Source organism: Umezawaea beigongshangensis (assembly GCF_016464305.1).
Classification (GTDB): domain Bacteria; phylum Actinomycetota; class Actinomycetes; order Mycobacteriales; family Pseudonocardiaceae; genus Umezawaea_A; species Umezawaea_A beigongshangensis.
In genome coordinates this window covers 111,824-167,358 of sequence record NZ_JAEIOJ010000005.1, presented here as the reverse complement: position 1 = coordinate 167,358, position 55,535 = coordinate 111,824, and the positions used below count along the sequence as shown (strand labels likewise).

At 70.2% G+C, this 55,535-nt stretch carries 56 protein-coding genes, 4 tRNA genes, 1 pseudogene and 3 CRISPR repeat arrays (2 of these 64 running past the window's edge); of the genes and pseudogenes, 24 read left to right on the top strand and 37 right to left on the bottom strand.

All coding sequences use genetic code 11. The features are described from left to right. The 15 genes from IMZ35_RS15260 to rplJ form a co-directional block, all read right to left on the bottom strand. On the bottom strand, positions 1-1,684 hold the 5' portion of the coding sequence (locus tag IMZ35_RS15260) for a DNA-directed RNA polymerase subunit beta' (protein ID WP_199441739.1). 2,213 nt of this gene lie to the left of the window's left edge; the window shows 1,684 of its 3,897 coding nt (coding positions 1-1,684); it begins with the start codon at positions 1,682-1,684; its stop codon lies off the left edge, out of view. Between the two features lie 119 nt (positions 1,685-1,803). Then, the gene (gene rpoB / locus IMZ35_RS15255; protein WP_199441738.1) at positions 1,804-5,286 is read right to left on the bottom strand and encodes a DNA-directed RNA polymerase subunit beta; all 3,483 of its coding nucleotides are present in this window, start codon (positions 5,284-5,286) and stop codon (positions 1,804-1,806) included. A gap of 429 nt (positions 5,287-5,715) precedes the next feature. Further along, positions 5,716-6,648: a hypothetical protein gene (locus tag IMZ35_RS15250; RefSeq protein WP_199441737.1), complete on the bottom strand. Its 933-nt coding sequence runs from the start codon at positions 6,646-6,648 to the stop codon at positions 5,716-5,718. A 29-nt stretch (positions 6,649-6,677) separates the two neighbouring features. Continuing rightward, positions 6,678-7,187: an Rv1363c family protein gene (locus IMZ35_RS15245; RefSeq protein ID WP_199441736.1), complete on the bottom strand. Its 510-nt coding sequence runs from the start codon at positions 7,185-7,187 to the stop codon at positions 6,678-6,680. A gap of 14 nt (positions 7,188-7,201) precedes the next feature. Beyond that, on the bottom strand, positions 7,202-8,425 hold the full coding sequence (locus tag IMZ35_RS15240; RefSeq protein WP_199441735.1) for an MCE family protein: 1,224 nt from the start codon (positions 8,423-8,425) through the stop codon (positions 7,202-7,204). After that, positions 8,422-9,591 carry an MCE family protein gene (locus tag IMZ35_RS15235; protein ID WP_199441734.1) on the bottom strand — a complete coding sequence of 390 codons (1,170 nt, stop codon included), beginning with the start codon at positions 9,589-9,591 and terminating at the stop codon, positions 8,422-8,424. Before IMZ35_RS15235 ends, IMZ35_RS15240 begins: the two co-directional genes overlap by 4 nt. Beyond that, positions 9,591-10,760 carry an MCE family protein gene (locus IMZ35_RS15230; protein ID WP_199441733.1) on the bottom strand — a complete coding sequence of 390 codons (1,170 nt, stop codon included), beginning with the start codon at positions 10,758-10,760 and terminating at the stop codon, positions 9,591-9,593. The genes IMZ35_RS15235 and IMZ35_RS15230 overlap by 1 nt, the downstream gene beginning before the upstream one ends. Beyond that, positions 10,757-11,776, bottom strand: coding sequence for an MCE family protein (locus IMZ35_RS15225; RefSeq protein ID WP_199441732.1), 1,020 nt, complete (start codon positions 11,774-11,776; stop codon positions 10,757-10,759). Before IMZ35_RS15225 ends, IMZ35_RS15230 begins: the two co-directional genes overlap by 4 nt. After that, positions 11,773-12,804 (bottom strand): MCE family protein, encoded by a 1,032-nt coding sequence (locus IMZ35_RS15220; protein ID WP_199441731.1) that lies wholly within the window; start codon positions 12,802-12,804, stop codon positions 11,773-11,775. The genes IMZ35_RS15225 and IMZ35_RS15220 overlap by 4 nt, the downstream gene beginning before the upstream one ends. Next, complete coding sequence (locus IMZ35_RS15215; protein WP_199441730.1) at positions 12,801-14,132, bottom strand: MCE family protein; 1,332 nt, start codon at positions 14,130-14,132, stop codon at positions 12,801-12,803. The genes IMZ35_RS15220 and IMZ35_RS15215 overlap by 4 nt, the downstream gene beginning before the upstream one ends. After that, the gene (locus tag IMZ35_RS15210; RefSeq protein WP_199441729.1) at positions 14,129-14,968 is read right to left on the bottom strand and encodes an MlaE family ABC transporter permease; all 840 of its coding nucleotides are present in this window, start codon (positions 14,966-14,968) and stop codon (positions 14,129-14,131) included. Before IMZ35_RS15210 ends, IMZ35_RS15215 begins: the two co-directional genes overlap by 4 nt. Before the next feature lie 4 nt (positions 14,969-14,972). After that, positions 14,973-15,761: an MlaE family ABC transporter permease gene (locus IMZ35_RS15205; protein WP_199441728.1), complete on the bottom strand. Its 789-nt coding sequence runs from the start codon at positions 15,759-15,761 to the stop codon at positions 14,973-14,975. Next, on the bottom strand, positions 15,758-16,864 hold the full coding sequence (locus tag IMZ35_RS15200; protein WP_199441727.1) for an ABC transporter ATP-binding protein: 1,107 nt from the start codon (positions 16,862-16,864) through the stop codon (positions 15,758-15,760). Before IMZ35_RS15200 ends, IMZ35_RS15205 begins: the two co-directional genes overlap by 4 nt. 200 nt (positions 16,865-17,064) lie before the next feature. Next, on the bottom strand, positions 17,065-17,451 hold the full coding sequence (rplL, locus tag IMZ35_RS15195; RefSeq protein ID WP_199441726.1) for a 50S ribosomal protein L7/L12: 387 nt from the start codon (positions 17,449-17,451) through the stop codon (positions 17,065-17,067). Between the two features lie 66 nt (positions 17,452-17,517). Next, a complete protein-coding gene (gene rplJ / locus IMZ35_RS15190) occupies positions 17,518-18,081 on the bottom strand; it encodes a 50S ribosomal protein L10 (protein ID WP_199441725.1) in 564 nt (187 codons plus the stop codon). 260 nt (positions 18,082-18,341) lie between these two features. Between rplJ and IMZ35_RS15185 the strand changes: the two genes are divergently transcribed. Next, positions 18,342-19,040: a hypothetical protein gene (locus IMZ35_RS15185; RefSeq protein WP_199441724.1), complete on the top strand. Its 699-nt coding sequence runs from the start codon at positions 18,342-18,344 to the stop codon at positions 19,038-19,040. A gap of 140 nt (positions 19,041-19,180) precedes the next feature. On the opposite strand, the gene rplA is transcribed toward IMZ35_RS15185, so the two are convergent. The 5 genes from rplA to IMZ35_RS15160 all read right to left on the bottom strand — a co-directional run bounded on the left by rplA (position 19,181) and on the right by IMZ35_RS15160 (position 21,956). Beyond that, a complete protein-coding gene (gene rplA, locus IMZ35_RS15180; RefSeq protein ID WP_199441723.1) occupies positions 19,181-19,891 on the bottom strand; it encodes a 50S ribosomal protein L1 in 711 nt (236 codons plus the stop codon). A gap of 113 nt (positions 19,892-20,004) precedes the next feature. Continuing rightward, positions 20,005-20,439: a 50S ribosomal protein L11 gene (gene rplK / locus IMZ35_RS15175; protein WP_199441722.1), complete on the bottom strand. Its 435-nt coding sequence runs from the start codon at positions 20,437-20,439 to the stop codon at positions 20,005-20,007. Between the two features lie 81 nt (positions 20,440-20,520). Continuing rightward, positions 20,521-21,372 carry a transcription termination/antitermination protein NusG gene (gene nusG, locus IMZ35_RS15170; protein ID WP_199441721.1) on the bottom strand — a complete coding sequence of 284 codons (852 nt, stop codon included), beginning with the start codon at positions 21,370-21,372 and terminating at the stop codon, positions 20,521-20,523. A gap of 67 nt (positions 21,373-21,439) precedes the next feature. Continuing rightward, the gene (gene secE, locus IMZ35_RS15165) at positions 21,440-21,853 is read right to left on the bottom strand and encodes a preprotein translocase subunit SecE (RefSeq protein WP_199441720.1); all 414 of its coding nucleotides are present in this window, start codon (positions 21,851-21,853) and stop codon (positions 21,440-21,442) included. A gap of 30 nt (positions 21,854-21,883) precedes the next feature. After that, positions 21,884-21,956 (bottom strand) — tRNA-Trp (locus tag IMZ35_RS15160). Positions 21,957-22,210: 254 nt separating this feature from the next. On the opposite strand from IMZ35_RS15160, the gene IMZ35_RS15155 reads away from it, so the two are divergent. Both IMZ35_RS15155 and IMZ35_RS15150 read left to right on the top strand, forming a co-directional pair. Further along, entirely contained in the window at positions 22,211-23,425 is a 1,215-nt protein-coding gene (locus IMZ35_RS15155) for a pyridoxal phosphate-dependent aminotransferase (RefSeq protein ID WP_199441719.1), read from the top strand. Positions 23,426-23,545: 120 nt separating this feature from the next. After that, positions 23,546-24,142 carry an MmpS family transport accessory protein gene (locus IMZ35_RS15150; RefSeq protein WP_199441718.1) on the top strand — a complete coding sequence of 199 codons (597 nt, stop codon included), beginning with the start codon at positions 23,546-23,548 and terminating at the stop codon, positions 24,140-24,142. 10 nt (positions 24,143-24,152) lie between these two features. On the opposite strand, the gene IMZ35_RS15145 is transcribed toward IMZ35_RS15150, so the two are convergent. The 7 genes from IMZ35_RS15145 to IMZ35_RS15115 all read right to left on the bottom strand — a co-directional run bounded on the left by IMZ35_RS15145 (position 24,153) and on the right by IMZ35_RS15115 (position 29,397). Then, positions 24,153-24,578, bottom strand: coding sequence for a MaoC family dehydratase (locus tag IMZ35_RS15145; RefSeq protein ID WP_199441717.1), 426 nt, complete (start codon positions 24,576-24,578; stop codon positions 24,153-24,155). After that, positions 24,575-25,036: a MaoC family dehydratase N-terminal domain-containing protein gene (locus IMZ35_RS15140; RefSeq protein ID WP_199441716.1), complete on the bottom strand. Its 462-nt coding sequence runs from the start codon at positions 25,034-25,036 to the stop codon at positions 24,575-24,577. The genes IMZ35_RS15145 and IMZ35_RS15140 overlap by 4 nt, the downstream gene beginning before the upstream one ends. Positions 25,037-25,110: 74 nt before the next feature. After that, a complete protein-coding gene (gene rpmG / locus IMZ35_RS15135) occupies positions 25,111-25,275 on the bottom strand; it encodes a 50S ribosomal protein L33 (protein ID WP_199441715.1) in 165 nt (54 codons plus the stop codon). A 283-nt stretch (positions 25,276-25,558) separates the two neighbouring features. Next, a tRNA-Met gene (locus IMZ35_RS15130) sits at positions 25,559-25,631 on the bottom strand. A gap of 46 nt (positions 25,632-25,677) precedes the next feature. Continuing rightward, positions 25,678-25,750, bottom strand: a tRNA-Thr gene (locus tag IMZ35_RS15125). Positions 25,751-25,821: 71 nt separating this feature from the next. Further along, positions 25,822-28,428 (bottom strand): EAL domain-containing protein, encoded by a 2,607-nt coding sequence (locus IMZ35_RS15120; protein WP_199441714.1) that lies wholly within the window; start codon positions 28,426-28,428, stop codon positions 25,822-25,824. Between the two features lie 192 nt (positions 28,429-28,620). After that, a complete protein-coding gene (locus IMZ35_RS15115; RefSeq protein WP_199441713.1) occupies positions 28,621-29,397 on the bottom strand; it encodes a PhzF family phenazine biosynthesis protein in 777 nt (258 codons plus the stop codon). Between the two features lie 234 nt (positions 29,398-29,631). Between IMZ35_RS15115 and IMZ35_RS15110 the strand changes: the two genes are divergently transcribed. Continuing rightward, positions 29,632-29,886, top strand: coding sequence for a hypothetical protein (locus IMZ35_RS15110; RefSeq protein WP_199441712.1), 255 nt, complete (start codon positions 29,632-29,634; stop codon positions 29,884-29,886). A gap of 901 nt (positions 29,887-30,787) precedes the next feature. Next, positions 30,788-31,487: direct repeats of the CRISPR family, unit length 28 nt; unit sequence GTCTTCCCCGCGCGAGCGGGGGTGGTCC. A 456-nt stretch (positions 31,488-31,943) separates the two neighbouring features. Next, a CRISPR array of direct repeats spans positions 31,944-32,705; the repeat unit is 28 nt; unit sequence GTCTTCCCCGCGCGAGCGGGGGTGGTCC. Between the two features lie 569 nt (positions 32,706-33,274). Continuing rightward, a CRISPR array of direct repeats spans positions 33,275-34,584; the repeat unit is 28 nt; unit sequence GTCTTCCCCGCGCGAGCGGGGGTGGTCC. Between the two features lie 84 nt (positions 34,585-34,668). On the opposite strand, the pseudogene IMZ35_RS32090 reads toward IMZ35_RS15110, so the two are convergent. Further along, a pseudogene (locus tag IMZ35_RS32090) lies at positions 34,669-35,379 on the bottom strand (protein phosphatase 2C domain-containing protein); the annotation flags it as partial. Further along, positions 35,376-36,215, bottom strand: a complete 840-nt coding sequence (locus tag IMZ35_RS15100) for a helix-turn-helix domain-containing protein (RefSeq protein ID WP_199441711.1) — start codon at positions 36,213-36,215, stop codon at positions 35,376-35,378. The gene IMZ35_RS15100 and the pseudogene IMZ35_RS32090, both read right to left, overlap by 4 nt. Before the next feature lie 120 nt (positions 36,216-36,335). Here IMZ35_RS15100 and IMZ35_RS15095 point away from each other — a divergent pair, with 120 nt between their 5' ends. The 15 genes from IMZ35_RS15095 (at position 36,336) to IMZ35_RS15025 (ending at position 47,032) form a co-directional block, all read left to right on the top strand. Continuing rightward, positions 36,336-36,689 (top strand): hypothetical protein, encoded by a 354-nt coding sequence (locus IMZ35_RS15095; protein ID WP_199441710.1) that lies wholly within the window; start codon positions 36,336-36,338, stop codon positions 36,687-36,689. Next, entirely contained in the window at positions 36,689-37,216 is a 528-nt protein-coding gene (locus tag IMZ35_RS15090) for a DUF3307 domain-containing protein (RefSeq protein ID WP_199441709.1), read from the top strand. Before IMZ35_RS15095 ends, IMZ35_RS15090 begins: the two co-directional genes overlap by 1 nt. Further along, positions 37,216-37,641, top strand: coding sequence for an RRQRL motif-containing zinc-binding protein (locus IMZ35_RS15085; RefSeq protein ID WP_199441708.1), 426 nt, complete (start codon positions 37,216-37,218; stop codon positions 37,639-37,641). Before IMZ35_RS15090 ends, IMZ35_RS15085 begins: the two co-directional genes overlap by 1 nt. A gap of 46 nt (positions 37,642-37,687) precedes the next feature. Further along, positions 37,688-37,846 (top strand): hypothetical protein, encoded by a 159-nt coding sequence (locus tag IMZ35_RS15080; protein WP_199441707.1) that lies wholly within the window; start codon positions 37,688-37,690, stop codon positions 37,844-37,846. 92 nt (positions 37,847-37,938) lie between these two features. Further along, complete coding sequence (locus IMZ35_RS15075) at positions 37,939-38,142, top strand: hypothetical protein (RefSeq protein WP_199441706.1); 204 nt, start codon at positions 37,939-37,941, stop codon at positions 38,140-38,142. 94 nt (positions 38,143-38,236) lie between these two features. After that, a complete protein-coding gene (locus IMZ35_RS15070; protein ID WP_199441705.1) occupies positions 38,237-38,443 on the top strand; it encodes a hypothetical protein in 207 nt (68 codons plus the stop codon). A gap of 99 nt (positions 38,444-38,542) precedes the next feature. Beyond that, positions 38,543-38,989 (top strand): RapZ C-terminal domain-containing protein, encoded by a 447-nt coding sequence (locus tag IMZ35_RS15065; protein ID WP_199441704.1) that lies wholly within the window; start codon positions 38,543-38,545, stop codon positions 38,987-38,989. Further along, positions 38,986-39,243 carry a hypothetical protein gene (locus IMZ35_RS15060; protein WP_199441703.1) on the top strand — a complete coding sequence of 86 codons (258 nt, stop codon included), beginning with the start codon at positions 38,986-38,988 and terminating at the stop codon, positions 39,241-39,243. Before IMZ35_RS15065 ends, IMZ35_RS15060 begins: the two co-directional genes overlap by 4 nt. Next, positions 39,240-40,433, top strand: coding sequence for a DUF2637 domain-containing protein (locus tag IMZ35_RS15055; protein WP_199441702.1), 1,194 nt, complete (start codon positions 39,240-39,242; stop codon positions 40,431-40,433). Before IMZ35_RS15060 ends, IMZ35_RS15055 begins: the two co-directional genes overlap by 4 nt. Beyond that, positions 40,433-42,655 carry an ATP-binding protein gene (locus IMZ35_RS15050; RefSeq protein WP_199441701.1) on the top strand — a complete coding sequence of 741 codons (2,223 nt, stop codon included), beginning with the start codon at positions 40,433-40,435 and terminating at the stop codon, positions 42,653-42,655. Before IMZ35_RS15055 ends, IMZ35_RS15050 begins: the two co-directional genes overlap by 1 nt. A 420-nt stretch (positions 42,656-43,075) precedes the next feature. Beyond that, positions 43,076-43,243, top strand: coding sequence for a hypothetical protein (locus IMZ35_RS15045; RefSeq protein ID WP_199441700.1), 168 nt, complete (start codon positions 43,076-43,078; stop codon positions 43,241-43,243). A gap of 88 nt (positions 43,244-43,331) precedes the next feature. Further along, on the top strand, positions 43,332-44,303 hold the full coding sequence (locus IMZ35_RS15040) for a bifunctional DNA primase/polymerase (protein ID WP_199441699.1): 972 nt from the start codon (positions 43,332-43,334) through the stop codon (positions 44,301-44,303). A 40-nt stretch (positions 44,304-44,343) separates the two neighbouring features. Beyond that, positions 44,344-45,453 (top strand): DUF3631 domain-containing protein, encoded by a 1,110-nt coding sequence (locus IMZ35_RS15035; RefSeq protein ID WP_199441698.1) that lies wholly within the window; start codon positions 44,344-44,346, stop codon positions 45,451-45,453. Next, positions 45,450-45,635: a helix-turn-helix transcriptional regulator gene (locus IMZ35_RS15030; RefSeq protein WP_199441697.1), complete on the top strand. Its 186-nt coding sequence runs from the start codon at positions 45,450-45,452 to the stop codon at positions 45,633-45,635. The genes IMZ35_RS15035 and IMZ35_RS15030 overlap by 4 nt, the downstream gene beginning before the upstream one ends. After that, on the top strand, positions 45,632-47,032 hold the full coding sequence (locus IMZ35_RS15025) for a tyrosine-type recombinase/integrase (RefSeq protein WP_199441696.1): 1,401 nt from the start codon (positions 45,632-45,634) through the stop codon (positions 47,030-47,032). Before IMZ35_RS15030 ends, IMZ35_RS15025 begins: the two co-directional genes overlap by 4 nt. 144 nt (positions 47,033-47,176) lie before the next feature. Here the strand turns inward: IMZ35_RS15025 and IMZ35_RS15020 are convergent. Then, positions 47,177-47,259 (bottom strand) — tRNA-Tyr (locus tag IMZ35_RS15020). 122 nt (positions 47,260-47,381) lie between these two features. Here IMZ35_RS15020 and IMZ35_RS15015 point away from each other — a divergent pair. After that, complete coding sequence (locus tag IMZ35_RS15015; RefSeq protein ID WP_199441695.1) at positions 47,382-47,873, top strand: YajQ family cyclic di-GMP-binding protein; 492 nt, start codon at positions 47,382-47,384, stop codon at positions 47,871-47,873. After that, on the top strand, positions 47,870-48,754 hold the full coding sequence (gene rfbA / locus IMZ35_RS15010; RefSeq protein WP_199441694.1) for a glucose-1-phosphate thymidylyltransferase RfbA: 885 nt from the start codon (positions 47,870-47,872) through the stop codon (positions 48,752-48,754). The genes IMZ35_RS15015 and rfbA overlap by 4 nt, the downstream gene beginning before the upstream one ends. 51 nt (positions 48,755-48,805) lie before the next feature. Here the strand turns inward: rfbA and htpX are convergent, their stop codons facing one another. Genes htpX through IMZ35_RS14990 form a run of 4 tightly spaced genes read right to left on the bottom strand, consistent with a single transcriptional unit; the run spans position 48,806 to position 51,211 of the window. Further along, positions 48,806-49,672 (bottom strand): zinc metalloprotease HtpX, encoded by an 867-nt coding sequence (gene htpX, locus IMZ35_RS15005; protein ID WP_199441693.1) that lies wholly within the window; start codon positions 49,670-49,672, stop codon positions 48,806-48,808. Between the two features lie 20 nt (positions 49,673-49,692). Next, positions 49,693-50,169, bottom strand: coding sequence for a 4Fe-4S binding protein (locus tag IMZ35_RS15000; protein WP_199441692.1), 477 nt, complete (start codon positions 50,167-50,169; stop codon positions 49,693-49,695). Then, entirely contained in the window at positions 50,166-50,759 is a 594-nt protein-coding gene (locus IMZ35_RS14995) for an NADH-quinone oxidoreductase subunit C (protein ID WP_199441691.1), read from the bottom strand. The genes IMZ35_RS15000 and IMZ35_RS14995 overlap by 4 nt, the downstream gene beginning before the upstream one ends. Then, positions 50,756-51,211 carry an NADH-quinone oxidoreductase subunit B gene (locus IMZ35_RS14990; protein ID WP_199441690.1) on the bottom strand — a complete coding sequence of 152 codons (456 nt, stop codon included), beginning with the start codon at positions 51,209-51,211 and terminating at the stop codon, positions 50,756-50,758. The genes IMZ35_RS14995 and IMZ35_RS14990 overlap by 4 nt, the downstream gene beginning before the upstream one ends. Positions 51,212-51,454: 243 nt before the next feature. Here IMZ35_RS14990 and IMZ35_RS14985 point away from each other — a divergent pair, with 243 nt between their 5' ends. Then, positions 51,455-52,504: a LysR family transcriptional regulator gene (locus IMZ35_RS14985; protein WP_199441689.1), complete on the top strand. Its 1,050-nt coding sequence runs from the start codon at positions 51,455-51,457 to the stop codon at positions 52,502-52,504. A 19-nt stretch (positions 52,505-52,523) separates the two neighbouring features. On the opposite strand, the gene IMZ35_RS14980 is transcribed toward IMZ35_RS14985, so the two are convergent. Further along, a complete protein-coding gene (locus IMZ35_RS14980) occupies positions 52,524-53,429 on the bottom strand; it encodes an EamA family transporter (RefSeq protein ID WP_307868154.1) in 906 nt (301 codons plus the stop codon). Positions 53,430-53,497: 68 nt separating this feature from the next. Here IMZ35_RS14980 and IMZ35_RS14975 point away from each other — a divergent pair, with 68 nt between their 5' ends. Next, entirely contained in the window at positions 53,498-54,427 is a 930-nt protein-coding gene (locus IMZ35_RS14975; protein ID WP_199441687.1) for a LysR family transcriptional regulator, read from the top strand. Then, positions 54,424-54,942, top strand: a complete 519-nt coding sequence (locus IMZ35_RS14970; RefSeq protein WP_199441686.1) for a DinB family protein — start codon at positions 54,424-54,426, stop codon at positions 54,940-54,942. The genes IMZ35_RS14975 and IMZ35_RS14970 overlap by 4 nt, the downstream gene beginning before the upstream one ends. A gap of 127 nt (positions 54,943-55,069) precedes the next feature. On the opposite strand, the gene IMZ35_RS14965 is transcribed toward IMZ35_RS14970, so the two are convergent. Both IMZ35_RS14965 and ddaH read right to left on the bottom strand, forming a co-directional pair. Then, the gene (locus IMZ35_RS14965) at positions 55,070-55,414 is read right to left on the bottom strand and encodes a hypothetical protein (protein WP_199441685.1); all 345 of its coding nucleotides are present in this window, start codon (positions 55,412-55,414) and stop codon (positions 55,070-55,072) included. 82 nt (positions 55,415-55,496) lie between these two features. Beyond that, positions 55,497-55,535, bottom strand: the 3' portion of a protein-coding gene (gene ddaH / locus IMZ35_RS14960) for a dimethylargininase (protein ID WP_199441684.1). It continues 852 nt past the right edge of the window; 39 of the gene's 891 nt are visible here — the last part of the coding sequence; its start codon lies beyond the right edge, outside the window; the stop codon is at positions 55,497-55,499.

Here is a 55,535-nt window from a genome sequence, read left to right as displayed (position 1 = left end):
ACGACAGCATGAGGACGCGGGCCTCGGCCTGCGCCTCGGCCGACAGCGGCAGGTGGACCGCCATCTGGTCACCGTCGAAGTCCGCGTTGAACGCCTCGCAGACGAGCGGGTGCAGCTGGATGGCCTTGCCCTCGACCAGCTGCGGCTCGAACGCCTGGATGCCGAGGCGGTGCAGCGTGGGTGCGCGGTTCAGCATCACCGGGTGCTCGGTGATGACCTCTTCCAGCACGTCCCACACGGCCGGGCGAGCGCGCTCGACCATCCGCTTGGCGGACTTGATGTTCTGGGCGTGGTTCAGGTCGACCAGCCGCTTCATGACGAAGGGCTTGAACAGCTCCAGCGCCATCTGCTTGGGCAGGCCGCACTGGTGCAGCTTCAGCTGCGGGCCGACCACGATGACCGAACGGCCGGAGTAGTCGACGCGCTTGCCGAGCAGGTTCTGGCGGAACCGGCCCTGCTTGCCCTTCAGCAGGTCGGACAGCGACTTGAGCGGGCGGTTGCCCGGACCCGTCACCGGCCGGCCGCGGCGGCCGTTGTCGAACAGCGCGTCGACGGCCTCCTGCAGCATCCGCTTCTCGTTGTTGACGATGATCTCGGGCGCACCGAGGTCGATCAGTCGCTTGAGGCGGTTGTTGCGGTTGATCACGCGGCGGTACAGGTCGTTCAGGTCCGAGGTCGCGAAGCGGCCACCGTCGAGCTGCACCATCGGGCGCAGGTCCGGCGGGATGACCGGGACGCAGTCCAGGACCATGCCCTGCGGGTTGTTGCGGGTCGCCTGGAACGCGGCGACGACCTTGAGGCGCTTGAGGGCGCGGAGCTTCTTCTGCCCCTTGCCGCTGCGGATGGTCTCGCGCAGCACCTCGGCCTCGGCGTCCACGTCGTAGTCGCCCAGCAGCCGCTGGATCGCCTCGGCGCCCATGGCACCGGTGAAGTAGTCGCCGTAGCGGTCGTACAGCTCGCGGTAGAGCAGCTCGTCCGCGATCAGCTGAGCGCGCTCCAGCTTGGTGAAGGTGCTCCAGATCTCGTCGAGCCGGTCCAGCTCGCGCTGGGCGCGGTCGCGGAGCTGGCGCATCTCGCGCTCGCCGCCCTCCTTGACCTTGCGGCGGACGTCGCTCTTGGCGCCCTCCGCCTCCAGCTCGGCGAGGTCGGCTTCCAGCTTCTGCGCGCGGGCCTCGACGTCGGCGTCGCGCTTGTTCTCGACGCGCTTGCGCTCGACCTGCATCTCGCTGTCCAGCGTGGACAGGTCGTTGTGGCGCAGCTCGGTGTTGACGCCGACGATGACGTAGGCGGCGAAGTAGATGATCTTCTCGAGGTCCTTCGGGGCCAGGTCGAGCAGATAGCCCAACCGGCTCGGGACACCCTTGAAGTACCAGATGTGCGTGACGGGCGCGGCCAGCTCGATGTGGCCCATGCGCTCGCGGCGGACCTTGGCGCGGGTCACCTCGACGCCGCAGCGCTCGCAGATGATGCCCTTGAAGCGGACGCGCTTGTACTTGCCGCAGTAGCACTCCCAGTCCCTTGTGGGACCGAAGATCTTCTCGCAGAACAAGCCGTCCTTCTCGGGCTTGAGCGTGCGGTAGTTGATCGTTTCGGGCTTCTTGACCTCGCCGAAGGACCACTGGCGAATGTCATCGGCCGACGCGAGGCCGATGCGGAGCTCATCGAAGAAGTTGACGTCGAGCACGTGGGCTCTCTTCCCCTTTGGTTGATTGCGTGCCCCGGAAGGCGCAGCTTGGGGGGCGGTGGTGGTGGCCACCGGGGGGAACGATCAGGAGACCGTTCCCTCCCGGTGACCGGGCGAGGTCAGTTGACGACGTCGTCGACCGAGGGCGACTCGGACCGGGACAGGTTGATGCCGAGGTTCGCGGCAGCCCGCTCCAGGTCCTCGTCGTCGCCGTCGCGCATCTCGATCGCGGCGCCGTCGGACGACAGCACCTCGACGTTCAGGCACAGCGACTGGAGCTCCTTGAGGAGCACCTTGAAGGACTCCGGGATTCCGGGCTCCGGGATGTTCTCGCCCTTGACGATGGCCTCGTAGACCTTCACGCGGCCGAGCACGTCGTCGGACTTGATGGTGAGGAGCTCCTGCAGGGTGTACGCGGCTCCGTACGCCTGCATCGCCCAGCACTCCATCTCACCGAAGCGCTGACCACCGAACTGCGCCTTACCACCCAGCGGCTGCTGCGTGATCATCGAGTACGGGCCGGTGGACCGTGCGTGGATCTTGTCGTCGACCAGGTGCAGCAGCTTCAGGATGTACATGTAGCCGACCGCGACCGGGAAGGGGTACGGCTCGCCGCTGCGCCCGTCGAACAGACGCGCCTTGCCGTTCTCCTTGACCATGCGCTCGCCGTCCCGGTTCGGGATGGTCGAGCCCAGCAGACCCGTGATCTCGTCCTCGCGAGCACCGTCGAACACCGGCGTGGCCGTGTTCGTGCCGGGCTCGACGTGGTACAGCTCCTCCGGCAGGTTCTTCGCCCAGTCCGCCAGGCCGTCGATGCTCCAGCCCTGCTTGGCGATCCACCCGAGGTGGGTCTCCAGGACCTGGCCGATGTTCATACGACGCGGCACGCCGTGCGTGTTCAGCACGATGTCGACCGGGGTGCCGTCCTCGAGGAACGGCATGTCCTCCGCCGGGAGGATCTTGCCGATGACGCCCTTGTTGCCGTGGCGGCCGGCGAGCTTGTCACCGTCCTGGATCTTGCGCTTCTGGGCCACGTAGACGCGGACCAGCTCGTTCACGCCGGGGGGCAGCTCGTCGTCGTCCTCGCGGCTGAACACGCGGATGCCGATGACCTTGCCGTACTCGCCGTGCGGCACCTTGAGGGAGGTGTCGCGGACCTCGCGCGCCTTCTCGCCGAAGATGGCGCGGAGCAGGCGCTCCTCCGGGGTCAGCTCGGTCTCGCCCTTGGGCGTGACCTTGCCGACGAGGATGTCACCGGGCTGGACCTCGGCACCGATGCGGATGATGCCGCGCTCGTCGAGGTCGGCGAGGACCTCCTCGGAGACGTTCGGGATGTCCCTGGTGATCTCCTCGGCGCCCAGCTTCGTGTCGCGGGCGTCGATCTCGTGCTCCTCGATGTGGATCGAGGTGAGAACGTCGTCCTGCACGAGGCGCTGCGACAGGATGATCGCGTCCTCGTAGTTGTGACCCTCCCACGGCATGATCGCGACGAGCAGGTTCTTGCCCAGCGCCATCTCGCCGTTCTCGGTGCACGGGCCGTCCGCGAGGACCTGGCCCTGCTCCACCCGGTCGCCCTCGTGCACGATGGGCTTCTGGTTGATGCAGGTGCCCTGGTTCGACCGGCGGAACTTGTGCATCCCGTAGGTCTGGCGGGTGCCGTCGTCGGCCATGACCGTGACGTAGTCGGCGGAGATCTCCTCGACCACACCGGTCTTCTTGGAGACGACGACCTCGCCGGCGTCGACCGCGGCGCGCAGCTCCATGCCGGTGCCGACCAGCGGGGCCTCGCTGCGCAGCAGCGGCACCGCCTGACGCTGCATGTTCGCGCCCATCAGGGCGCGGTTCGCGTCGTCGTGCTCCAGGAACGGGATCATCGCGGTCGCGGCGGACACCATCTGCCGCGGCGAGACGTCCATGTAGTCGACGTCCTGCGGGTCGATGAACTCGACCTCGCCGCCCTTCTTGCGGACGAGGACGCGCTCCTCCAGGAAGTTGCCCTCGTCGTCGATCTTGGCGTTCGCCTGCGCCTTGACGAAGCGGTCCTCCTCGTCGGCCGTCAGGTAGTCGATCTGGTCGGTGACCCGGCCGTCGACGACCTTGCGGTACGGCGTCTCGATGAAGCCGAACGGGTTGACCCGCCCGTAGGAGGACAGCGAGCCGATCAGGCCGATGTTCGGGCCTTCGGGGGTCTCGATGGGGCACATGCGGCCGTAGTGCGACGGGTGGACGTCGCGGACCTCCATGCCGGCGCGCTCGCGGGACAGACCGCCGGGGCCCAGCGCCGACAGGCGGCGCTTGTGGGTCAGGCCCGCGAGGGGGTTGGTCTGGTCCATGAACTGCGACAGCTGGGAGGTTCCGAAGAACTCCTTGATCGCGGCCACGACGGGACGGATGTTGATCAGGGTCTGCGGCGTGATCGCCTCGACGTCCTGGGTCGTCATCCGCTCGCGGACCACGCGCTCCATGCGCGACAGGCCGACCCGGATCTGGTTCTGGATCAGCTCGCCCACGGTGCGCAGGCGGCGGTTGCCGAAGTGGTCGATGTCGTCGACCTCGACGGGGACCGACGTCTCGCCGGGCTGCATCTCGGTCTCACCGGCGTGCAGGCGGACCAGGTACTCGATCGTCGTGACGATGTCGTCCTCGGTGAGGACGCCCGTGCTGATCGGGCTCGCCAGGCCCAGCTTCTTGTTGACCTTGTACCGGCCGACCTTGGCGAGGTCGTAGCGCTTGTCCTTGAAGAACAGGTTCTCCAGGAGGGTCTGCGCGCTCTCCTTGGTCGGCGGCTCGCCGGGGCGCAGCTTGCGGTAGATGTCCAGCAGCGCCTCGTCGGTGCCGGCGGTGTGGTCCTTCTCCAGGGTCGTCAGAAGCGTCTCGCTGAACGAGAAGCGCTCCCGGATCTGCTCGGTGCTCCAGCCCAGGGCCTTCAGCAGCACGGTCACCGGCTGGCGACGCTTGCGGTCGATGCGCACACCGACCGTGTCGCGCTTGTCGACGTCGAACTCCAGCCAGGCACCCCGGGACGGGATGATCTTGACGCTGAAGACGTCCTTGTCCGTCGTCTTGTCGACGTTCGTGTCGAAGTAGACGCCGGGCGAGCGCACGAGCTGGGAGACCACGACCCGCTCGGTGCCGTTGATGATGAAGGTGCCCTTGTCCGTCATCATCGGGAAGTCACCCATGAACACCGTCTGGCTCTTGATCTCGCCGGTGGTGTGGTTGGTGAACTCCGCGGTGACGAACAGCGGCGCCGCGTACGTCATGTCCTTGTCCTTGCACTCCTCGACGGAGGCCTTCACCTCGTCGAAACGAGGGTCGGAGAAGGAAAGGGACATGGAGCCGGAGAAGTCCTCGATCGGCGAGATCTCGTTGAGGACCTCTTCGAGGCCGCCCGTCGGAGTCTCCTCACCCTCGTCGACGCGGCGCTGGAACCACGCCTCGTCTCCGGTGAGCCATTCGAAGGACTGGATCTGCAGGTCGAGCAGGTTGGGCGTCTTCAGCGGTTCGTGGATCTTCGCGAACGAGACACGCTTCGGCGCTCCGGGGATCCCCGACGTGGAGTTGGTCGCAGCAGTGGCCTTGGTCGCGCGGGAGACTGCCAAGATGCGTCCTTCCAGGGACTGATGTAGCTGGCTAGCGGCGTGAACTAGCACGGCTGTCAAGGGTGCGGCGATGCCCAGCTTCCCCACGCTCTCGGCGAAGGGCTCACGGAAAGAGGACAGCGCAAAGGAGCAGTCTAGCCACGAACATGGCGACTGTCGAGAGGCATCCAGAAGGAAGCTCCTCGTGTTAACCGACAGAGTGATCCTGCGCGCGCGCTGAGTCAAGGCGCCACACGGTGATCACCCCTGTGGCGCACGGTGAGTTTACCATTTGCGACCGTCTTGACCTGCGCAAACAAGCTCGGATCGGAGTTCGTGAACAGTTGTCCTCCCCGAACGGGGACTGTTCGGGGAGTTCCGCGAAGAGCGCCGAACCTGTGGCGCGACTCACCCCGGAACGTGTTTTTTCCGGGTGAGCACGGCCGACGACTACTGGCACCGGCTCATCTGCTCCTGCTGCTCCGCGGTCTGGCCGAACATGAAGACGTCGGTGATCCTCCACCGGCCGTCGAGGCGCTCGACGGACGCGCGCAGCATCCCGGCGCCGCCACCGGTCTGGTTGTCGGTGGTGCGGGTGGTGACCTGGTCGACGAACACCAGCGCCGTGGCGCGGTCGTCGTCGAGCACGGTGACGCCGCTGGTCACGGCCCTGGTGGTGACCACCAGCTTCTGCTCGGGCGCGAGCGTGCGCACCGGCTCGAACACCACGCCGTACTGGCAGCGCGCCCTGCCCGCGAGCACCTCGTCCGCGGCCCTCTCCGTCGCGGCGATGTCGGAGAAGTTGTAGGAGAACGCCTTCTCCACGGCGTCCTGCACCTGCCCGTTGACCTCGGAGGTGCGCGCGCTGTCCACGAGCGCGGTGTTGGACGCGGCGGTGGAGTTCCGCACGCCGCGCGTCTGCGCGAAGAAGAACGCGCCTAGGCCGCCGAGCACGAGGGCCACCACGAGCAGCGCGACCGGCAGGACCAGCGCCGACCGGCGGGGCGGCGACGCGCTCGCCGCTTCCTCCGGCACGTCCTCCGCGCCGTCCTCCCCCGCGCCGCCGTCCTCCGCCGCGTCGTCCTCCTTCGCGCCGCTCTCGGCCCCTGCCAGGACGGACTCGTCCGCACCGATCACGGCGACACCGGCCAGCGGCTCCTCCGGCACGTCCGCGGGTGCGCCGTCGCCGGGGACGCGGTCACCGGCGGTGTCGACCGGCTCGTGCGCTGCCTCCTCGACCTGCGGAGACTCGACCTGCGCGGGCTCGACCGGCGCGGGAGACCCGGGGGGCTGCGTCCGGCCGCCGGACGGCCGGCGCAGACCGGCGACCCTCGGGCGGCCGGTCGGGGGCTGCGGGGCGGGGCGACGGCGAGAGGGTGGCACTACCGGTCCTTTCGAGGGGTGAGCGGGTGTCAGGCTCCGCCGGCCGCGACCGGGCCGATGGCGCTGAGCTTCCAGCCCGCGTCGGTGCGCTGGAGCTCGGCCTGGTAGCGCTCGAACTTCGTGGCCGCGTCACCGCCCTCCGGCGTGACCGCGGTCTGCATCACCGCGATGACCCTGGCCGTGCCCGCGCGGTCGTCCAGCTCGGTCACCGCCGCGTCCAGCAGCGTGCTGGACGAGGTGGTCCTCGCGTCGACGATGCGCTGCTTGCCCGCCTCGAGGTCGCGGGCGATCTCGTCGTGCAGCGTGCCCGTGGACGACTCCAGCCAGCGGTTCAGCCCCTCGTCGGGCTTGGTGTGGTCGAGCGTGCGGAAGTTGGTGATCCCCACCCGCGCCACGCGCAGCACGTCGTCGCGGGTCTGCGCGTAGGTGATCGCGTCGTCGTGCGTCGCGCCGTACCAGGACACGCCCGCCCACGCCGCGAAGCCGAACGCGACGACGGCCAGCGCCGCGGTGACGGGGGTCAGCCAGTTCTTGATCATTCGCCTCTCCGCGATCAGCTCGGCAGGCCGAGCAGCTGTCCGAGGCCGGTGAGCAGGGTCTGCGGCGGGGCGGCCGCCTGCTGCGCCGACTGCTCCTGGCCCGGCTGGGAGGTCTCGGTGCCCTGCGGCGTCCCACCGTACGGCGCGTTCTGGGCCCCGCGCACTCCGGTCGCGCTGCCGGGTGCGAGGGCGCAGTACGCCTGCGTGTTCAGCGGCGCCGGGCTCGTGTCGTTCCCCGTCCGGACGGTGGTGCCCTCGTAGCCGACGGTGCACGGCAGCGGGTCGAACACGTTCAGCGCGAGGCCGAAGTGGGCGCGGCCGTCGCCGGGGGCCACGGTGAAGCCGCCGCCGACCGCCATCGGGTAGGTCACCAGGATCTGCTCGATCCCGGCGAGCCGGGACACGGTGATGGTCGAGGTGGTGAGCAGGTTCGCGATCGTGACGCTCAGGCCCGTCCCGCTCTCCGCGAGCAGTCCGGTGACCTGCTCGGACACCTGCGGGGTGATGTCGATCAGCCTGCGCAGGTCGGCGTCGGAGTTCTTGAGCTGCTCGTTCAGCAGCCTCAGGTCCCCGCTGAACGAGCGGATCGCGTCTCCGCTGGCGACCTGGGTGCCGAGCACGACGCGACCGTCGTTCAGCAGCGCGGTGGTCTGCGGCAGGTGCCGCTGCGCGGCGGCGGTGAAGCTGCGGGTCGTGTCGAGCAGCACCTGGAGGTCGCCGCCGGTGCCGCTGAACGCGGTGTCCAGCTCGTCGACGACGGTGCGCAGCGAGTCCGTCGGCACCGACTTCGCGAACGAGTCGAGGCTGGTCAGCAGGTTCTCCACCGGCGGTGGGGTGCGGGTGGCGCTGCGCGGGACGACCGAGCCGTCCACCAGGTGCGGGCCGTCGGTGCCGGTGGGCCGCAGGTCGACGTACTGCTCGCCGACCGCCGAGCGGTTGGCGACGACGGCCTCCAGGTCGGCCGCGATGGGCGGCGCCTCCGGGTCGATGACGAGGTCCACCTCGACGCCGTCGGTGGTCAGCCGCATGGGCCCGACCCGGCCCACGGACACGCCGCGGTAGGTGACCTCGGAGTTGGTGAACACGCCGCCGGAGTCGGCGAGCTGCATCGTCACCACGTAGCCGCCACCGCCGAACACCCGGTCGAGGCCGACGTACCTGACGCTGACGTAGCTGATGCCCAGCAGCGCGATGGCGACGAACGCCGTGATCTGGAGCTTGATCCTGGCGGAGATCACGCGACTCCTCCCAGCAGCGAGCCGAGCAGGTCGCCGAAGCCGCCCGGCGTCGACGCGGTGCCGCCCGGCAGCGGCAGCAGCGGCGTGTTCGGCAGCGGGAGCGGCAGCACGGGCGCCGTCGTGGTGTTGCTGCCCGGCAGCGGGACCGGGCTCTGCCGGGAGCGGCCGACGTTGTCCAGGACGTTGCCCAGGTTCAGGTCGACGTCGGCGTAGAGGTTCGTGTAGTCGCCCCTGACCGCGTCGACGGCGTTGTCCGGGAACGGGTAGGTCAGGAACAGCTCGAAGGCGTTGGGCAGGTTCGTCCCGGCCTCGGCGAGCTTCTGCAGCGTCGGCGTCAGCGCCTTCAGGTCGGCCACGACGTCGTCCCTGCTCCGGTTCACCGTGTCGACGGCGACGCCGGACAGCGCGTCGAGGGACTGGAGCATCGTGACGAGCTGGGTGCGCTGGTCGGCGAGCGTTCGCAGACCCGGTCCGAGTCCGTCGACGGCTCCGGCGATCTGGTCGCGCTGGCCGTTCAGCGTGCCGGAGAGGCGGTTGAGGCCGTCCAGCGCGCGGGTGATCTCGGTCTTGTGCCCGTCCAGCTCGGTGACGAGGGTGTTCAGCTCGGTGAGCAGGGAGCGCAGCTCCGGCTCGTTGCCCTCGACGGCGGCGTTGATCTCCCTGGTGATGTTCTGCAACTGCGCCACGCCACCGCCGTTGAGCAGCAGGGACAGCGCGCCGAAGACCTCTTCGACCTCGGGGTTGCGGTTGGTGCGGTCGGTCGGGATGGTCGCGCCGTCGGCCAGCACGCCCTGCTCCTGGCCCTGCGCGGGCCGGGCGAGTTCGACGTACTTCTCGCCGAGCAGCGCGGACTGCCGCAGCCGCGCGACGGCGTTGGCCGGCAGGGACACGCCGCCGTTGACGGCGACCGTCACCTGCGCGGTCCAGCCGTCCGGGGCGAGGTCGACGCGCTCGACCCGGCCCACCGGCACGTCGTTCACCTTGACCCCGGCCTGCGGGACGAGGTCGAGGACGTCGGCGAACTGCACCGTCACCCGGTACGGGCGGTCGCCGAGGTCGGCGCCGCCGGGCAGCGGCACCGCGTGGAGGCCGTCGAACCCGCCGGATCCGCACCCGGCCAGCAGCAGCGCCGCGGACGCGGTCGCGGCGGTGAGACGTGCTCGCATCACGACACCCCCCGTCCGGTGACCTGCGCGACCAGCGGCAGGGGGAGCTGGCCGTTCTGCAGCGAGTTCAGCGCCTGCGCCGGGGTGGGCAGCGGGACCGCGCCGGACAGGATCGGCTCCAGCTGCGCGCACGTGTCCGACAGCACCGGCGGCAGGCCGGTCGGCGTGCCCTGCTGGAGCAGCTTGCAGACCAGCACGATCGGCGGCTGGTTCAGCTCGTTGATGTTCGCCCTGGTGTCGAGCGTTCCCGACGCGGCGTTGTAGGTGTTCTGGAGGTTGCCCAGCGCGAGCGGCGCCACGTCGAGGGTCTCGGCGAGCGCGGCCCGCTGGTCCACGAGCACCCCGGTGATCGCGGCGAGCTGGTCCACGTTCACCCGGATCTGCTCCCGGTTGTCCCGGATGAAGCCCTGCACGTCGGCGAGCGCCGTCGCCAGCTCGGTCAGCGCGGCGCCGAGGTCCTCCCGGTCGTCGGCGAGGAACCCGGCGACGTCGGCGAGCTGGGCGTTGAGGTCGCGCACGCGGCTGTCGTTCGCGGCGAGCATCCCGGTGAACCGCTGGAGGTCGTCCACGGTGGCGAACAGGTCCTCCTGCGACCCGGAGAGCGTCCTGGTGGCCTGCCCGAGCCGCGTGATCGTGTCCTTGAGGGCCTGGCCGTTGCCGTCGAGGTTGTCCGCTGCGGTGTCCAGCAGGTCCGACAGCGCGCCGTCGGCGTTGGCTCCGTCCGGCCCGAGCGCGGTGGTGAGCCGCTCCAGGCTCTCGTAGAGCTGGTCCAGCTCGATCGGCGTCGCCGTGCGCTCGCGGGGGATCGTCGCGTTCTCCCCCAGCGTCTCCCCGCCGGTGAACGCCGGGGCGAGCTGCACGTAGCGGTCGCTGACGACGCTCGGCGCGACCACCACGGCCTGCGCGGACGCCGGCACGGCCACCGCGCGGTCCAGCGCCATGACGACGCGCACGACCTCGCCCTGCGGCACCACCTCGGTGATGGTGCCGACCCGCACGCCGAGCACCCGCACGTCGGAGCCCGCGTACACGCCGACCGCCGAGCCGAAGATCGCGGTGACCCGCCTGCCGTTCGCCCCGGCGAAGACCCACCACACGGCGACGGCGGCGACCAGCGCCAGCACGCACGCCATCGCGACCGTCCGGCCCAGCCTGCCCGTGACCGTCATCGGCCGCCCTCCTGAACACCCGGCGGGAGGCAGCCCGCGTCGTTGAAGCCGACGAGGCCGAGGTCCACCGACGGCGGCAGCAGGCCGCAGATGTAGACGTCGAACCAGCGCCCGTTGCCGAGGGTGTTGGCGAACACCCGGTAGAACGGCGCGGTCAGCTCGATGGCCCTCGCCAGGTCGTCCTGGTTGCGCTGGAGGATCGCGGTGACCCGTTCGAGCTGCTCCAGGGCGGGCCGCAGCTGCTCGCCGTTGTCCGCGACGAGCCCGGAGAGCTGCGCGGACAGCGCGCGCGTGCCGGTGAGCAGCGCGGAGATCGCGTCCCGGCGCTCGCGGACCTCGCCGAGCAGCAGGTTGCCGTCGGAGAGCAGCTTCTCGAACTGCTCGTTGCGGTCGGCCAGCGTCGTCGAGATCTCCCTCGTGCCCGCCAGCAGCGTCGCGAACTGCTCGTCGCGGGAGGAGATCGTCCGCGACAGCGCGGACAGGCCGTCGAGCGCGCCGCGCACGTCCTGCGGGGTGTCGGCGAACGTGTCGGAGAGGACCTCGAAGCTCTGGGCGAGCTGCTCGGTGTCGATCCGCCCGACGGTCCCGGCCAGCCCGTTGAACGCCTCCTGCACGTCGTAGGGCGCCATCGTGCGCTCGCGGCCGATCGACGCGCCGGGGTCCAGCGGCACGGTGCCCCGCGGGTCGAGCGCGAGGAACTTCTGGCCCAGCAGGGTCTTGATGCGGATGGCGGCGGTCGTCCGGTCGCCCAGCCAGGCGTCCCTGACCTTGAACGCGACCCGCACGTGGTCGCCCGCCAGCTCGACCCGGCTGACCTTGCCGACCTTGACGCCCGCGACGCGCACCTCGTTGCCCGGCACCAGCCCGGCGGACTCGGAGAAGTCGGCCGAGTACGTCGTGCCGCCGCCGACGATCGGCAGGTCGTCGGAGTAGAACGCGGTGAGCAGCAGCAGCACGACGACCGTGAGGCCCACCGCCCCCGCCTTCACCGGGTCGCGCTCGGAGAACGGCGTCATCGGCGGCACCTCTGCTGCGTCACGGGCAGTGCGGTGATCTGCACGGGCGTGCTGATCAGCGGCGGCACCGCGACCTGCCCGCCCGCCTCGCACAGGAAGAAGTTGAACCAGGAGCCGTAGGTCGCGGTGCGGGTGACGGTCTCCAGCTTGTTCGGCATCCGCTGGAGGACGCCCTCGATCACGTCACCGCTGTCGCCGAGGTTCCGCGCCACGACGCCGAGCCCGGCGATGTCGTCCTTCAGCGGCTGGCGCGCGTCCTCGAGCAGACCGGCGGTGGTGCCGGTCAGGTCGGACAGCGCGGTGATCGCGTCGCCGATCGGCTCGCGGTCCTGCGCGAGGCCCGACACGAGCTGCTGGAGGGTGATCACGAGCGAGGACAGCGTCTCGCCGCGCGAGTTCACCGTGTCCAGCACGGAGTTGAGGTTGTCGACGACCTCGCCGATGACCTGGTCCTTGCTCGCGAGCGTCGACGTGAGCGACGCGGTGTGCGACAGGAGGCTGCTGACGGTGCCGCCCTCGCCCTGGAGCACCGCGACGATCTCGTGCGACAGCGTGTTCACGTCGTCCGGGTTCAGCGCCTGGAACAGCGGCTTGAAGCCGTTGAACAGCAGCGTCAGGTCCAGGGCCGGTTTCGTGCGCTCCAGCGGGATCACCCCGCCGGCCTCCAGCACGCCGCCGGTCGACCCCGCGCCCTGCTCCAGCGCCAGGTAGCGCTGCCCCACCAGGTTGCGGTACTTGATCGTCGCGGTGACCGAGTCGGGCAGCGCGCGGTCGCCGTCCAGGGAGAACGCGACCTCGGCGATCCGGCGGTCCACGACGCGGACGTCGTCGACCTGGCCGACGCGCACCCCGGCGATGCGGACGTCGTCGCCGGCGTTCAGCGCGGTCGCGTCGGTGAAGCGCGCCCGGTAGCCGGTGGTGTCGCCGAAGCTCGTGTTGGCGATCGTGACCGCCAGCACCGTGGTGGCCGTGATCGTGACCAGCGCGAAGACCAGCAGTTTCACCAGCGGCGCGACCAGTCCCCTCATCGCACCGTCACCTCCGCTCCGCGGTACAGCGGCCCCAGCAGCAGGCTGCTCCAGCCGGGCACCTGGTCCGGCTCCAGCCCCAGCTGCGGGCCGACGAGAACACCGAGGAAGCGCTGCTCCTCGGGGGTGTTGGCCAGGTTGGCGCTCGACTCCACGGCCGAGGTGCCCGTGCCACCGGCGGACGTCGCGGGCGGCAGCAGCCCGTCGCTCGTCGACCGCGCCCCCGGCGGCGGCACCGAGCCGTCGCGCACCGGCCCGTCCGGCGGGTACTGCGGGAACGGGTCGGGCCGCGGCACGAGGTCGTAGCAGCGCGGGCCGCGCCGGTCGCCGTACTCCGGCTCGTCCCGGCCCGGCACGTACTTCCCCCGGTTGTTCGTGATCTCCAGCGTGATGTGCAGGCCCGGCTCGTCGGTGCCCTCGCCGAACGCCTGCCGGATGATCGGCTTGAACTCCGTGAGCTGTTCGAGCAGGCACGGGTACTCGGGGGCGTACTTCGCGAGCAGCTCCAGCGTCGGCCGGCCGGTGTCCGCGAGCTGGATCAGGTTGTTCCGGTTCGCGGTGAGGAAGTTCGTCAGGTCGTTCGACGCGGTGGTGAGCGTGCCGTAGACGTTCAGCAGGGCGTCGCGCTGCTCCGCGACGGTGTTCGCCGTGACGGTCAGGTCGTTCAGCGCCTGGAGCAGGTCGGGGGCGGCGTCGGCGTAGACGTCCGAGACGTCGGCGAGCTTGCTGATGTCGTCCTTCAGCGCGGGCAGGTGCGGGTTCAGCTCGCCGAGGTACGCGTCCAGCGACACCAGGGTCTCCCCCAGCGGCTTCCCGCGACCGTCGAGCGCCTGCGACAGCGCCGTCAGCGTCGTCGACAGCTTCTCCGGCTGCACGGCCTGGAGCACCGGCATCAGGTCGGCCAGCACCCGCTCCAGCTCGATCGCGCTGCTGGAGCGGTCCTGCGGGATCACGTCACCGGCGGCGAGGTGGCCGGGCGACGGGTCCTCCGGCAGCACCAGGTTCACGTAGCGCTCGCCGAACAGCGTCTTCGGCAGCAGCCGCGCGGAGACGTTGCGCGGGATCAGACCGGCCTTGTCCGGTTGCAGCGCGAGCTCCAGCTCCGCGCCGTCGCCGGTGGTGCGGATCGCGCGGACCTCGCCCACCAGCAGCCCGCGGACCTTCACGTCCGACGCGGTCTGGAGCTGGTTGCCGACGCTGTCGGTGCGCAGCGTGACCGTGACGACCTTCGTGAACGCCTTGCCGTGGAGGGCGAGGGTGAACCAGAGGAACAGCACGATCACCGCGAGCAGCACGAGACCGAGCGAACGGCGGCGCAGGGTCGTCATCCGGCGATCCTCACCGTCGTCGTGGTGCCCCAGATCGCGAGGCTGAGGAAGAAGTCCAGCAGGCTCGTCGTGACGATCGCGGTGCGCACCGCGCGGCCCACCGCGATGCCGACGCCCGCGGGCCCGCCGCTGGCGCGGTAGCCGTAGTAGCAGTGGGTCATGATGATCACGACGGCGAAGACGAGCACCTTGGCGAACGACCAGAGCACGTCCACCGGTGGCAGGAACAGGGTGAAGTAGTGGTCGTAGGTCCCGGCCGACTGGCCGTAGAACTCGACCGTGATCGTTCTCGCGGCCAGGTAGGACGTCAGCAGGCCCACCACGTACAGCGGGACGATCGCGACGAACCCCGCGACGATCCGCGTGGTCACCAGGTACGGCAGGCTCGGGATGCCCATGACCTCCAGGGCGTCGATCTCCTCGGAGATCCGCATCGCGCCGAGCTGCGCGGTGAAGCCGGAGCCCACGGTCGCCGACAGCGCCAGCCCGGCGACCAGCGGCGCGATCTCGCGGGTGTTGAAGTACGCCGAGACGAAGCCCGCGAACGCCGACGTGCCGAGCTGGTTCAGCGCGGTGAAGCCCTGCAGGCCCACGACCGTGCCGGTGAACACGGACATGCCGACCATCACGCCGATCGTGCCGCCGATGACCGCGAGCGCGCCGCTGCCGAAGCTCACCTCGGCCAGCAGGCGCAGCGTCTCGCGCGGGTAGCGGCGCAGCGCGCGCGGCACCCACGCCAGCGCGCGCAGGTAGAACGACATCTGGTCGCCGAGGGTGTCCAGCGTCTCCAGCGGGCGGCGTCCCGCGCGCCGCGCCCGCTCGCCGATGGTGGCCATCCGCTCAGCTCCCCTTCGCCGGGACGACCTGGAGGTAGATCGTGGTGAGCACGAAGTTCACGAAGAACAGCAGCAGGAACGTGATCACGACGGCCTGGTTCACGGCGTCGCCCACGCCCTTCGGGCCGCCGGACGGGTTGAGGCCGCGGTAGGCGGCGACGACGCCCGCGATGAGACCGAAGATCAGCGCCTTGAACTCGGAGATCCACAGGTCGGGGAGCTGGGCCAGCGCCGAGAAGCTCGCCAGGTACGCGCCGGGCGTGCCGTCCTGGAGGATCACGTTGAAGAAGTAGCCGCCCATCACGCCGACGACGCTGACCATGCCGTTGAGCAGGACGCTGACCAGCATGGCGGCCAGCACGCGCGGCACGACGAGGCGCTGCACCGGCGAGACGCCGAGCACCTTCATCGCGTCGATCTCCTCGCGGATCGTGCGCGACCCCAGGTCGGCGCAGATCGCGGAACCGCCGGCGCCGGCGATGAGCAGCGCGGTCACGATCGGGCTGGCCTGCTGGATGATCGCCAGCACGCTCGCCGCGCCGGTGAACGACTGCGCGCCGATCTGCCGGGTCAGCGAGCCGAGCTGGAGCGCGATGACCGCCCCGAACGGGATCGACACCAGGGCGGTCGGCAGGATCGTGACGCTGACGATGAACCAGCTCTGCTGGACGAACTCGCGGAACTGGAACGGCCTGCGGAACGTCGAGCGCGCCACGTCGGCGGCCAGCGCGAACAGCTTGCCCGCCTCGGCGAGCGCACCGGCGCCGGGGAACGACGCGCCGGGCGCGGTCACGCGTCGCCCCCGCCCCGGCTGTGCCGTCCCGTCTCCGGGAGCCGGGCCACCCGCGGCACCGGGCTCGGCGTGAGAGCCGGGCCGCCCGCGTTCGCGGCGAGCACGCCGTAGCGCTCCTGCTCCTCGGGGGTGAGGCTCGCGACGATGCCCTGCTGGGCGTCGGCCGGCAGCGTGTGGACGATGCTCATCACCCGGTCCTTGCGACGGCGCACCGCGCCGCGCGGCGGCAGGCCGGGCGTCGGTTCGAGCTGCGGGACGACCCCGCGCACGTCCTCGTCGGGAGCGCCGTCGGCGTGCCCGGCCTCCCGGTGCGCCAGCTCCGCGGCCATCGTGGCCTGGTCCTTCTCCTCGGACATGCCGATCGGGCCGAGGCGGCGGCCGTTGAGGAACTGCGCCACGACGGGTTCGTCGCTGGTCAGCAGCACCTCGCGCGGACCGAACATCACCAGCTCGCGGCGGAACAGCATCCCCAGGTTGTCCGGGACGGTCCGCGCCACCGTGATGTTGTGCGTGACGATGAGGATCGTCGCGTCGATCTGCGCGTTCAGGTCGATCAGGAGCTGGCTCAGGTACGCCGTGCGGACCGGGTCGAGGCCGGAGTCCGGCTCGTCGCACAGGATGATCTCCGGGTCCAGCACCAGCGCGCGAGCCAGTCCGGCGCGCTTGCGCATGCCGCCGGAGATCTCACCGGGGAGCTTGCGCTCCGCGCCGACGAGACCGACCATCTCCATCTTCTCCAGCACGATCCGCCTGACCTCGGCCTCGGTCTTGCGGGTGTGCTCGCGCAGCGGGAACGCCACGTTGTCGAAGAGGTTCATCGAGCCGAACAGCGCGCCGTCCTGGAACAGCACGCCGAACATCTTGCGGATCTCGTAGAGACGGCTCTCCGAGCACCGCACGAGGTCGGTGCCGTTGATGACGATCCTGCCCCTCTCGGGCTTGAGCAGGCCGACCAGGGACTTCAGGAACACGGACTTGCCCGTGCCGGACGGGCCGAGCATCACGCTGACCTCGCCAGCGGGCAGCGTCAGGGACACGTCTCGCCAGATGGCCTGCTTGCCGAAGGACTTGCTCAGGCCCTCGACGACCACCTCGACGCCCATGGCACCTCCGCCCGAAGTCCGACAACGTCGTCGACACCGGGGAGACCGGCGTCACCCTGGCTCAACGAGCCCGGTCAGCGGTGGTTACTCCCCGGTCGGTCCGGAGACGTCACATCCCGGTAACACCGACCGGCCGGGGAAAAGAGAACGAGGGCGGACACCCGGTGGGGTGTCCGCCCTCGTGGAGCTGCGGTGCTAGATCACTTGAGGGTGATCTTGGCGCCGGCGGCCTCCAGCTTCTCCTTGGCGGCCTCGGCGGCGTCCTTGGCGACCTTCTCCAGGATCGGCTTCGGCGCGCTCTCGACGAGCTCCTTGGCCTCCTTCAGGCCCAGGCCGGAGACGACCTCGCGGACGACCTTGATGACCTGGATCTTCTTGTCACCGGCGGACTCGAGGACGACGTCGAACTCGTCCTTCTCCTCCTCGGCGGGGGCAGCAGCGCCGGGGCCGGCAGCGGCGGCGACGGCGACCGGAGCCGCGGCGGTGACCTCGAAGGTCTCCTCGAACTGCTTCACGAACTCGGACAGCTCGAGGAGGGTCATCTCCTTGAACGCGTCGAGCAGCTCGTCGGTGCTGAGCTTCGCCATGGTGGCGGTCCTTTCTAGACGATCAACGCCCGATTTGCGGCCGGACGCGAGTGTGGGGTGTGTGGATCAGCTCTCGGCGGGCTCGGCCGGAGCGTCGGCGTCGGCGGCGGGGGCCTCCGAAGCCTTCTTCTCCTGCAGAGCAGCGGCCAGACGGGCGACCTGGGAGGCGGGGGCGTTGAACAGACCCGCTGCCTTGGCCAGGTTGCCCTTCATCGCGCCCGCCAGCTTGGCGAGCAGCACCTCACGGCTCTCGAGGTCCGCGATGCGGGTGACCTCGTCGACCGTGAGCGGGCGGCCTTCCATGTAGCCGCCCTTGATGACCAGGGCCTTGTTGTCCTTCGCGAAGTCGCGGAGGGCCTTGGCGGCGTCGACCGGCTCACCTTCGATGAAGGCGATCGCGGTCGGGCCGACGAGCAGGGACTCGAGGCCCTGGACTCCGGCGTCCTCAGCGGCACGCTTGACCAGCGTGTTCTTCGCGACGGTGTACGTGGTGCCCGCGCCGAGAGCGCGACGCAGCGTGGTGAGCTGCGCCATGGAGAGGCCGCGGTATTCGGTGACGACTGCGGCCGAGCTGCCACGGAACTTGTCCGTGATCTCGGCGACGGCCGACACCTTGCTGGGCTTCGCCATGATCGCCTCCTCTCTGGGCTGGTGGTGCTGGTCGGCCGAGAGGTCCCCGACACGCAAAAACGCCCCGGCGCAGTGGCACGGGGCGTAAAAAGATCATGGGCGTTGAAACGCCGAGTTCTCGCCTCGTCCTCCTGCGCGGGCCGCTCCGGATCGGAGTCTTCGTCCTCCCGTCAGAACAGGAGGAGACCAGCGGTCTTCGGTGGAACTGCCGTCAGCGTACGGGACTCCTCACCCGGTCTCCAAATCGGCATGATTGCCGGGTGACTGAAGAACAGCCGAAGGCACCGAGCGGGCCGGGGCCGGGCGACGTCGACCCGGAGCAGCTGCGGCAGTTCCAGGAGTTCCAGCGCTTCCAGGAGTTCCAGCGCTACCAGCAGGCGACCGGCGGCGCACCCCCGCCCGGCGCGGCGCCGCCACCACCGCAGCGCACGTCCTTCTGGCGTGCCCTGTTCGGCAGCAAGCTGCTGCGTCGCCTGCTCTACCTCGCGGTCTTCCTGATCGTGGTGGGCCTGGCCCACGACCACTACTTCGGCGACGACGACCCGTCCGACGCGGCGGTCGACAGCGGCGGGTCGCAGGGCAACGTGGTGACCGGGACCAGCCCCGTCGAACTGGTGCGGGGCGTGTACCGGGACGTGGGCTTCGGCAACCCGAACGCGTGCAAGCTGTTCGCCACCGACGACGGGCGGGAGCGGTTCGCGAGGGCCTTCGACGCCCAGAACTGCGAGGCGGCGGTGACGACCCTGAAGGCGCGGGTGGTCAACGTGGGCCTGTACGAGCAACTGGAGTTCCCGAACGCCCTGTACGGCACCCCCGCCACCGACGTGGTCGAGGTCAGCTCGTGCGACATGACCGTCAAGGGCGGTCCGGCCCTGGGCCGCTTCGTGACGCGGAAGCAGACCAACGGCACCTGGATCATCGCCGACTACGAGGCCGAACCCACCTGCCCGACCAGCTGAAGACGGTGCGGGCACGACGAAGGGCCCCGGTGATCGGAGATCACCGGGGCCCTTCGTCCGTCGTGAGCGACACGCGAGGTCGCGACGGTGGAGACGATCGGATCAGCGCGTCCGAACCGCCGCCTCCGGAGAAGCGGTCGTCACGCCTCGTCGACCAGCATGTTGCGGGTGCGGTTCGGGTCGACCGGGATGCCGGGGCCCATGGTCGTGGAGACGGTGACCTTCTTCAGGTACCGGCCCTTGGCCGCGGACGGCTTCGCGCGCAGGATCTCGTCCAGCGCGGCGGCGTAGTTCTCCACCAGCTTCTCGCTGTCGAAGGACGCCTTGCCGATGACCAGGTGCAGGTTGGCCTGCTTGTCGACGCGGAAGTTGATCTTACCGCCCTTGATGTCCTGAACGGCCTTCGTGACGTCCGGCGTCACGGTGCCCGTCTTCGGGTTCGGCATCAGGCCGCGCGGGCCGAGGATGCGGGCGATGCGACCGACCTTCGCCATCTGGTCGGGCGTGGCGATCGCGGCGTCGAAGTCCAGGAAACCGCCCTGGATGCGCTCGATCAGGTCCTCGGAGCCGACCACGTCGGCGCCGGCGGCCTCGGCCTCGGCGGCCTTGTCGCCGGTCGCGAAGACGATGACGCGGGCGGTCTTGCCGGTACCGTGCGGCAGGTTCACGGTGCCGCGGACCATCTGGTCTGCCTTGCGGGGGTCGACGCCCAGGCGGATCGCGACCTCGACGGTGGCGTCCAGCTTGACCTTGGAGGTCTCCTTGGCGAGCTTGGCGGCCTCCAGCGGCGAGTACAGCCGCTCCCGGTCCACCAGCTCAGCGGCCTGGCGGTATGCCTTGCTGCGCTTCATGAATCCTGTCCTTACTCAGTGGAACAGTTGTGGTGCGAGCATCAGCGCGAGCTCTCCCACGTACTGCTGTGGATGTGCCGCACCACGCTCTCGCGGGTGCGACGGGTGGCGTCTCAGCCCTCGACGGTGATGCCCATGGAGCGGGCGGTACCGGCGATGATCTTCGCGGCGTGGTCGACGTCGTTCGCGTTCAGGTCGACCATCTTGGCCGTCGCGATCTCGCGCACCTGGTCCATGGTCACCTTGGCGACCTTGACGCGGTGCGGCTCGCCGCTGCCCTTCTCGACACCGGCGGCCTTGAGCAGCAGCTTCGCGGCCGGCGGGGTCTTGAGCTTGAAGTCGAACGAGCGGTCCTCGTACACGGAGATCTCGACGGGCACCACGGTGCCGCGCTGCGACTCGGTCGCGGCGTTGTACGCCTTGCAGAACTCCATGATGTTGACGCCGTGCTGACCCAGCGCGGGACCGACGGGAGGCGCCGGGTTCGCGGCGCCGGCCTTGATCTGCAGCTTGATGACCGCAGACAGCTTCTTCTTCTTGGGAGGCATCTCTCGAACTTCCTGTTATTGCAGTGTCCGCGCACGGCCCTGCCAGCCGCAGCGTGGCCGACGATCCCCGAGGGGGATCGGTCAGATCTTGGAAACCTGGCTGAACGACAGCTCGACCGGGGTCTCGCGACCGAAGATCGACACCAGGACCTTCAGCTTCTGGCCGTCCGCGTTGACCTCGCTGATCGTCGCGGGAAGCGTGGCGAACGGGCCGTCCATGACGGTGACCGACTCGCCCACCTCGAAGTCGACCTCGACGGTCGGCTTGGCGGCCGTGGTCGTGGCCTTCTTGCCACCCTCGGCCGGCTTCTGCTCGACCTGCGGGAGCAGGAACTTCAGCACGTCGTCGATGGTCAGCGGAGACGGCTTGGAGGTCGCGCCGACGAACCCGGTCACACCGGGCGTGTTGCGGACCGCGCTCCAGGAGGCGTCGTTCAGCTCCATGCGGACCAGGATGTAGCCGGGCAGCACCTTGCGCTGCACCTGCTTGCGCTGGCCGTTCTTGATCTCGGTGACTTCCTCGGTCGGCACCTCGACCTGGAAGATGTAGTCCTCCATGTCGAGGGTCTGGATGCGCGTCTCGAGGTTCGTCTTGACCTTGTTCTCGTACCCGGCGTACGAGTGCACGACGTACCAGTCACCGGGCGCCGACCGCAGCGCGGCGCGCATCTCGGCGACGGGATCGGCCGGCTCGTCGTGGATGTCGACCTCGTCCACCGCGACCGCGTCGGCGGTCTCGTCGGAAAGTTCGTCGTCCGCGGCGTCGCTCTGCGAGTCGTCGGCGTCCGGGGAGTCGTCCCCGGCGTCCTCGGTGTCCTCCGCCTCACCGACCGGCTCGACGTGCGTGGAGTCCCCGTCCTGTGCGGCAGCGAAGACCTGCTCGTCGGAAAGGTCGGTCAGCTCCTGGGCGTCAGCGCCGTTCTCGGAGGTCACTGTGGATCTCGCTTCCTTTCGTGCATCACGTGTCCAGCCACCAACCGGGGGCCGACAGCCGTTCGGCTCAGCCGAACAGCTTGAACACGCCCCAGGCGAAGGCGGCATCGAGGCCGAACACAACCGCCACCATGAAGGCCACGAAGACCAACACGACCGACGTGTAGGTGATCAGCTGCTTGCGCGTCGGCCAGATGACCTTGCGCAGCTCGCTGACCACCTCGCGGAGGTAGCGGAAGAACCTGGCGAAGATGTTGGGGCGCTTCTCCTGGGAGTCGCGACCCCTGGTGGGCCGCCCCTTGGCACCGGCGGCGTCCGAGTCGACCCCGGCCACCTTCTTGGTGGCCCTGGTGGACTCGGCGGCGTCCTTCCGGACTGCCGGACGCGCGGAGGCACGACGCTCACGTCGCGCCGCAGCGGTGACCGGCCGGGCCGCGCTCTCGCGCTCCTCCGGCTGATCCTGCTCGCGGCCCTCGCTCATGCCGTCCTCCGCTCACCGTGCGCTTCGACGCAGGGGTGACAGGACTTGAACCTGCAACCTGCGGTTTTGGAGACCGCTGCTCTGCCAGTTGAGCTACACCCCTTTGGAGCCACCACGCTGGTGCGTGGAACCCCCTGGCTGCGGACGTCCTCCAGTTCCTCCACGTGGCCCGTGGAGCACCCGGTGGTCGTCCCGAGTTCGGAAGTGTACGGCACGAGCACCCGCACACCCCAATCGGGCCGGTCGAACGATGTTTCCGAGCAGATCGACCGGTCCGTTCGACACAGCTTGCCACACCGGGGGGAGCACTCCTCCCCGAGGACGGTGAAAGTGTGCTCTCCGCCACGATCGGAGATCGTGACCGATTCCGGCTCCACCCCCGCGACCAGCACTTCCGCCCGTCCGAGGACGTCGCGGAGGGTCGGCGCCATCACCGAGTCCGCCACCCTCGCCGTCGACTCCCGCGCCAAGGCGCTCAAGGCAGCGGGACGGCCCGTCATCGGGTTCGGCGCCGGCGAGCCGGACTTCCCCACGCCCGCGGCGATCGTGGCCGCGGCGCAGGCCGCGTGCGCCGATCCGCGCAACCACCGGTACAGCCCGGCGGCCGGCCTGCCCGAGCTGCGCGATTCCGGTCACAGCGTCGAGCCCGGTCAAGTGCTGATCACCAACGGCGGCAAGCACGCCGTGTTCACGGCGTTCGCGACGATCGTCGACCCCGGCGACGAGGTGCTGCTGCCCACGCCGCACTGGACCACCTACCCGGAGGCCATCACCCTCGCCGGCGGCGTCCCGGTGCCGGTCGTGGCGGACGAGTCGACCGGCTACCTGGTGAGCGTCGAGCAGCTCGAGGCGGCGCGCACGGAGCGCACGAAGGTCCTGCTGCTGTGCTCGCCGTCGAACCCGACGGGCGCGGTGCTCGGCCGCGAGCTGATCACCGCGATCGGCCGCTGGGCGGTCGAGCACGGCATCTGGGTGATCACCGACGAGATCTACGAGCACCTGGTCTACGACGGCGCGCTGCCGGTGTCGGCGCCGGTGGCCGTGCCGGAGCTGGCCGACCGCTGCATCGTGGTCAACGGCGTGGCGAAGACGTACGCGATGACCGGCTGGCGGGTGGGCTGGTTGATCGGCCCGCGCGACGTCGTGGCCGCGGCGGCGAACCTCCAGTCGCACCTGACGTCCACCGTGTCCAACGTGGCGCAGCGGGCCGCCCTGGAGGCCGTGTCCGGCCCGCTGGACGCGGTGCGCGAGATGCGGGAGGCGTTCGACCGCAGGCGCCGCACGACGGTGGAGATGCTGTCGGCGATCCCCGGCGTGCGGTGCCCGACGCCGCGGGGCGCGTTCTACGCGTACCCGTCGGTGAAGGAGCTGCTGGGCCGGGAGCTGCGCGGCACGCGGCTGGACAGCAGCGCCGACCTCGCGGCCGCGGTCCTGGAGCACGCCGAGGTGGCCGTGGTGCCGGGCGAGGCGTTCGGCACGCCCGGCTACCTGCGGCTGTCCTACGCGCTGGGCGACGAGGACCTGGTCACGGGCGTGACCAGGCTGGGCGACCTCCTGCGCGAGGTCGGCTGACCCGCCGGGACGCGGGGGCGACCCGGCGCTCTCCTCTAGCTCGATCGAGTGAGTCCCGTAACCGCCGAACGTCGTAGATCGATACGCCGTTCAGTCGTACGGAGCGTTGAGGAGAATTCGATGAGCTACTCGCCACCGCAGGAGTCCCAGCCGGTCCGGCAGCGCAACGGGCTCGGCACCGCCGGGTTCGTGCTGGGCCTGGTCGGTCTGCTGTTCAGCTTCGTCCCGATCGTCGGCGTGGTCGCGTGGCCGCTGGTGGTGCTCGGCCTGGTCCTGAGCGTGCTGGGCGTCGTGAGGGCCCGCTCCGGACGGGCCGACAACGGGGGCCTCGCGGTCGCGGGCGTCGTCCTGTCCGCGATCGGCCTGCTGGTGTGCGTGCTGTGGGTGGCCGCGTTCGGCAGCGCCGCGAACGAGGTGGACGAGCGGTCGTCGCAGCAGTCCACCGTCGTCTACGAGGTCACCGGCGACGCGCCGGGCGCGACGGTCACGTACTCGACGTTCGACGGCGGCGGGTCGTCCACGAGCTCCGAGGACCCGGCGTCGCTGCCGTGGCAGAAGGAGCTGCGGACGTCGGGCCCGTTCAGCAGCGGCACGCTGACCGTCTCGACCGACGAGCGGGGCGGCACCGTGGCGTGCCGGATCACCGTGGACGGCGTGGAGAAGAAGACCGCCACGGGATCCGGTCGGTTCAGCAGCGCGATCTGCGGCGGCTTCTGACCGCCGTTCCTCAGCCGGGGAGGCGGACCCGCGCCTGCGCGCCGCCGAGCACCGACCTGCCGTCGAACGTGGCGGTCACGAGGACCTTGACGGTGCCGTCGTCGTGGATCTTGGTCACCTTGGCGGTGACGTCGAGCTGAGCGCCCTCGTCGTCGTCGGGGACCACGACGGGGCGGCCGAAGCGCACGCCCCACTCGACGACGGCACCGGGGTCGCCGACCCAGTCGGTCACGACGCGCCCGGCGAGCGCCATCGTCAGCATCCCGTGGGCGATGACGCCGGGCAGGCCGACCGCGACGGCGGAGCGGTCGTTCCAGTGGATCGGGTTGAAGTCCAGCGAGGCGCCCGCGTAGCGCACGAGGTCGGCGCGGGTAATCCGGACCGACAGCGGGGGCAGGACGGTCCCGACGGTCACGTCGGCGGCTGAGGGGGTCATTCGGCGGCCTCCTGGTCGGTCCCGCGCACGACGAGCGTGGACTTGGCGGTGGAGACGGCCTCGCCGTCCTCGGTGGTGATCTCGGCGCGCAGGGACAGCAGGTCGTTGCCCATGCGGGTGATGATGGAGTCCACGTGGAGCTGGACGACGAGCCGGTCCCCGGCCCGCACGGGGCGGTGGTGCACGAACGTCTGGTCGCCGTGCACGACGCGGGTGTAGTCCAGGCCGAGGGCGGGATCGCTCACCACGATCTCCTGGGCCCGCATGGACAGCACGATCGCGAAGGTCGGCGGGGCGATCACGTCGGGGTGACCCGCCGCGCGGGCGAACTCCGGGTCGCGGTGCGCCGGGCTGGTCTCCCCCACGGCGTCGGCGAACTCGCGGATCTTCTCGCGGCTCACCTCGTAGGGCGCGGAGGGCGGGTAGCTGCGTCCGATGAACGACGGATCCAGGGGCACCGGGGCAGATTACGCGACGAGGCCGCCCCGATCGTCGGGGCGGCCTCGTCGTGAACCAGGTGGATCCGCTGGTGTCAGCGGGTCTCCTTGTGCGCGCGGTGCGTCTTGCAGTTCGGGCAGAACTTCTTCAGCTCCAGGCGGTCCGGGTCGTTGCGCCGGTTCTTCCTGGTGATGTAGTTCCGGTGCTTGCACACCTCGCACGCGAGGGTGATCTTCGGACGTACGTCGGTAGCAGCCACGGCCTTGCCTTTCTAGAGCACACGTTCCCCGGCTCCCCGGAGGGGAGCGACCGCCAGGGGCTTACCCCGGCGGCAGGGCTCGGGGCGGACCACCCCGAAGAAGATGAAGTGTAAGCACCACCAACGCCCGCCGACCCACCCACCGGACGCGAGGCCGAAGGCGAGCCAGAAGGAGGTCCGGGGGGCGAAGCCCGCCCGGCGCGGGGGTCCGGGGGCCCGGCCCCCGGTGTGATGCGAAGCGAGCCGGTTCGCGCACTCCGCGAACACGGCTCGCTCACTCGCGTAGCGGTGGCCGGACTTGAACCGGCGACACAGCGATTATGAGCCGCTTGCTCTACCAACTGAGCTACACCGCTTTACGCAACTCGGCCGCGATGCACGTGCACCGCGGCCGAGTTGTTGAGCCCCAATACGGAATCGAACCGTAGACCTTTTCCTTACCATGGAAACGCTCTACCGACTGAGCTATTGGGGCCGATCTGCTCCTTGCGGGGCAAGAAGAACTCTACACAACCACCCCGCGAGTTGTGAAATCGGGGGGTCGCGTCAGTGCACCAGAGTGAGCACCGTCTCATCCCGCGCGCCCCTGACCTGCACCGTTCGCGCGCGCAGCCAGGCCTCGAAGCGCTCCTCCGACAGCGGCCGGGAGATCAGGTAGCCCTGGGCGATGTCGCAGCCCATCGCGACGAGCTGGTCGCGCGCGGCGTCGTCCTCGACGCCCTCGGCGACGACGACCAGGCCGAGCGAGTGGCCGAGCTCGACGATGGACCGCACGACGGCCATGTCGCCGAGGTCGGTGCCCATGCCGAGCACGAAGCTCTTGTCGATCTTCACCTCGTCCACCGGGAGCTGGCGCAGGTAGGCGAGAGAGGAGTAGCCGGTGCCGAAGTCGTCGACGGCGAGCACGACGCCCAGCGCGTGCAGCCTGCGCAGCACCGGCAGCGCCCGCTCGGGGTCGGCCATGACGCCCGACTCGGTGAGCTCGAAGGTGAGCAGCCCCGGCGGCACGTCGTGGTGCTCCAGCGCCACGGCCACGCGGTCGGGGAACTGCTCGTCGGCGAGCGTGCGCACGGACAGGTTGACCGCGATGGACATCCGCAGGCCGCGGTCCAGCCACATCCGGACGCGCTCCAGGGCGCGGTCCATGACGAAGTCGGTGAGCACGTCGACGAGCCCGGTGGCCTCGACGGCCGGCACGAACTCGTCGGGGTCGACCCGGCCGAACTCGGGGTGCTTCCAGCGCACGAGCGCCTCCGCGCCGACGACCTGACGGCTGGGCAGCGCCACCTTCGGCTGGTAGTGCACCGAGATCTGGCCGCCCTCCAGCGCGTGCCGGAACTGCGTCACGAGCTGGAAGCGGCGCAGGAAGATCTGGCCCATGCTCGGCGCGTAGGAGCGCACCGGCTCGGCCTCGCTGGTGGCCCGCACGGCGACGTCGGCGCGCTGGAGCATCGCGTCCACGTCGGGCTCGTCGACCTCGCACACGGACTTCGCGACGTAGCCGACGATGGCGGTGGCCTCGACGGTGAGCCGGTCCACCGGGTACGGCACGGACAACCCGGCGCGCAGCCGCTCGGCGATCTCGTGGGCGTGCTCCGCCTTGGCCCCGGCGAGGAACACGGCGAACGAGCCGCCCTCCAGCCGCGCGAGCGGCACGTCCGGGCCCAGGGAGTCGCGCATGCGCCGTCCGGCGGCCACGACCATCCGGTTGCCCCACGCCTGGCCGAGCGCGTCGGAGACGGTGGACAGCACGTCGAGGTCGACGCGCAGCACGACCGACGCGGGCGTCTGGCGCAGCGGTTCGGCGACGGCCTCGCGGAAGCCGGGCCGGTTGAGCAGGCCGGTCAGCGGGTCGTGGTAGGCGTCGTGGCGCAGCCGGGCGAGCAGGCGGCGGTTGTCCACGGCGGTGGCGAGGTGGCTCGCGAGCGTGCGCAGGAGCTGGATGTCGGCCTTGCCGAACCCGCGCCAGCGGCTGAGCCGGTCGTGCGCCTCGACCGCGCCGAGGAGCTGGTTCGCGCCGCGCAGCGGCACGACGAGCGCCTCGCGGGCGTCGCGGCGCACGAGCGCGTCGACGACGTCCTCCGAGGCGTCGGCGAGGCGGAAGTAGCGCACGTGGGAGCCGGGCAGCTGGAGCATCGGGTCCTCGCGCGAGGACCGGGAGTCGGCGCGGCGCATCGCCTCGGGCAGCGGCTCACCGGACACGAGCGTCTGCATGGACGCCTGCGGGTCGGTGCGCAGCCGCAGCACCACGCGGTCGGCGTTGAGCTGCTCGCGGATGCGGTCGGCGATGAGCTGCCACTCGTCGTTGTTCTCGACGTCGTCCGCGTCGTCGGCCGGGTCGCGGGGTCCGGTGGCGCGCTGCCCCGAGCGGGCCACGCGCAGGCTGACCTCGCTGAGCGCTTCGAGGTCCCGCTGCTCGCGCAGCAGCCCGGAGTAGGCGAGGTACGTGGCGGAGATGCCGGCGAAGACCAGCACGATCAGGACGCCGCCCCACGGCGTGGTCGTGGCGATCTCGTAGGCCACGAGTCCGGCGGCGGTGTTGAGCAGCGCGACGACGAGGGTCTGCAGGACGAGCCGGACGCCGTTGCCGACGCGCATCGACTTGCCCATGAGCTGCAACGCGGTGAGACCGAGGACGATGGCGACGAGCGGCACCGCGATCGTGCCGACGAACGCGCCGGCCCACGGCGGGCCGGAGCTGCCGAACGCGCGGTTCACGCCCTCGGCCACGGCGAACGCGACGGAGATCTCGACGAACATCAGGCCGGCGTTGTAGATCGCGCGGTCGAGGATGCGGCGACCCAGCAGGGTGCCGACACCGGCCACGACGTGGGCGGCGAGCACGACCTCGAAGGGCGCGACGAGCAGTCCGAGCACGAGCGGGATCTCGGTGAACGAGATGGTCCAGGCGACACCGCTGCGGACGTCCACGTTGATCGCGAGCTGCTCGGCGAGCAGGAAGCCGACGACCAGGAGCGGGCCCGCCCACAGCAGGCTGTGGCCGCCGCGGTCGGGCAGCCAGGACCCGACGGCGACCGCGGACAGCACGCCCACCGCGAGGAGTGCCACGGCGAAGACGCTGAAGCCTCGGTTGGTCGACCGGGTGAGTCCGCCCCGTGGTGCGGTCGCCGAGTTCGACGCGGGGTCGGACATCCAGCCTCCTCGTCAGCCTGCGCCGTGAACCGGAACCCGGTCCGGCGGTGGTCCGAACTCGTGGCGTGACTGAGGGGCCTCGTACTGTGACCGAGACCCCTCCTGATGCTCAATGTACCCCGGATGGGCGATGAATTGGCAGGTAGATGAGGCCGCTACCACGTGGCGTGATCTGCGTTGGACCGAACGGGGTCACACCGTGAGCTGCCCCCGGAGCACCGTGACCGCGCTTCCGGCGAGCTGGACACGGTCCGCACGCAGCACCGCGCGCACGAGGCCGCCGCGGGGCGACGCCTGCTCGGCCAGCAGCTCGTTCCTCCCCAGCCGCGGCGCCCACCAGGTGGCGAGCGTGCAGTGCGCCGATCCGGTCACCGGGTCCTCCGGCACCCCGACGCGCGGGTAGAAGCAGCGGCTGACGACGTCGATCCCGTCGCGGTCGCCGGGCGCGGTGACGATCACGCCGCGGGCCCCGATCTCGGCCAGCCGCGCGAGGTCCGGTCGCAGCGCCCGGACGTCCGCGGCCGACGTCACGGCGACCAGGAAGTCCGACACGCCCCGCTCGACCGACTCGATCTCGACGCCCTGGAGCGCCTCGGCGAGGCCGGGCGGCGGCGGGGCGGGACTCGTGGGATCGGCCGGGAAGTCCATCCGGATCACGCCGTCCTCGCCCGCCTCGCACGTCAGCACGCCGCTGCGGGTGCGGAACCGGCGGTCACCGCCCAGCACGTGCGCGGTCGCGAGCGTGGCGTGGCCGCACAGGTCGACCTCGGCGGCCGGGGTGAACCAGCGCAGCGGCACCGGATCGGCGCCCGGCGAGGTGAGGTCGCAGAAGGCCGTCTCGGCGTGCTTCATCTCGGCCGCGACGGCCTGCATCCAGCCGGAGTCCCGCTGCTCGGTCAGCAGCACGACGCCGGCGGGGTTGCCCGCGAAGGGGCGATCGGTGAACGCGTCGACCACGAAGATCTCCACGCTCGACGATCCTACGGTCAGCAGCGGCGCCCCACCGGCCGACGACGGGCCGTTCGGCGCAACGTCCTCCGATCCATCCGGTCGGGTGAAATACACCGATCAGCCCTGGTGAAACGGCTGCCGGCGTGAATTCGATCTCACTTGTGCGCGTGAAGCACCCGATCGGCGGGTACTTGCGGCACGGGGACGCCCTCCTGATCCAGTGGGGAGCGAGGTCTCGCGGAGAGGACGGACATGACCACGACGAAGACGCCAGAGCTGACCGGCCGAGCACGTTCGATGCTGCGCGCGGTCGCAGCGGGACGTGCCGAGTTCTGCGGTGGTCGTGAGCCGGACCTGTACGTCGACGGCCTGCCGTGCTGCGACCAGCTCACGACGCACGAGCTCGTGCGGGCCGGACTGGTGCGCCCGAGCGGCCCCACCGGGTGGGGCTCGTGGGTGCGCGCGGAGATGACCGACGAGGGCAGAGCGGTCCTCGCCGCGGTGTGACGCAGACCCTCGAACACGTGTTCGAGGTGGGTTATGCTGGGCCGGAGGCCGACACGCAGGGGAGAGGAAGCTCTTGCGCGTCGGCCTCCTCGCGCCACGAGGAACCGGCCGACGCCGTGCGACGAGAAAGGCCCCGTGACCTGTTCTCACAGGTCACGGGGCCTTTGACGTGCGTGGCGGGTGTAGGATTCGAACCTACGTAGGCGTAAGCCGACGGATTTACAGTGTGCCCACGGTACCACCTCTGAGCTGGGCAAATAGGCTTCGATCAGCCAACTTCGGTACGTATTCGGCACAGCGCCCGTTCTGCACTGCCACTCCTGCTCGTCGTGCGGTCTGGCCGCCCTTCGCACCGAAGGGCGTCACAGCTCATCAACCTGCTTCCGACGGTCCGTCTACGCACGTTCGTCAGCGGAACCCGCGCGAGCGGCACTCGCCGTCTCAGCGGAGCGGCGTTCGAGCGGCAGCAGCACTGCTCCAGCTCGCACTCCCCCACCAGCCGTGAGTAGACCAATCACCGTATGAGCCGGGGCGGGGCGCCCTGTCCTTCTGGGATCGGTAACTGCGGTAACTGCGGTAACCGCGCAGGTCAGACGGTTACCGCAGCGGTAACCGGTTACCGCAAGCCGGGTTACCGGTAACCGCACCATCGGTAACCGCAACCAGATCGGTAACCCTCCGACCTGCAAGGTTACCGCAGTTACCGCAGTTACCGATCCCAGAGAAGGACGCCCTCGAAGGGGGCCAAGGATGAACCAATCCCTGCATGAGGACGTCAGACTCCGCAACTGCAGGCCAACCCTTCTAGAGCCACTACAGCAGCCCCACGGGGTTACACTGCACCCCGCACAAACCCATGCTGAAAGCCCGCTGCCCGACACAAAGCACCAGGTCAAGAAGTGTCTTCCCCGCGCGAGCGGGGGTGGTCCCGCCCAGGCCAGCACCTCCTCGCGGGAGACCTTGTCTTCCCCGCGCGAGCGGGGGTGGTCCCGCGACTCCTCGACAAGCCCGGTGTTGAGAAGAGTCTTCCCCGCGCGAGCGGGGGTGGTCCGCGGGCAGCATCGGCGCGGTTCTGCGCTTGGACGTCTTCCCCGCGCGAGCGGGGGTGGTCCCTCGCGCTCGGCGGCGTCCTGGTCGACGTCGACGTCTTCCCCGCGCGAGCGGGGGTGGTCCACAGCCTGCACGCGCCGGTCTCGTGCCAGGTCGGGTCTTCCCCGCGCGAGCGGGGGTGGTCCCAACCCGCTCGCTCGCGACCTGCGGCCAGCGCTGTCTTCCCCGCGCGAGCGGGGGTGGTCCGTCGAAGATGCTGACGTTCCAGCAGATCGGCGCGTCTTCCCCGCGCGAGCGGGGATGGTCCCAGGAGATCGGCGGCGAGACGGTCCTCACCATGGTCTTCCCCGCGCGAGCGGGGGTGGTCCCCGCGGCCCCGCACCCCTGCCGACGCTCTACGGGTCTTCCCCGCGCGAGCGGGGGTGGTCCCGGCGGTGCGGGGGTAAACCAGGCGGGCGGTGCGTCTTCCCCGCGCGAGCGGGGGTGGTCCCACGTCAGCGGCTGAACTCTGGGACGCGATCGAGTCTTCCCCGCGCGAGCGGGGGTGGTCCGCGCCAGCCCGAGAAGACCGCCGACCTCGCCGAGTCTTCCCCGCTCCAGCCTGCACTCGCCCGCCAACCGCGAGCAGACCAATCACCGTATGAGCCGGGGCGGGCCACCCTGCCCTTCTGGGATCGGTAACTGCGGTAACCGCGCAGGTCAGACGGTTACCGCAGCGGTAACCGGTTACCGCAAGCCGGGTTACCGGTAACCGCGCCATCGGTAACCGCAACCAGATCGGTAACCCTCTGACCTGCAAGGTTACCGCAGTTACCGCAGTTACCGATCCCAGAGAAGGACGCCCCCACCCGCGACCGACGATGAACCAATCCCTGCGTGAAGACGCCAGCCTCTGCAACTGCCGGCCAACCCTTCTGGAGCTACTGCGGCAGCCCCACGGTTACACTTCACCTCGCACAAACCCATGCTAAAACCCGCTGATCGACATAAAGGACCAGGTCAAGAAGTGTCTTCCCCGCGCGAGCGGGGGTGGTCCGCTCTACTACTCCGCGGCCTATCCGTTCCGGTGGTCTTCCCCGCGCGAGCGGGGGTGGTCCCCCGATCAACTTCGCGTTGCAGGACGAGACGGGGTCTTCCCCGCGCGAGCGGGGGTGGTCCGTAGCCCGTCACCACCCGCCCGGACCGGCGGACCGTCTTCCCCGCGCGAGCGGGGGTGGTCCCGAACCCCTGTAACGCTTGTTGTAAGACAAAGCGTCTTCCCCGCGCGAGCGGGGGTGGTCCGTACGCCCGTCACGGCCTGTCCGTCGCGGACGTGTCTTCCCCGCGCGAGCGGGGGTGGTCCCCTCGTTTCAAGGTTCGCCCAACTCGTCGAGGAGTCTTCCCCGCGCGAGCGGGGGTGGTCCGTTCCGGATGATCTCCGGAGCGCTGCACTACTTGTCTTCCCCGCGCGAGCGGGGGTGGTCCCGCGATCGTGTCCGACCGGCGGCCCTTGTGGACGTCTTCCCCGCGCGAGCGGGGGTGATCCGGCGTCACGGGTGGCCGGGATGAGGTTCTGGTGGTCTTCCCCGCGCGAGTGGGGGTGGTCCTAGTTCGCAGCCACACTATGCGCATGACCACGTGTCTTCCCCGCGCGAGCGGGGGTGGTCCTCTCCTGCTGATAGGTGGGTGGTGGAACCAGGTGTCTTCCCCGCGCGAGCGGGGGTGGTCCCCTCACCGTCAACGGGACGCTCGGCGGCTCGGGGTCTTCCCCGCGCGAGCGGGGGGTGGTCCGTCCTCCTGGGCCTTGCGCATCAGCAGGCCGATGTCTTCCCCACGCGAGCGGGGGTCCGGAAGCGGCGCTGCTGACGAAGGCAGCTGTGGCGTCTTCCCCACGCGAGCGGGGGCTCCCCGGCCTGTCAACATGATCATCGTCTAGTCAGCAGCACCGCTCCAGCCCGCCTCCCCCACCAGCCGCAAGCAGACCAATCTCCGCATGAGCGGCCCTGTCCTTCTGGGATCGGTAACTGCGGTAACTGCGGTAACCGTGCAGGTCAGGCGGTTACCGCAGCGGTAACCGGTTACCGCAAGCCGGGTTACCGGTAACCGCGCCATCGGTAACCGCAACCAGATCGGTAACCCTCCGACCTGCGAGGTTACCGCAGTTACCGCAGTTACCGATCCCAGAGAAGGACGCCCTCGAAGAGGGCCAAGGATGAACCAATCCCTGCATGAGGACGCCAGACTCCGCAACTGCAGGCCAACCCTTCTAGAGCCACTACAGCAGCCCCACGGTTACACTCCACCCCGCAAAACCCATGCTGAAAGCCCGCTGCCCGACACAAAGCACCAGGTCAAGAAGTATCTTCCCCGCGCGAGCGGGGGTGGTCCGCGGATGCAGAACGATCCGTTGATCGACCCCCGATCTTCCCCGCGCGAGCGGGGGTGGTCCCCCGGAGCCCGACCTCGGCGACGTCGACCTGGAATCTTCCCCGCGCGAGCGGGGGTGGTCCCTCCTGGACGCCGAGCGCGCCGCCGCCATCGAGATCTTCCCCGCGCGAGCGGGGGTGGTCCGTCCTCGACGGCCACCCGGCTGTCGTTCGTCCCATCTTCCCCGCGCGAGCGGGGGTGGTCCCGCGTCGACGACGCCCTGCGCGCCCGCCGTGTTATCTTCCCCGCGCGAGCGGGGGTGGTCCCGTCGGGTGCGCGGTCAACAGCGACTGGAACGTATCTTCCCCGCGCGAGCGGGGGTGGTCCCGCACCGATCACCGGCACGGTCTGTCGGCCGGGATCTTCCCCGCGCGAGCGGGGGTGGTCCCAGCGCGAGCGGCCTGTGGTCGATGCTGTCCCGATCTTCCCCGCGCGAGCGGGGGTGGTCCGCGCACGCGTGCCTGGTGGAGCTGATGCCGACGATCTTCCCCGCGCGAGCGGGGGTGGTCCCCTTGTCGGTGCCCGCGCTGTTGGTGACCCGGAATCTTCCCCGCGCGAGCGGGGGTGGTCCCCGGTCGCGGGCGTTCTTGCTGAACTCGTCGTTGTCTTCCCCGCGCGAGCGGGGGTGGTCCATTGGTGATCAGGTCGACCTCGCCGCGCAGCAGGTCTTCCCCGCGCGAGCGGGGGTGGTCCGGTGTTGTCCGTCTGGGTCTCGTTGGTCGCGGCGGTCTCCCCGCGCGAGCGGGGGTGGTCCCCAGGCGGCGTCAGCGACCAGGAGGCGCAGCCGGTCTTCCCCGCGCGAGCGGGGGTGGTCCCCGGAGCGCGTCGCCCAGGGAGCCAGCAACCGTGTCTTCCCCGCGCGAGCGGGGGTGGTCCCTTGTTCTGCCACGCCATCTCGGTGGTCTGCTTGTCTTCCCCGCGCGAGCGGGGGTGGTCCCACCAGCGCGCGGCCCTGGTCGACGTGCTCGATGTCTTCCCCGCGCGAGCGGGGGTGGTCCCATGTCCGCCGAGTACCAGTCGCCGACGGTGTCGTCTTCCCCGCGCGAGCGGAGGTGGTCCCCCGACGCTGTGCCCGACTATCGAGATCGGCTTGTCTTCCCTGCGCGAGCGGGGGTGGTCCGTGGGAGGCGGGTGGGGAGAACATCCATCCGCGGTCTTCCCCGCGCGAGCGGGGGTGGACCCCGGCCCGTCGCCGTGGTGTGGTGGGTCGGAACGTCTTCCCCGCACAAGCGGGGGTCATCGCCAAATTACTATAGTCTTATCGTCATGACGTTTTGCCCGAGGCAGGAGTACGCCATTCCTATCTTCTGTCTCCTCCCAGTCATGCAGCCGTTGAAGAAACCCGTCCAAGTCTCCCTTGGGCAAATTGGCAACCCTTTCCCAACCGATTTCAAGGTGGTCTACAATTCTTTGCGCACCGTCAGTCGCAAGCACGCACCATTCAATCAGATTACACGGAAATTGACGACTTACGGCTTCACCCGCCGCTCGCGGTTCAGACTCAGCAATCCAATAACCATTCGGCACGTTCCTGTATTGAACTTCCACTTCTTGCAGCTTACTCATTAGAAACTTATGCTCCTCGTCATAGCCGCTACCGCTCTGCAACCGCTCGCGATAGGTACGACGCATGTCATGGGCCACCCCACCTAGGCGCGCGTCTGTCACCCGGTGAATTTCACCCTTTTTGGTGGCGATCAGCGCAGTGCTGTCCCCTAACGCCAGCACTTCCAAAACACTGGCGCGCTTACGCGCGATGAGAACAGTAGACGATGGGCCAATATGAGCGGGAACATCCAGCCTTCCGACTACTTCCCGGATGCTTTCAGCAAGCAACTCAGGAAGGTCGACATTTAAGTCATCGAGTCTTCTTCTGAGTGCAGAAGCAAGTAAATCTACGTAATCACTTGCGGTCGCGGTACTAGGACTAAAGCTAGAAGCTCCATCTAGAACTGCTACCGAGTTGAGCGTACTCAGCCAACGATCCTGCCCGATACCTGACCCACCAGGGAGAACACTGCCGTAAAATTGCCTCATGACCACACTCTCACTGGAGCAAGGACGCTGATTTTCTTCGGAGCGAGGCCTTCAAATTCGCCCGTTACGGCCATACTGAATTCCGAATCCCCAAACTCTGCGAACAACTCGGGAAGCGCTGTAATTAAGTAGTGCGCTGCCCCAACAGAGCCCAGCGCGTGAAGACCCGCGATATGTACAATTACATGATTGCCCAACTTGCGACGTGCAATATAGGCGTGGTCGGCTCGGATAGGATTCACATCGTCCATCGGCGACAAGTACCGCCCTCCGGTGATCCGATCAACGATGTACCACTGAGCATTATCGCCTAGGGTCATCGTCAGGAACGGATCTTCCCCCATAAGTTTGTGTCCTATGTGTGCAGAAGCCGGACCACACACCACAACGGCGTCACCCTTTGGCTCCCACTCCTCGCGCGGGTCGATCAAAACGCGGTCAGCTACAGAAAACGCCAATTTTTCCAGTTCTACGGTCAAGTAAGCACCCGTAGCGTCATCCTCGGAGGCGATTACCACATCCTCTCGCTCGCGAATGATACGGCCAGGCAGTGCAATTTCTAGTGGGCCGACTCCGAAGAACGCTCGTTCAGGGCGTGGCGCAGTGCTACGAATCTGCGTAACTCGCCCCTTTGTAATACCGAGGGCAGCAGCAATTTCGGTGTAGCTCATGTTGCTTGATCGGCGCGCCTCCTCGATTGCCGCCTTGCGCAGTCTTGCCAGCTCTACTGACCGCTGCTGGTAGATGGTGATCAACTCACTTGCCCGCTGACCTCGCTTGATCGGGTCGGGGTCTGACCGGACGGACTCGAACTCGTCGAACGGGGGCGATGCCATGCCTCTAGTTTAGGCCCCCTTGACACGTGACGCTCCTAGCTCTAGCTTCTGTTTAGCCCCCCTCAACAGAGGGGGTTGCTGCAGAGGCGGAGTTTAGGCCCCCTACACGAAAGGTTCCTCGTGGACGCCACTAGCTACTCCCCAGACGGTCTGACTTCGACCATCTTGCGTCTACTGGATGCACAGGTGTCGGTGGAGATTGCGCAGTCGGCAGCGCCGACGTCGGCGCTGCTGGACGGCACGGCACTGGAGCGCCGCAACCGCCGCATCGCTGGCCGCGCCCTGGCTGGGATCACCGCGCGGTACGGCGTGAGCCTGGTTCAGGCGCAGCGTGAGGCCGAGGTTCCGGTGCTGCCGCTAGAGGCGACGATTCCCGCGCCGGTGTTCGGCAAGGTCAAGCGTGTCGGTCGCAAGGCGCGTCGTGAGGCCGCTCGCGCCGCTGCTGCTCGTTCCGGCGTGGGTCGGGTGGCGTGATGAGTCTGACCGCCGCTGTCACCTTCGCCGTTGTCCTGCCCGGTCTGCTGGTGGCGCACACCGTGGCTGATCACTGGGGGCAGACCGGTCACCAGGCCGCGGCCAAGGGCCGTCCCGGTCGGGCGGGTCGTGTGGCGTGTGCGTCGCACGTAGCGGTCTACACCGCCGTCACAGCCGCGGCCGTCGCGCTGCTGTGGGCGGTGCTGGACCTAACCATCTCCCCCGCCGGGTTCCTCGCCGGTCAGGTGGTCTCCGCGGTGACGCACTACTGGGCCGACCGCCGCACCACCCTGGCGAAGCTGGCCGCGCTGGTGGGCAAGGCCGAGTTCTACGCCCTGGGAGCGCCCCGCGAGGTCATCGCGCTGACCGACACCGACACCAAGGTCCGGTTGTACCGCGCGGACGCCTCCGGTGCGGAGGTGTCGTGGGACAACCCGAGCTTGGGCACCGGGGCGTATGCGTTGGACCAGTCCTGGCACTGGCTGTGGCTGCTCGTCGCGGCGCTGCTGACCGCCGTGGTGTCGTGATGGGCCGCCGCCAGCACCCGTGGGTGCTCTCCGCAGTGCCGTGGTCGCCGGACACGCAGTACATCCGGGGCACGTGCGAGGGGGTGCCGCTGCTGTCGTGGGGCACCGCCGACCGCGCCCGGCTGGCCACCTACCGGCAGTTGCGCCGGCGGGGACTGCGTCCCGGTGGTCAGGACCCGGTGGCGGTCCTGTACTTCCGCCACAACGCCTCCAAGCACCAGGTCAAGGCCAACCTCTACCGCATCGACCTGGCCAAGCCCGTGCGGCCGATGACCCCGGCCCGCTGGACCGCCCTGGCCAAGGCCAACCTCGCCCGCCGCATCTGCCACAGCTGCGGCCGCGACGTCGGCTACGTCGTGCCCACCAGCACCCGGCAGTGCTGGCCGTGCTTCGAGGCCGACGACATCGCACAGCACGCCGCCTGAGCACCAGGCACACCACCGAATCCGCACACCAGTAAGGAGATCAGCCGTGCGCATCCCCAACCCCGACGGCACCAAGCGCCCCTGCCCCACCTGCGGGCAGCCGACCGTGCTCGCCGAGATCAGGCCCGCCCAGGGCCAGCGCGTGCACTGCGGCACCTTCCGCGCCGAGTGCCACGTCCAGCAGGGCCGCCGCGCCGCCGCCTAGCTGTGCCCGGACCGGCGGCCAGTCCGCCACAGACACACCGCCGGTCCGGCTCTCACAACCCCAACGATCACCAGACCGAAGGAGCACACCCAGTGTCCAGCACGTCCAGTGCCGCGTTCAAGGCGGCCAAGTGGGTCGGCGGCAAGGCCGTCGGCAGCCTCACCCAGTCCCGCGCCTGCTGCCCCGCTCCCACCGGCAAGGGCGGCAAGCCCTGCGGTAAGGCCGTGGCCACCGGCCGCATGGCCGACGGCCGCACTTGCGGCCGGAACCTCTGCCAGATCTGGCGCGACACCTGACCCGCACAGCGGGCGGTGGGCACCTGGCCCCGCCTTCACGACCGGCCGCCCGCACTCCGCCACCACTCCGGTTCACCAGACCGCAGGAGCACCCGTGCAGTTCAAGAACAAGGCCGCCGAACGCGACTTCCACGCTGACGCCCGCCACCTTCGCCAGCAAATCAACGACTACCGCGCCCTGGGCGAGCACGACACCGCCGAGCAGCTCGTCAAGGAGTCCCAGCGCCGCGGACGGGGAGCCGATGGCTACCCCCTCGACTACCGCGGCCTCAAGGACCTCAGCGACCCCCGCCGCCGCTGACACCGCCCCGGATCGGCGGGCCGTCCGCCACCACGACACACCCGCCGATCCGGGCTCTCACCACCCCGCAGCGTCACACCGACCAGTCAGGAGCACCCCGTGCACCACATCGTCCCAGCTTCACCGACCCCTGTCCGGGTCCTCTCCTTCGGCTACCTGCACTCCACCCCACCAGCAGCGGAACTGGTGCTCGACGTGCGCCGCTACCTGTCCGACCCCGCCCGCGTCCGCGACACCGGACTGCTCGACTCCGACGGCCGCGACCCCGCCGTGCAAGACGCCGTAATCGCCACCCCCGGCAGCCTCGCCACCCTGCTGGCCCTGCGCATCTTCACCGACGGCTACCCCGCTCACAAGCCGCTGACCATCGCCATCGGCTGCGCCGGCGGACGCCACCGCTCCGCCGCCCTCGCCGAACTCCTCACTTCCGAACTGCTCGCAGACGGCATCCCCGCCCAGGTCCACCACCTGCACATCCACCTGCCCCGCGTCCTGCACGACACCGACGACACCGCCCCCACCCAGCAGGAAGGGCACCCCCGATGAAAACCACCCTGCTCCTGCTCCTGCTCGGTCTGGGAGTCACCACCGTGGTCCTGCTGTGGAAAGTGCTGCTCACCGCCACCGCCGTCGCCCTCGTGCAGTGGGCCGTCACCACACAGATCGACCACCCCGCCGCCGTCGCCGTCGCCTACGCGATCCCGGCGCTGGCCGTGGCCTATCTGCTCACCCGCCGCCCCGCCCCACGGCTTCCGCGTTCCCTGCGCACCGCTCACGCCTACCGAGGAGGTTTCCGGTGACCACGACGTTCTACGACCGCCGCGCCGAGCGCACCGCCGCCGCCGCTCAGGCCGAGCAGCAGCGCGCCGACGCCGAGCGCACCCGCGCTGAAACCGCGCTGGCGATGGTGCAGGTCCAGCAGGCCCGCGCCCACGCCGCCGCCGAGCTGTCCGAGCGACGCCAGCAGCGCGAGCAGGCCGACAAGCAGGCCACCCGCCAGCGCCGCGCCGCCACCCGCGCCCGGTGGGCTGCCAGGCTGCCCGAGTGGCTGCTCTCCGTGCTGTGGGCCACCGTCATCGTCTCCCCGATCACCCTGGCGTGGCAGGCACAGCGCTCCTTCGCCGAGACCACCCTCGCGCTGCCCGCCACGACGTCGTGGCTGTTCCCGCTGGCCGTGGAAGCCGGGGCGTGGGTGTGCGCGTTCGAGGCCCACCGCCGCACCAAGGCGGGGTTACCGGTCGGGGCGCTGCCCACGTGGATGTGGGTGCTCGCCGGGATCGCCGCCGGTATCAACCTGCTGCACGGCACCGCCGATCACGGCCCCGTCGCCGGGATCGCCCTGGCCACCATGAGCCTGCTCGGGGTGCTGCTGCACCACGTGCGCCAGGCCGCCGACCACGCCGCCGCCGAAGGCCGCGACACCGCGCAGCTGCGCCGCGCGCTGTGGCGTCGCGTGCGCTTCCCCCGGCTGTCCTTCGCCGCCGCATCCATCGCCGCCGCCCGCTCCGGGCGCGTCGACGCCGAGACCGCCTGGCGTCAGGCGTGGGTCGACCGCTACGGCGTCGGCCCCGACTCCTCCCGCCGCGATCGCCGCCTGGCCCGCACCATCACCCGCCACCGGTGGAGCGCCGACCGCAAGGCCGCGCGGTCCGGTGACCTGGTCATCGTCGGCGGGGTCATCCTGCCCGCCGTCATCCCCGGCCTCACCACCGAGACCACCCCCGCGCCGCCCGCGCTGACGATCGTCCCGGCCGTGGCGGAGCCCTCCGCCGAGCCCGCCGACACGGGCACCGACACGCCGGTCGTTCAGGGCGAACTGTCCCCTCGGGCGGCCGACCTGCTGATCAAGGTGCGGACCGCCATCGCCGCCGGTGAGCTGCCCGCCGCGCCCGCCGCCACCGCCATCCGCAAGCAGTTCGGCGGTGCCAGCGAGACCGCCCGTGAAGTCCGCGACGCCCTCAAGCACGACGCCAGAAGCGAGGCCGCCTGATGAGCACCACCACGACCGCCGTCGGCACCCCCGACCCCGACGAGCAGCCCAGCAACGTCGTCCCCCTGCGCCCCGTCGACAGCAGCACGGCCGTTCCCGGCGTGGCCGGTGAGGTGGAGCGGTCGGCGGTGGTCGAGGGTGAGTTGCTGACGCCGGAGGAGTCGGCGGCGGTGGACCGGCGGATCGCCGCCGCGCGGGCGGCGAAGTTCGTGCGCGCTGCCGCCGTGGCCCCGGTGCGGGTGGTGCGCGTCGTGCGGGAGTCCGAGCGCACCGCCACCGCCGCCAAGACCACCCTGGGCCCCGCGCTGTGCGTGGTGCAGGGTGTGGAGTCCTGGGTCATCCGCGGCTGGGACGCCGGAACGCTGGGTGTCTACCGCCGCCAGATCCGCTCGGCGGAGGCGATGGGCGACACCGAGGCGCTGCGGGACTGGACCGACCGCAAGGAAGCCGCCGTGGAGCGCCGTCACCAGCGGATCAAGGACCTGCCCGTGCTCGCCGTCGGGGTCGCCAAGACCCTCGTCGGTGGGTTGGTCGGAACGATCGTGCTGGTACTGGTGCTGGGCGCGGTCGTGCAGATCACCGGCGCCGGTCAGTTCACCGCCGTGGTCGGCGGCGCGCTGGACATCGTGCGGTGGGTCATCACCGCCGTGGCGTTCGCCTGGGCCCCGTTCGTGATGCTCGCGCCGCTGGGTGTGCTGCTCGCGGCGTGGCGGGAGGGCCGCCGTCGGGGCACCGCGCCGGGGTGGCTGGCCACCGCATCTGACGGCGGCGTGGACCTCACGATCGACGAGACCACCATCGCCCGTGCGCTGGAGGCGCTGCGCATCCAGCAGATCAGCGCCTACATCAAGCAGGGGTTGCCGTTGCAGTACCTCACCCCGGCCCGCCGCGACGGGCGCGGCACGCACGCCGTGCTGCGCCTCCCGGCCGGTGTGACGGCCGAGAAGATCGCTCGCCGCCGTGCCGACCTGGCCACCGGCCTGCACCGGCTGGCGAAGGAGGTGTGGCCGACCACCGGCAGCGAGGCCGGAATCCTGGACCTGTGGATCGCCGACAAGGGCGCGCTGGCCGAGGGGGCGGGGCCGTATCCGCTGCTCACCGACGGCGCGGTGGACGTGTTCAAGGGGGTGCCGTTCGGGCGGACCCTGCGGGGTGAGCCGATCACCGCTCCGGTGATGGAGCGCAACACCATCTCCGGTGGCATTCCCGGACAGGGCAAGTCCTCCGGGGCGCGCGTCATCATGGCCGGTGCCGCCCTGGACCCCACCGCTGAGCTGCGGATCTGGGTGCCCGACGCGAACTTCGACTTCGAGGCGTTCAAGCCGCGGTGCTCCCGCTACGTCATGGGAGCCGAGGACGAGAAGATCGCCGAGATCCTGGAGCACCTGCGGGAGCTGCACGCCGAGGTCCAGCGTCGCGGGGAGCTGCTGGTCAAGTACGAGATCCCGTCGGTGACGCGGGAGTACGCCAGCAAGGGCGTCGGGCTGCACCCGCTGTTCGGGCTGCTGGAAGAAGCGCACGTGGCGATCCAGCACGCCGTCTACGGCAAGGAGATCTCCGGTCTGCTGGTCGACGTCGTCCGGCTGGGCCGCAAGCGCGGCATCCACCTCATCCTGTCCACACAGGCCCCGACGAAGGACTCGATGCCGCGCGACGTGACCCGCAACTGCTCCAACGGCATCGCCTACGCCGTGGGCGACCACGTCGCCAACGACGCCCTGCTCGGGCAGGGCGCGTACGCCGCCGGGCACCGCGCCACCGAGCTGATCCCCGGCACCGACCGGGGAACCGCGGTGGTCAAGGGCTTCAGCGGGGAGCGCTCGGAGATCGTGCAGGCGTACTTCCTGGACGTCGCCAAGGGCAACGACCAGGTCACCCCCATCATCGAACGCTCGCTCGCCGCGATCCGGACCGCCGGGCGCACCCTGCCCGGCAGCGACGCCCCCGCCCCGCAGATCGAGTCCGATCGGGACCTGCTCGAAGACCTCGACGCCGTGATGGGCCAGGAGCCGATCAAGGCCGCCGACCTGCCCGCGCTGCTGGAGCGCCACGCTCCCAAGTGGACCCCCTACAAGACGATGACCGGTAAGTCCCTGCGCGACGAGTTGGCCGCGCTCGGCGTCAAGGTGCCCTCCACCGGCAACAAGTACCCCGTCGATCCGGTCACCGTCCGTGACGCACTGGCTCGGCGTGCCACCGCCGACCTGGACGAGCAGGACTAGTCACCACCAGCGGCCGAGTTAGGTCGGCACCACCTCGCCAACACCGCGTATCCCGGCCCTGACCAGGGCTACACGGAGCCGACCTAACTCGCCCAACCAGGTAACTAACCCCTGATCAGCACGCACACGGGGCGACCTAACCCGCCGGGTGAAAAACCTAACTCGATCCCAGTGGCCTAACTCAGCCCCGACACCCCGCACACCACCCACGACGAGCACCCGCACCCGGTGCCCGCCGCACCCCCGCACACCCACATGTCATCACTCACAGTCACGAGATGGAGGGCACACGCCATGCGCCACCTGATCGCCGCGCTCGCCCGGCTCACCGCGGCCTGCCCCCTCTGCTTCGCGCCCATCCCCGCAGACCGCGTCATGTGCACCGGCTGCGCCGCCCGCTGACGACAAGGAGCACCCGCCATGCCCGACGACAACCTCATCCACCTCGAAGTCAAGCGCAGTTGGTGGGACGGCAGCTCGAAGACCGCGTGCGGGCTACACGTCAAGCGGCCCGAAGCCGTGTGGACCTGGTTCACCTCGCGCACCTGGTGCCCCACCTGCAAGGCCGCCGACCAGGCGGGCAAGTAACCGCATCCCGGACCGGCGGGCAGTCCGCCACGACACACCCCGCCGGTCCGGGCTCACACCCCAGCCCCACCTCCACAGGAGACACATCATGAATCCTCTGCTCGACCACGCTCTAGCCGTCGCCGCGCGCGGCTGGCCGGTCTTCCCGCTGCGCCCCGGCACCAAGCGCCCCGCGCTGCACGGCACGACCTCCTGCCCTCACACCGGTCCCTGCATGACGGGGCACCTGGGGTGGGAGCAGCGCGCCACCACCGACCCCGACCGCATCCGCCGCGCCTGGAACACCGCCCCGTTCAACATCGGCCTGCCCACCGGCCCGGCCGGACTCGTCGTGGTCGACCTCGACACCCCGAAGTCACCCGCCGACGTGCCCCCGGACGGCTGGAACCGGGAGGGGGTGTCAGACGGCCACGACGTGTTCGCCCTCGTCTGCGAGCAGGCCCGGCAGCCGGTGCCGTGGGAGACCTTCACGGTCCGCACCGCACGCGGCGGCTCACACCTGTACTTCGTCGCACCCTCCGGTGTGGAGCTGCGCAACACCGAGGGCGATGCCGGCGGGCTGGGGTGGAAGGTCGACACCCGCGCGCACGGCGGCTACGTCGTCGCCCCCGGATCAAACACCCCGCACGGGGCCTACACGGTCTTGGACGACCGGGAACCCGTCGAACTGCCCGGCTGGTTGATCCAGGCACTGTCTCCCAAGCCGCGTACGGCGCTCTCAGCGCCCGTTGTGGTGCCCTCACAGCGGATGCCCGCCTACGTCGCCGCCGCCGTGCAGGGCGAACGCGACCGGGTCGCAGCGGCGCAACCAGGGGCGCACACCCGCACCCTGTTCATCGCCGCCGTCGCACTCGGACAGCTCGTCGCCGCCGGACACCTCCCCCCGGCTACAGCGGAAGCCCACCTGCACGCAGCCGCCACACACATGATCACCGACCAGTGCCACTGCACCGAACGAGAAGTCCTCCGCACCATCACCAACGGCCTGCGCGCCGGAGCCTCCCGACCACGACAAGCACCCGCCGACCGGCAGCAGCTCGGTGTGCGAGGTGCGGCATGAGCACCGGCCACCAATTCCCCGCGCTGAAGGAAGCCCAGTCATGAGTGAGCACAGCGGCGCGGAAGTCCTCGACCGAGTACAGGCGTTCCTCTCGCGGTTCAACGCTTTCCCCGATCAGCACTGCGCGCCGATGCTCGCCCTCTGGTACGCCCACACCTGGGCCGCCGAACACTTCTACATCACTCCGCGACTGGTGCTCTCCAGCGCGGAACCGGGATCTGGAAAGACGCGCGTTCTGGAGGTGGCTCGTTTCCTGAGCAAGGCACCGGAGATGACGTTTTCCGCTACCCCTGCCGCACTATTCCGCATGGTCGGCGCTGGACCCATCACGATTCTGTTCGACGAGATCGACGCTATTTTCGACGCGAAGGGTGGCGGTAACGAGGACCTTCGGGCGCTGGTGAACGCCGGATACAAGCGGTCCGCCACCGTGGCTCGGTGCAAGGGCGACGCGGGCAACATGGTCATCGAGCGTTTCCCGGTCTACGCCCCTGCTGCGCTGGCTGGAATCGCCGGTCGGATGCCCGACACCATCATGAGTCGAGCTATCACCATTCACATGCGTCGTCGTCGGGCGGACGAAACGGTGGAGCCGTTCCGCGAACGGCAGGTGGACGAGCAGTCGACTCCGATCCGTGAGGCGCTGGCCGCGTGGGTGGAGTCGGTGGGTGACCAGGTCGGCACGGCCTATCCCGAGATGCCCGACGGCGTGGCCGACCGGTCGGCGGAGATCTGGGAACCGCTGCTGGCCATCGCCGATGCTGCCGGTGGTCACTGGCCTGACACCGCGCGCGCTGCCTGCCTGTACTTCGTGACCGCGTCGCAGAGCAACCCCGCTTCCGACCGCATCCGCCTGCTGGCCGACCTGCGGGCCGTCTTCAACGACCGCGGTGTGAAGCGCATGAGCACCGTGGAGATCCTCGCCGTGCTGCACAGCATGGACGAGGCCCCCTGGGGCGACTTCTACGGCAGGCCGATCAACGCACGCCAACTCGCCGTGGAACTCAACGCCTACGGCGTCAAGGTCACCGCCTACAAGAGCGGTGGCAAGACGTTCAAGGGGTACGTGGTCGACGGGGACAACGGACTCGGTGACGCGTGGGCGCGCTACCTCCCGACCGAGAACGTTGACGAGGGGACGGCGGTGTGAGTCGACAGGAGTTGCTCACGGTTGCGGAGTTCTGCGCCGAGTTCAAGGTGTCACGTTCGACGTTGTACGAGTGGCTGGCGAAGAAGACCGCACCCCGGTGCCGCAAGTTGCCGAACGGTCAGTTGCGGTTCAGCCGGTCAGATGTGGAGAAGTGGTTCAACTCGTGCGAGGTGGCAGCGTGACGGACACGAGTTACGACGTTCGCATCTACGCGATCGACGTCTACAAGGGCAAGCGCACGACGACCCATTGGGTTCGATGGTCGGTCGACCGCATTCCGTCCAAGAAGGCGTTTCGGACGGCCGCGCTCGCGAACAGCTTCCGGGCAAGTCTGTTGAGCGCGGCCAACAGGGGAGAGGCGTTCGACCGGGAGACCGGGCTGCCGGTGTCGATGGCGCGGAACGCGAACACGTCGTCGTGGTTCGCGTTCGCCTGTTCGTTCGTGGACATGAAGTGGCGGGACGCGGCTCCGGGGCAGCGGCGGACCATCGCCGACGCGCTGACGCCCATCACCGCGGCGCTGCTGGCCACGACGCGCAGCACGCCGGACAACGCGGTGCTCCGGAAGGCGATGCGGGCGGCGTTCAACACCAACCGCCGCGACGAACGGCACTCGGCCGACGTGGCCGCGGCGCTGGCGTGGCTGGCGCAGAACACGCGGCCGGTGAGCGACCTGGCGAAGCCCGACGTCCTGCGGTCGCTGTTGGCCGACGTCGAACGCAAGTTGGACGGCAAGCGAGCTGCGCCGGACACGATCCGACTTCGCCGGATCACGCTCGGCAGTGCGCTGGACTACGCGGTGGAGCAGAAGCTGCTGGACGCCAATCCGCTCAAGGAGGTGACGACGAAGAAGCGGAAGACCGTCGTGCACCAGGTGGACCGGCGTTCGGTGGCCAACCCGGTGCAGGCTCGCACGCTCCTCAGCGCCGTTCCCGGCATCGGGCGGACCGGTGGCAAGCTCGTCGCGTTCTTCGGCTCGATGTACTACGCCGCGCTGCGGCCCGAGGAAGCGTCGGCGCTCCGCAGGAACCACATCGACCTGCCGCCGCGCGTGTGGGACCAGGAGGCGGGCCGGTGGCGGGTCACCGAGTGGGGTGAAATTCACCTCACGACAGCGGCCCCGGAGATCGGGGCCGAGTGGACCGACAGCGGCCGGCGGAACGAGGAGAGGGGACTCAAGCACCGGGCGGAGGACGAGGGCCGCACGGCACCGTGCTCGCCGCAGTTGGCGCTGCTGTTCTACGACCACTTCGACACCTTCAGCATCGCCCCGAACGGGTTGCTGTTCGTCGCCGAGCGCGGGGGCCGGATCAGCAGCACGACCTACGGCAGAGCGTGGGCAGCGGCGCGGGAGGCGGTGTTCACACCGGAGGTGGTCGCCTCACCGCTCGCCAAGCGCCCTTATGACCTGCGTCACGCCTGCGTCTCGACGTGGCTCAACGCGGGTGTGGAGGCCACGCGGGTGGCGGAGTGGGCCGGGCACAGCCTCGGCGTGCTCCTGCGGGTCTACGCGAAGTGCCTCGACGGAGGTGAGCGCATCGCGCGCAGGCGAGTGCAAGCACTGCTGGACGGGATGTAGGGGGAGGCAGATCACCTCCCGGAAAACTTCGGCACGTCCTCGGCACAGGCACTCGTAGAACGCCGTTGACGGCCGGACACAGCCGGACAGAACGTCAAAGGCCCTCTGACCTGTTTACCCAGGTCAGAGGGCCTTTGACGTGCGTGGCGGGTGTAGGATTCGAACCTACGTAGGCGTAAGCCGACGGATTTACAGTCCGCTCCCATTGGCCGCTCGGGCAACCCGCCTCGCACCCGGTGGTGCCGGGTACGGGGAAGACAATACATAACCCGAGTGCGGTACTTCCAATCGGTACCCCCGGTAGCATCCGAGCAGGTTCAGACCCCACTGACTCGGAGGTGCTTGGCACGTGGCGGACCCGTCGTTCGACGTGGTGAGCAAGGTCGATCGCCAGGAAGTCGACAACGCGCTCAACCAGGCGTCCAAGGAGCTCGGCACGCGGTTCGACTTCCGCGGCACCGGGGCGGACGTGTCCTGGGCGGGCGAGGAGGCCATCACCATCCAGGCGGAGACGGAGGAGCGCTGTCGCGCCGCCGTCGACGTCTTCCAGGAGAAGCTGGTCAAGCGCGGCATCTCCATGAAGGCGTTCGAGGTGGGCGATCCCGCTCCCTCCGGCAAGGTCCACAAGGTGACCGGCACCCTGGTGCAGGGCATCTCGTCGGAGAAGGCCAAGGAGATCGCCAAGAAGGTCCGCGACGAGGCGCCCAAGGGCGTCCAGGCGCAGATCCAGGGCGACCAGCTGCGGATCTCCGGCAAGAAGAAGGACCACCTCCAGGAGGTCATCTCCCTGCTGAAGGGCTCCGACTTCGGCATCGCGCTGCAGTTCACCAACTACCGGTGAAGGGCATCGTCCTCGCCGGTGGCAGCGGCACCCGGCTGCACCCGATCACGCAGGCGGTGTCCAAGCAGCTCCTGCCGGTCTACGACAAGCCGATGGTCTACTACCCGCTGTCGGTGCTGATGCTGGCCGGCATCCGGGAGATCCTGCTCATCTCGACGCCGACGGACCTGCCGCTGTTCCGCCGCCTGCTGGGCGACGGGTCGCAGTTCGGCCTGCGGCTGGAGTACGCCGAGCAGGCGCAGCCCAACGGGCTGGCCGAGGCGTTCCTGATCGGCGCCGACTTCATCGGCGGGGACGACGTCGCCCTCGTGCTGGGCGACAACATCTTCTACGGCCAGGGCTTCTCGGACGTGCTCAAGCGCCAGGTCGCCGGGCTGGACGGCTGCGTGCTGTTCGGCTACCCGGTGAAGGACCCGCAGCGCTACGGCGTGGGCGAGGTGGACGCCGACGGCAGGCTCGTCACCATCGAGGAGAAGCCGGCGGTGCCGCGCTCGAACAAGGCGATCACCGGCCTGTACTTCTACGACAACCGGGTCGTGGACATCGCGCGGTCGCTGACGCCCTCCTGGCGCGGTGAGCTGGAGATCACGGACGTCAACCTCGCCTACCTGCGGGACGGCAAGGCGCACCTGGTCGACCTCGGGCGCGGTTTCGCCTGGCTGGACACCGGCACGCACGACTCGCTGCTGGAGGCGGGGCAGTTCGTGCAGGTGCTCGAACACCGCCAGGGCGTGCGCATCGCGTGTCCCGAGGAGATCGCGCTGCGGATGGGGTTCATCACGGCGGACGAGTGCTACCTGCTGGGCTCGAAGCTCGCGAAGTCCGGCTACGGCGAGTACGTCATGAACGTCGCGATCAGCGCCGGGGCGACGCCCGCCTGACGCCCGTCGTCGCCGCTCCCCGCGAACGGGAGCGGCGACGTGCCGCCCTCCTCAGCCGACGGGGCGGTCCGCCATGCGCTCCAGGCGGCGGACGCGGTCGGCGATCGGCGGGTGGGTGGAGAACAGCGTCGCGAGCTGCTCCCCCGGCCGGAACGGGCTGGCGATCATCAGGTGCGACTGCGCGATCACGGCGGGCTCCGGCGCGAGCGGCGCCGCCAGCGTCCCCAGCTCCAGCTTGCGCAGCGCCGAGGCGAGCGCCAGCGGGTCGCCGGTCAGCGTCGCGCCCGCCTCGTCGGCCCGGTACTCGCGGGACCGGCTGACCGCCATGCGCACGACGCCGGCCGCGACCGGCCCGAGGACCGCGACGAGCAGCAGCGCGATCGGGTTGGGCCGGTCCTCGTCGTCGCCGCCGAAGAGACCGGCGAGCATCGCGAGGCCGGCGAGCGCGCTCACGACGCCGGCCAGTGCTCCCGCGACGCAGGAGACGAGGACGTCCCTGTCGTGGACGTGGGACAGCTCGTGGCCGAGGACGGCGCGCAGTTCGCGCTCGTCGAGCAGTTCCAGGATGCCGGTCGTGCAGCACACGGCGGCGTGGCGGGGGTTGCGGCCCGTCGCGAACGCGTTGGGCGCGCGCGTCGGGCTGATGTAGAGCCGCGGCACCGGTTGCCGCGCGGTCGTGGCGAGCTCGCGGACGATGCGGTGCATCGCCGGCTGCTCCACCTCGGACACCGGCCGTGCCCGCATGGCCCGCAGCGCGAGGGCGCCCGAGTTGGCGTACGCGTAGACGGTGACGCCCAGTGCCACCACCAGGCCGATCACCAGCGCCGTCCGCCCGAAGAGCGAACTGACGAGGACGATCGCCCCGGCCGTGGCACCGAGCAGCAACGCGGTCTTCACCCCGTTGTAGTGCTTGTGCACGGTGCGTCGCCTCCGGGTCGTTACTTCCTCCCCCTCAACGAACCCGGCCGGTGCGCAGTTCCGGCGGCTCCCCGCGCGGGACGTGCGGCTCCCGTCTCCGGCGCCGGCTCGGCGGCGGCGTCCAGCGGTGGCGGCGGCGGGACCTCGGCGACCCACGTGGCGAGCACGTCGCGCTCGTGGACGAGGTTCGCGACCGCGCCGTCCCCCTCCGGCGTGCCCGTGCCGGGGTAGCCGGACTCGGACGCCCAGTGCAGCGCGTCGAACGGGCACACCTCGACGCAGATGCCGCAGTACAGGCACTGGCCGTAGTCGATCGCGAACCGGTCCAGGACGTTGCGGCTGCGCGGCCTGGCCGAGCCGGGGACCTGCTCGGCCTCGGTGTGCGAGGTGATGTCGATGCACCAGTCCGGGCACTCGCGCGCGCAGAGCATGCACACGGTGCAGTTGGACTCCAGCAGCGCGATGACGCCGCGGCTGCGGGGCGGCAGGTCCGTCACGGCCGGTCCTCCTGGTTCTCGCGTCGCGGACCCCACGACGGGTCGGGCACGCCGGGTGGCGCGGTGCGGCGGCGGCTGGGCGAGGCGGTGGTGTCCTCGCCCGGTTCGAGGCGGCCGGGCCAGGGGCGGACGACGCGCGAGGCGAGGACGAAGTCCTTGCGCAGCGGGTGCCCCTGGAAGGAGTCGGGCAGCAGCAGGCGGCGCGGGGCGGGCTCGTCGAGCAGCGCGATGCCGAACATCTCCGCCGCCTCCCGCTCGTGCCACGCGGCGCCCGGCCACAGCGCGGCGACGCCGGGCAGCGCCGTGCCGTCGTCCAGCTCGGTGCGCAGCAGCAGGCCGAGGGCTCCTCGCGGCCGCAGGACGTGCAGCAGGACGGCGTGCCTGGTCCCGGCCGCTCCGGGGCGTCCGGCGTCCTCCGCGCCCAGCCAGTCGAACGCGTGGCAGCCCAGCTCGTCGTGCGCGGCGGTGGCGGCGGGCAGCCACGACTCCACGGGCACGTGCGCGATCGTCTGGCCGAAGGCGGTCCTCGGCGTCACCGCCGGCACGAGCGCGGCCAGCGCGGTGGCGAGTTCGGCGGAGGCGGCGCTCACGGCGTGGACACCAGCCGGTGCAGGGCGACCATGCCGTCCAGCAGGGCCTCCGGGCGGGGCGGGCAGCCGGGGACGGCGACGTGGACGGGCAGCACCTGGTCGATGCCCTTGGTGACGCTGTAGCTGTCCCAGTACGGGCCGCCGGTGTTGCTGCACGCTCCGACGGACAGGACGTAGCGGGGCTCGGGCATGTCCTCGTAGGTGGCGATCACGGCGGGCAGCATCACGTCGGTGACCGTCCCGGAGACGACCAGCACGTGCGCCTCACCGGCGTCGTGGACCGGGTCGACGCCCAGTCGGGCCAGCTCCGCGTCCTCGGCGCGCTCCCGGCCCTCCAGCGCCGCCATCACCTCGACGCCGCAGCACGCGAGGCCGAGGTCCAGGACGGTGATCCGGTAGGTGGTGCCCCAGTCGAGGCGGAGACTGCGCTCGTCCGGCGCCGGAGGTGTCACAACGGTCCAGGTTAGTACGTGGCGGCCCGCCGGGCTTTCGCCCGTCGGGCCGCCAACCCCCCACAGATCCCCCGGATTGCACCCGTGCTTCTCTCCCCCTCGGGTGCGAGAAGAATCTTTCTACGAAGCTCTATTCCGTGTCCACCGAATGCGGGAAGATCTTCGGATAATTTCGTGGTGAACTGTGGTCAAGTTCAGTACAACTGATCGGTAGAACAGCCGAGCACGAACCGAGAGGCGTCCATGTCCGGCCCCGCGCAGTTGCTCCTCCCCTCCGGCAACAAGCTCAGCAGGATGCTCCAGGCGTCACCTGCGCTGCTCGACACGACGATGGACCAGCTCAGGACCTTGCAAGCGGTGTACGAGACGCGCACGGCGCTGCGTGCGGCGCGGGCGCTGGGCCGTGAGCAGTCGAGCGTGCAGAAGCAGATCGACACCCTCAACAGGAACTTCACCGCACTGTGCGGCGAACCGCTGGTGGTGAAGCGGGGACGTGGAAAGGACGTGCTGTTCACGCCGACCGGAGAAGCGCTGGTCGAATTGGCGCGGCGCACTCTCGGCGACTGGCTCGACCACATTCACGAGTGCCGCCGCAAGCTGGGGAACACGCTCACCGTCGGCACCACCCGGTTCATGCTGGACTCGCTGGCCGGGGCGTGGCGCCACGTCGCCGACGAGTTCCAGCGCCGCGACGTGGAGCTGAAGGTGGTGCACATCCGCACCAAGGACGTCTGGCACAAGCTGGAGACCAGCGAGGTGGACGTGGTGTGCGGCAGCGTCGTCACCGGAGCCGACGACCGGCGCGGGCTGGAGCCGTTCGACGTGATCGAGTGGCGGCGCGGCGGTCTGGCGCTGCTGACGAACCTGCCGGAGGACCGGCTCGGCCCGTCGGCGAGCACCGCCGACCTGCCCGGTCTGCCGCTGGTCGTGCCCGCCGAGGGGCTGATCGGCGACTTCCTGCGGGGCTGGTTCGGGGCCGACTACCGCAACGAGCTGGACATCGCCGCGGAGATCGACGAGGTCCAGTACGGGATGTCGCTGCTGCGCTCCGGGCTGGTGAACGGCTGCATGATCGTCACGTCGGGACTGGGCGTGGTCGCGGGCAACGGCGAGCTGCGCGAGGGCGCCGGGCTGCGCGTCGTGGAGCTGCGCAACGACACCGAGCCGGTGCTGCAACGCCTGGTGGGCGTGTTCGCGCGGCGCGAGGAGCGGGCGAAGTACGCCGAGGACCACCCGCTGAACCTGCTGTGGCGCGCCTTCGAGGCCGAGGCGCTGGAGCAGCGCGGGCCGTGAGCGGTGGGACCGGGACCGTTCAGGAGGCGGTCCCGGTCCGAGCCTGATCGCGCTCGGGCTCCGCCGGTGCGGCGGGCCCGGGGCGGCCGGTGCGGACCGCCCCGGCGCCCGCGGCGACGACGAGGACGATCGCCACGACCTCCAGCGGACCCATCGCCTGGTGCAGCACCACCAGCCCGGCCAGGGCCGCGATGGCCGGGTCGAGGCTCTTCAGGACGGCGAACACCGACGACGGGATCGAGCGCAGGGCGTACAGGTCCAGCGAGTAGGGCAGCGCCGACGACATCAGCGCGACGACGGCGCCCAGCCCCAGCGTCACCGGGTCCAGCAGCGCCGGTCCCGCGCTGAGCAGGCCCAGCGGGAGGCTCAGCGCGGCGGCGGCGGTCATCGCGAGCGCCAGTCCCTCCGCACCGGCGAAGCGGTCGCCAGCGCGGGTGCTGAGCACGATGTAGGCGGCCCACAGCGCTCCGGCGGCGAGCGCGAAGCCGACACCGGCGGCGTCGAGCGAGTCGAAGCCGCCGCGGCCCAGCAGGAACACCCCGGCGAGCGCCAGAGCCGCCCACAGCCAGCTCGACGCGCGGCGGGCGGCGACGACGGACAGGGTCAGCGGGCCGAGCACCTCCAGCGTCACGGCCGCGCCGAGCGGGATGCGCTCGATCGCCTGGTAGAAGAGGGTGTTCATGCCCGCCAGAGCGAGGCCGAAGACTCCGGCGAGCGCCCAGTCGGACCGCTCGCGTCCCCGCAGCGCCGGTCGGCACACGGCGAGCAGCACGAGCGCGGAGACGACGAGCCGCAGCGTCACCACGCCGAGGGCCCCCGCGCGGGGGAACAGCAGGGCCGCGACCGCCGCTCCGGCCTGGGTGGACACCGCGGCGCCGATCACGAGCGCGACGGCACCGGCCGAGCGGGTTCTGACTGGGATCACCCCGCGACGGTACGAAGCGAGCCCGCGGGTGTGAAATGCGTTGTTCGCTGAGATCATGCGCAGCAGACATGACCATCGAACTGCGCCACCTCCGCTGCTTCCTCGCCGTCGCCGAGGAGGGCAACGTCACACGGGCCGCCGCCCGGCTGCACCTGAGCCAGCCCGCCGTCTCGCGCACCCTGCGCCAGCTGGAGGAGCACCTTGGCGTGCGCCTGGTCGACCGCTCCACCCACCACCTGGAGCTGACGGCGGCCGGCCGGGCGTTCCGCGACCTGGCCGCCGCCGCGCTCGCCGCGGTGGACCGGGCGCTCGACCCGGCGAAGCTCGTCACGTGGCCCCTGCGGCTGGGGCACGCCTGGAACGCCCTGGGCGACCGCACCACCCCGCTGCTGCGGAGCTGGCGGCTCGCGCACCCCGGTGTGCCGCTGGAACTGCTGCGCATCGACGAGCGCACGGCCGGGCTGACCAGCGGACGGGCCGACGCGGCGATCCTGCGCGGTCACGTGCGCGTGCCGGGGCTGCGCACCGAGCTGCTGACGACCGAGCCGCCGGTGGCCGCGGTCCCGGCCGACTCCGCGCTGGCCCGCCGCCCGCACGTGCGCCTCGCCGACCTCGCCGGGCACCCGGTCGTCCTGAACACCGTGTCCGGCGCGACCACGCCGGAGCTGTGGCGCGGTCACCCGACGCCCGCCAGGACGGTGGAGGTGGCCAACACCGACGACTGGCTGGTGATCATCGCCGCCGGTGGGGCGGTCGGCGCGACCACGGCGACCACGGCCGCGATGCACGCGCACCCCGGTGTGGCGTTCGTGCCGATCACCGACGCCCCGGACGTGCCGGTGCTGCTGGCGTGGACCGACCCGCCGTCGCACCCGGCCGTTCCCGACCTCGTGCGGATCGTTCGTGAACTCGTGTCGAATTCCGGCCGAGAACTGACCGGTATTCCTCCTAGCGTTGTTCTCACCAGCACGGACGACGACGAGGACGGACTCCCATGATCGCCACCGAACAGCTCAGCAGCGACGAGACCGCGAGCGGCGAGCGCGCGGACCTGCTGGCCACCCTCGCCCTGAACCGCCACTTCCTGCGGCACACCGTGCAGAACCTGACCGACGAGCAGGCGCGGCTCACCCCGACCGCGAGCCAGCTCTGCCTGGGCGGCCTGATCAAGCACGTGACGGCCACCGAGGCCGAGTGGACGCGGTTCGCGCAGGGCCTGCCGTCGCACGACCAGGAGACCACGGACTGGGCCGGGGAGTTCCGGTTCGGCGAGGACGAGACGCTCACCGGTCTGCTGGAGCGGTACGAGGAGGTCGCGCGGCGCACCGAGGAGCTGGTGGCGACGCTCGACCTGAACACCTCGTACCCGCTGCCCGAGGCGCCGTGGTTCGAGCCGGGCGCGCGCTGGACGGTGCGACGCGTGCTGACCCACCTGATCGCCGAGACGGCCCAGCACTCCGGACACGCCGACATCATCCGCGAGAGCCTCGACGGTCAGAAGACGATGGGCTGAAGGACGACGGGCTGAAGGACGACGGGCTGAAGGACGACGGGCTGAAGGACGACGGGCTGAAGGACGACGGGCTGAAGGACCAACGGGCTGAGCGCGGGCTCACGCGCTCGGCGGGCGGGCGCGGCCGTCAGTCCGCTCGCCGGGGCGCGGTCTGGGTTTCGATCTCGCGCTGGTCGGCGGCCGCGTCCCGCTCGTCGGCCCGCCGTGCGCGCCGGGCGAGGTCGGCCTCGCCCTCGCGCAGCCGCAGGTCCCGCTCACCGGCCGCGGCGTCCCGGTCGTCGGCTCTCGCGTCCCGCGCGTCGGCCCGCGCGTTCCGCTCGGCGGCCCACCGGTCGCGCCGGGCGAGGTGGGCCTCGTCCTCGTCCAGCCGCCGGCTCTCGTCGCGGGCGCGCATGGCCGAGATCGACGCGACCACCTCAGCGTCGATCTCCCGCTGCTCGGTCCCGTCGCCCTTCTCGGCCGAAGGAGTCATGGGCACATCATGCCCGCTGCGACCGGCCGGCGGCAGCGGAGCTTCCAGCGGTGATCCGCCGATCGGGCGAGCGGTCGGCGGGTCACCCGCGCAGCTCCATCGTGCAGCACTTCGGGCCGCC

Excerpts from the sequence above, each read along its gene's own strand:
- IMZ35_RS15045 (WP_199441700.1), top strand. The coding sequence starts at position 43,076 with ATGCCCGACGACAACCTCATCCACCTCGAAGTCAAGCGCAGTTGGTGG.
- IMZ35_RS15090 (WP_199441709.1), top strand. The coding sequence starts at position 36,689 with ATGAGTCTGACCGCCGCTGTCACCTTCGCCGTTGTCCTGCCCGGTCTG.
- IMZ35_RS15050 (WP_199441701.1), top strand. The coding sequence starts at position 40,433 with ATGAGCACCACCACGACCGCCGTCGGCACCCCCGACCCCGACGAGCAG.
- IMZ35_RS15245 (WP_199441736.1), bottom strand. The coding sequence starts at position 7,187 with ATGATCAAGAACTGGCTGACCCCCGTCACCGCGGCGCTGGCCGTCGTC.
- IMZ35_RS15100 (WP_199441711.1), bottom strand. The coding sequence starts at position 36,215 with ATGGCATCGCCCCCGTTCGACGAGTTCGAGTCCGTCCGGTCAGACCCC.
- IMZ35_RS15225 (WP_199441732.1), bottom strand. The coding sequence starts at position 11,776 with ATGACGCCGTTCTCCGAGCGCGACCCGGTGAAGGCGGGGGCGGTGGGC.
- IMZ35_RS15150 (WP_199441718.1), top strand. The coding sequence starts at position 23,546 with ATGAGCTACTCGCCACCGCAGGAGTCCCAGCCGGTCCGGCAGCGCAAC.
- rplA (WP_199441723.1), bottom strand. The coding sequence starts at position 19,891 with ATGAAGCGCAGCAAGGCATACCGCCAGGCCGCTGAGCTGGTGGACCGG.
- IMZ35_RS15085 (WP_199441708.1), top strand. The coding sequence starts at position 37,216 with ATGGGCCGCCGCCAGCACCCGTGGGTGCTCTCCGCAGTGCCGTGGTCG.
- IMZ35_RS15235 (WP_199441734.1), bottom strand. The coding sequence starts at position 9,591 with ATGCGAGCACGTCTCACCGCCGCGACCGCGTCCGCGGCGCTGCTGCTG.
- IMZ35_RS15120 (WP_199441714.1), bottom strand. The coding sequence starts at position 28,428 with ATGTCCGACCCCGCGTCGAACTCGGCGACCGCACCACGGGGCGGACTC.
- rplL (WP_199441726.1), bottom strand. The coding sequence starts at position 17,451 with ATGGCGAAGCTCAGCACCGACGAGCTGCTCGACGCGTTCAAGGAGATG.
- IMZ35_RS15145 (WP_199441717.1), bottom strand. The coding sequence starts at position 24,578 with ATGACCCCCTCAGCCGCCGACGTGACCGTCGGGACCGTCCTGCCCCCG.
- IMZ35_RS15035 (WP_199441698.1), top strand. The coding sequence starts at position 44,344 with ATGAGTGAGCACAGCGGCGCGGAAGTCCTCGACCGAGTACAGGCGTTC.
- IMZ35_RS15220 (WP_199441731.1), bottom strand. The coding sequence starts at position 12,804 with ATGAGGGGACTGGTCGCGCCGCTGGTGAAACTGCTGGTCTTCGCGCTG.
- rplJ (WP_199441725.1), bottom strand. The coding sequence starts at position 18,081 with ATGGCGAAGCCCAGCAAGGTGTCGGCCGTCGCCGAGATCACGGACAAG.
- IMZ35_RS15060 (WP_199441703.1), top strand. The coding sequence starts at position 38,986 with ATGAAAACCACCCTGCTCCTGCTCCTGCTCGGTCTGGGAGTCACCACC.
- IMZ35_RS15040 (WP_199441699.1), top strand. The coding sequence starts at position 43,332 with ATGAATCCTCTGCTCGACCACGCTCTAGCCGTCGCCGCGCGCGGCTGG.
- IMZ35_RS15215 (WP_199441730.1), bottom strand. The coding sequence starts at position 14,132 with ATGACGACCCTGCGCCGCCGTTCGCTCGGTCTCGTGCTGCTCGCGGTG.
- IMZ35_RS14985 (WP_199441689.1), top strand. The coding sequence starts at position 51,455 with ATGTCCGGCCCCGCGCAGTTGCTCCTCCCCTCCGGCAACAAGCTCAGC.
- IMZ35_RS15210 (WP_199441729.1), bottom strand. The coding sequence starts at position 14,968 with ATGGCCACCATCGGCGAGCGGGCGCGGCGCGCGGGACGCCGCCCGCTG.
- IMZ35_RS14975 (WP_199441687.1), top strand. The coding sequence starts at position 53,498 with ATGACCATCGAACTGCGCCACCTCCGCTGCTTCCTCGCCGTCGCCGAG.
- IMZ35_RS15200 (WP_199441727.1), bottom strand. The coding sequence starts at position 16,864 with ATGGGCGTCGAGGTGGTCGTCGAGGGCCTGAGCAAGTCCTTCGGCAAG.
- secE (WP_199441720.1), bottom strand. The coding sequence starts at position 21,853 with ATGAGCGAGGGCCGCGAGCAGGATCAGCCGGAGGAGCGCGAGAGCGCG.
- IMZ35_RS14970 (WP_199441686.1), top strand. The coding sequence starts at position 54,424 with ATGATCGCCACCGAACAGCTCAGCAGCGACGAGACCGCGAGCGGCGAG.
- IMZ35_RS15230 (WP_199441733.1), bottom strand. The coding sequence starts at position 10,760 with ATGACGGTCACGGGCAGGCTGGGCCGGACGGTCGCGATGGCGTGCGTG.
- rplK (WP_199441722.1), bottom strand. The coding sequence starts at position 20,439 with ATGCCTCCCAAGAAGAAGAAGCTGTCTGCGGTCATCAAGCTGCAGATC.
- IMZ35_RS14965 (WP_199441685.1), bottom strand. The coding sequence starts at position 55,414 with ATGACTCCTTCGGCCGAGAAGGGCGACGGGACCGAGCAGCGGGAGATC.
- IMZ35_RS15110 (WP_199441712.1), top strand. The coding sequence starts at position 29,632 with ATGACCACGACGAAGACGCCAGAGCTGACCGGCCGAGCACGTTCGATG.